The sequence below is a fragment of the Pseudomonas sp. GM102 genome, from assembly GCF_000282555.1.
Classification (GTDB): Bacteria; Pseudomonadota; Gammaproteobacteria; order Pseudomonadales; family Pseudomonadaceae; genus Aquipseudomonas.
This window is the reverse complement of the sequence record NZ_AKJB01000073.1, coordinates 1-54,301: the sequence shown is the minus strand read 5'-3', so window position 1 is coordinate 54,301 and position 54,301 is coordinate 1. Positions and strand designations below refer to the sequence as shown.

At 59.5% G+C, this 54,301-nt stretch carries 39 protein-coding genes and 1 pseudogene; 26 read left to right on the top strand and 14 right to left on the bottom strand.

Annotated elements, in window-relative coordinates; genetic code table 11:
* The 4 genes from aceF to msrA all read left to right on the top strand — a co-directional run.
* Positions 1-1,717, top strand: a 1,717-nt coding sequence (gene aceF / locus PMI18_RS09980) for a dihydrolipoyllysine-residue acetyltransferase (RefSeq protein WP_007903249.1), incomplete at its 5' end; no start/stop codon positions are given.
* Positions 1,718-2,000: 283 nt separating this feature from the next.
* Complete coding sequence (locus PMI18_RS09985; protein WP_007903248.1) at positions 2,001-3,398, top strand: alkaline phosphatase D family protein; 1,398 nt, start codon at positions 2,001-2,003, stop codon at positions 3,396-3,398.
* A 238-nt stretch (positions 3,399-3,636) separates the two neighbouring features.
* Positions 3,637-6,330 (top strand): putative bifunctional diguanylate cyclase/phosphodiesterase, encoded by a 2,694-nt coding sequence (locus PMI18_RS09990; protein ID WP_007903247.1) that lies wholly within the window; start codon positions 3,637-3,639, stop codon positions 6,328-6,330.
* Between the two features lie 118 nt (positions 6,331-6,448).
* Positions 6,449-7,096: a peptide-methionine (S)-S-oxide reductase MsrA gene (gene msrA / locus PMI18_RS09995; protein WP_007903246.1), complete on the top strand. Its 648-nt coding sequence runs from the start codon at positions 6,449-6,451 to the stop codon at positions 7,094-7,096.
* 126 nt (positions 7,097-7,222) lie between these two features.
* On the opposite strand, the gene PMI18_RS10000 is transcribed toward msrA, so the two are convergent.
* The 9 genes from PMI18_RS10000 to putP all read right to left on the bottom strand — a co-directional run bounded on the left by PMI18_RS10000 (position 7,223) and on the right by putP (position 20,277).
* Positions 7,223-8,059, bottom strand: a complete 837-nt coding sequence (locus PMI18_RS10000; RefSeq protein ID WP_007903244.1) for a 23S rRNA (adenine(2030)-N(6))-methyltransferase RlmJ — start codon at positions 8,057-8,059, stop codon at positions 7,223-7,225.
* A 230-nt stretch (positions 8,060-8,289) separates the two neighbouring features.
* Positions 8,290-8,613 (bottom strand): hypothetical protein, encoded by a 324-nt coding sequence (locus PMI18_RS10005; protein ID WP_007903225.1) that lies wholly within the window; start codon positions 8,611-8,613, stop codon positions 8,290-8,292.
* Between the two features lie 363 nt (positions 8,614-8,976).
* Positions 8,977-9,567 (bottom strand): hypothetical protein, encoded by a 591-nt coding sequence (locus PMI18_RS10010; RefSeq protein ID WP_238542617.1) that lies wholly within the window; start codon positions 9,565-9,567, stop codon positions 8,977-8,979.
* 153 nt (positions 9,568-9,720) lie between these two features.
* Positions 9,721-10,095, bottom strand: a complete 375-nt coding sequence (locus PMI18_RS10015) for a hypothetical protein (protein WP_007903223.1) — start codon at positions 10,093-10,095, stop codon at positions 9,721-9,723.
* Between the two features lie 366 nt (positions 10,096-10,461).
* Positions 10,462-10,881 (bottom strand): hypothetical protein, encoded by a 420-nt coding sequence (locus PMI18_RS10020; RefSeq protein WP_007903222.1) that lies wholly within the window; start codon positions 10,879-10,881, stop codon positions 10,462-10,464.
* Entirely contained in the window at positions 10,878-15,683 is a 4,806-nt protein-coding gene (locus PMI18_RS10025; RefSeq protein WP_007903221.1) for an RHS repeat-associated core domain-containing protein, read from the bottom strand. The genes PMI18_RS10020 and PMI18_RS10025 overlap by 4 nt, the downstream gene beginning before the upstream one ends.
* On the bottom strand, positions 15,683-16,420 hold the full coding sequence (locus tag PMI18_RS10030; RefSeq protein WP_007903220.1) for a DUF4123 domain-containing protein: 738 nt from the start codon (positions 16,418-16,420) through the stop codon (positions 15,683-15,685). Before PMI18_RS10030 ends, PMI18_RS10025 begins: the two co-directional genes overlap by 1 nt.
* Positions 16,410-18,428 carry a type VI secretion system Vgr family protein gene (locus PMI18_RS10035; RefSeq protein ID WP_007903219.1) on the bottom strand — a complete coding sequence of 673 codons (2,019 nt, stop codon included), beginning with the start codon at positions 18,426-18,428 and terminating at the stop codon, positions 16,410-16,412. The genes PMI18_RS10030 and PMI18_RS10035 overlap by 11 nt, the downstream gene beginning before the upstream one ends.
* A gap of 364 nt (positions 18,429-18,792) precedes the next feature.
* On the bottom strand, positions 18,793-20,277 hold the full coding sequence (gene putP / locus PMI18_RS10040; protein WP_007903218.1) for a sodium/proline symporter PutP: 1,485 nt from the start codon (positions 20,275-20,277) through the stop codon (positions 18,793-18,795).
* 460 nt (positions 20,278-20,737) lie between these two features.
* On the opposite strand from putP, the gene putA reads away from it, so the two are divergent.
* Together putA and PMI18_RS10050 are read left to right on the top strand one after the other, a co-directional pair.
* Positions 20,738-24,691, top strand: coding sequence for a trifunctional transcriptional regulator/proline dehydrogenase/L-glutamate gamma-semialdehyde dehydrogenase (gene putA, locus PMI18_RS10045; RefSeq protein WP_007903217.1), 3,954 nt, complete (start codon positions 20,738-20,740; stop codon positions 24,689-24,691).
* Between the two features lie 247 nt (positions 24,692-24,938).
* Complete coding sequence (locus PMI18_RS10050) at positions 24,939-26,741, top strand: acyl-CoA dehydrogenase (protein ID WP_007903201.1); 1,803 nt, start codon at positions 24,939-24,941, stop codon at positions 26,739-26,741.
* A gap of 125 nt (positions 26,742-26,866) precedes the next feature.
* On the opposite strand, the gene PMI18_RS31965 is transcribed toward PMI18_RS10050, so the two are convergent.
* From PMI18_RS31965 to PMI18_RS10065, 4 genes and pseudogenes are all read right to left on the bottom strand, one after another.
* Positions 26,867-27,598, bottom strand: a complete 732-nt coding sequence (locus PMI18_RS31965; RefSeq protein WP_401173074.1) for a methyl-accepting chemotaxis protein — start codon at positions 27,596-27,598, stop codon at positions 26,867-26,869.
* A gap of 135 nt (positions 27,599-27,733) precedes the next feature.
* Positions 27,734-28,771 (bottom strand): annotated as a pseudogene (locus PMI18_RS31960) (HAMP domain-containing protein); the annotation flags it as partial.
* Positions 28,772-28,916: 145 nt separating this feature from the next.
* Complete coding sequence (locus tag PMI18_RS10060) at positions 28,917-29,219, bottom strand: cell division protein ZapA (protein WP_007903196.1); 303 nt, start codon at positions 29,217-29,219, stop codon at positions 28,917-28,919.
* Complete coding sequence (locus PMI18_RS10065) at positions 29,216-29,446, bottom strand: hypothetical protein (RefSeq protein ID WP_007903194.1); 231 nt, start codon at positions 29,444-29,446, stop codon at positions 29,216-29,218. The genes PMI18_RS10060 and PMI18_RS10065 overlap by 4 nt, the downstream gene beginning before the upstream one ends.
* A gap of 275 nt (positions 29,447-29,721) precedes the next feature.
* Between PMI18_RS10065 and PMI18_RS10070 the strand changes: the two genes are divergently transcribed.
* The 5 genes from PMI18_RS10070 (at position 29,722) to trxC (ending at position 38,823) form a co-directional block, all read left to right on the top strand.
* Positions 29,722-31,347: a methyl-accepting chemotaxis protein gene (locus PMI18_RS10070; RefSeq protein ID WP_033036663.1), complete on the top strand. Its 1,626-nt coding sequence runs from the start codon at positions 29,722-29,724 to the stop codon at positions 31,345-31,347.
* Between the two features lie 286 nt (positions 31,348-31,633).
* Positions 31,634-33,376, top strand: a complete 1,743-nt coding sequence (locus tag PMI18_RS10075; protein ID WP_007903190.1) for a potassium/proton antiporter — start codon at positions 31,634-31,636, stop codon at positions 33,374-33,376.
* Between the two features lie 34 nt (positions 33,377-33,410).
* Positions 33,411-36,761, top strand: a complete 3,351-nt coding sequence (gene mscK / locus PMI18_RS10080; RefSeq protein WP_007903188.1) for a mechanosensitive channel MscK — start codon at positions 33,411-33,413, stop codon at positions 36,759-36,761.
* A 48-nt stretch (positions 36,762-36,809) separates the two neighbouring features.
* Positions 36,810-38,273 (top strand): protein adenylyltransferase SelO, encoded by a 1,464-nt coding sequence (gene selO, locus PMI18_RS10085; RefSeq protein WP_007903185.1) that lies wholly within the window; start codon positions 36,810-36,812, stop codon positions 38,271-38,273.
* A 115-nt stretch (positions 38,274-38,388) separates the two neighbouring features.
* Complete coding sequence (gene trxC / locus PMI18_RS10090) at positions 38,389-38,823, top strand: thioredoxin TrxC (protein ID WP_007903184.1); 435 nt, start codon at positions 38,389-38,391, stop codon at positions 38,821-38,823.
* A gap of 100 nt (positions 38,824-38,923) precedes the next feature.
* Here the strand turns inward: trxC and PMI18_RS10095 are convergent, their stop codons facing one another.
* Positions 38,924-39,694: a ParA family protein gene (locus PMI18_RS10095; protein ID WP_007903183.1), complete on the bottom strand. Its 771-nt coding sequence runs from the start codon at positions 39,692-39,694 to the stop codon at positions 38,924-38,926.
* Positions 39,695-40,052: 358 nt separating this feature from the next.
* Between PMI18_RS10095 and PMI18_RS10100 the strand changes: the two genes are divergently transcribed.
* The 15 genes from PMI18_RS10100 to PMI18_RS10170 all read left to right on the top strand — a co-directional run bounded on the left by PMI18_RS10100 (position 40,053) and on the right by PMI18_RS10170 (position 54,101).
* Positions 40,053-40,778 carry a beta-ketoacyl synthase chain length factor gene (locus tag PMI18_RS10100; protein ID WP_007903182.1) on the top strand — a complete coding sequence of 242 codons (726 nt, stop codon included), beginning with the start codon at positions 40,053-40,055 and terminating at the stop codon, positions 40,776-40,778.
* Entirely contained in the window at positions 40,754-41,563 is an 810-nt protein-coding gene (locus PMI18_RS10105) for a lysophospholipid acyltransferase family protein (protein ID WP_007903181.1), read from the top strand. Before PMI18_RS10100 ends, PMI18_RS10105 begins: the two co-directional genes overlap by 25 nt.
* The gene (locus PMI18_RS10110) at positions 41,544-41,804 is read left to right on the top strand and encodes a phosphopantetheine-binding protein (RefSeq protein ID WP_007903179.1); all 261 of its coding nucleotides are present in this window, start codon (positions 41,544-41,546) and stop codon (positions 41,802-41,804) included. Before PMI18_RS10105 ends, PMI18_RS10110 begins: the two co-directional genes overlap by 20 nt.
* A gap of 9 nt (positions 41,805-41,813) precedes the next feature.
* The gene (locus PMI18_RS10115) at positions 41,814-42,068 is read left to right on the top strand and encodes an acyl carrier protein (RefSeq protein ID WP_007903178.1); all 255 of its coding nucleotides are present in this window, start codon (positions 41,814-41,816) and stop codon (positions 42,066-42,068) included.
* Entirely contained in the window at positions 42,065-42,610 is a 546-nt protein-coding gene (locus tag PMI18_RS10120) for a hypothetical protein (protein WP_007903177.1), read from the top strand. Before PMI18_RS10115 ends, PMI18_RS10120 begins: the two co-directional genes overlap by 4 nt.
* On the top strand, positions 42,607-44,289 hold the full coding sequence (locus PMI18_RS10125) for an acyl-CoA synthetase family protein (RefSeq protein WP_007903176.1): 1,683 nt from the start codon (positions 42,607-42,609) through the stop codon (positions 44,287-44,289). The genes PMI18_RS10120 and PMI18_RS10125 overlap by 4 nt, the downstream gene beginning before the upstream one ends.
* A gap of 155 nt (positions 44,290-44,444) precedes the next feature.
* Positions 44,445-45,179: a glycosyltransferase family 2 protein gene (locus PMI18_RS10130; RefSeq protein WP_007903174.1), complete on the top strand. Its 735-nt coding sequence runs from the start codon at positions 44,445-44,447 to the stop codon at positions 45,177-45,179.
* A complete protein-coding gene (locus tag PMI18_RS10135) occupies positions 45,176-46,123 on the top strand; it encodes an LpxL/LpxP family acyltransferase (RefSeq protein ID WP_007903173.1) in 948 nt (315 codons plus the stop codon). The genes PMI18_RS10130 and PMI18_RS10135 overlap by 4 nt, the downstream gene beginning before the upstream one ends.
* Positions 46,104-47,648 (top strand): HAL/PAL/TAL family ammonia-lyase, encoded by a 1,545-nt coding sequence (locus tag PMI18_RS10140; RefSeq protein WP_007903172.1) that lies wholly within the window; start codon positions 46,104-46,106, stop codon positions 47,646-47,648. Before PMI18_RS10135 ends, PMI18_RS10140 begins: the two co-directional genes overlap by 20 nt.
* A complete protein-coding gene (locus PMI18_RS10145; protein WP_007903171.1) occupies positions 47,641-48,066 on the top strand; it encodes an acyl-CoA thioesterase in 426 nt (141 codons plus the stop codon). Before PMI18_RS10140 ends, PMI18_RS10145 begins: the two co-directional genes overlap by 8 nt.
* Positions 48,063-48,665 carry an outer membrane lipoprotein carrier protein LolA gene (locus tag PMI18_RS10150; protein WP_007903170.1) on the top strand — a complete coding sequence of 201 codons (603 nt, stop codon included), beginning with the start codon at positions 48,063-48,065 and terminating at the stop codon, positions 48,663-48,665. The genes PMI18_RS10145 and PMI18_RS10150 overlap by 4 nt, the downstream gene beginning before the upstream one ends.
* Positions 48,649-50,988, top strand: coding sequence for an MMPL family transporter (locus tag PMI18_RS10155; RefSeq protein ID WP_007903169.1), 2,340 nt, complete (start codon positions 48,649-48,651; stop codon positions 50,986-50,988). Before PMI18_RS10150 ends, PMI18_RS10155 begins: the two co-directional genes overlap by 17 nt.
* On the top strand, positions 50,985-52,145 hold the full coding sequence (locus PMI18_RS10160) for a hypothetical protein (RefSeq protein ID WP_007903167.1): 1,161 nt from the start codon (positions 50,985-50,987) through the stop codon (positions 52,143-52,145). The genes PMI18_RS10155 and PMI18_RS10160 overlap by 4 nt, the downstream gene beginning before the upstream one ends.
* Complete coding sequence (locus PMI18_RS10165) at positions 52,132-53,379, top strand: NAD(P)/FAD-dependent oxidoreductase (protein WP_007903164.1); 1,248 nt, start codon at positions 52,132-52,134, stop codon at positions 53,377-53,379. Before PMI18_RS10160 ends, PMI18_RS10165 begins: the two co-directional genes overlap by 14 nt.
* Positions 53,376-54,101 carry a class I SAM-dependent methyltransferase gene (locus PMI18_RS10170; RefSeq protein ID WP_007903161.1) on the top strand — a complete coding sequence of 242 codons (726 nt, stop codon included), beginning with the start codon at positions 53,376-53,378 and terminating at the stop codon, positions 54,099-54,101. The genes PMI18_RS10165 and PMI18_RS10170 overlap by 4 nt, the downstream gene beginning before the upstream one ends.
* Positions 54,102-54,301 lie beyond the last annotated feature (200 nt).

Here is a 54,301-nt window from a genome sequence, read left to right as displayed (position 1 = left end):
GGCCCCTGCGGCTGCCGCTGCGCCGGCTGCCAAGGCTGAAGCTGCGCCTGCTGCCGCCAAAGCGCCGACCGCTCCAGCCGCAGCGCCTGCTGCTGCCAGCGTTCAGCAAGTGCACGTGCCGGACATCGGTTCGTCGGGCAAGGCCCAGATCATCGAGATCCAGGTCAAGGTCGGCGACACCGTCGCGGCTGATCAATCGCTGATCACCCTGGAATCCGACAAGGCCAGCATGGAAATTCCATCGCCTGCCGCTGGTGTGGTCAAGGCCATCAGCGTCAAGCTCAACGACGAAGTCGGCACCGGCGACCTGATTCTGGACCTGGAAGTGGCGGGTGCTGCGGCACCGGCTGCGGCCGCTCCAGCCCAGGCTGCTGCGCCTGCTGCCGCTGCTCCAGCGTCAGCCGCTGCCGCTCCGGCTCCGGCGGCTCCGGTTGCCGACACTGTCCAGGACATTCACGTCCCGGACATCGGTTCGGCGGGCAAGGCCAAGATCATCGAAGTGCTGGTCAAGGCTGGCGACACCGTCGTCGCCGACCAGTCGCTGATCACTCTGGAATCCGACAAGGCGAGCATGGAAATTCCATCGCCTGCCGCTGGCGTGGTGGAAAGCGTTTCCATCAAGCTGGATGACGAAGTCGGTACCGGCGACCTGATCCTGAAGCTGAAAGTCAAAGGCGCGGCACCTGCTGCGGCTCCGGCCCCGGCCGCTGCTGCACCGAGCGCTCCTGCTCCAGCCGCTGCTGCGCCTGCTGCTCCGGCTCCGGCCGCACCTGTTGCTGCCCCGGCCAAGCCAGGCGCCAAAGTTCATGCAGGCCCGGCTGTTCGCCAACTCGCCCGTGAATTCGGCGTCGAGCTGAGCGCCGTTGGTGCCAGCGGTCCGCACGGTCGCATCCTGAAAGAAGACGTGCAGGTTTACGTCAAAGCCATGATGCAGAAGGCCAAGGAAGCACCGGCCGCTGCAGCTGGTGCAACCGGCGGTGCGGGCATCCCGCCGATTCCGGTCGTGGACTTCAGCCGCTTCGGTGAAATCGAAGAAGTGCCGATGACTCGTCTGATGCAAATCGGCGCGTCGAGCCTGCATCGCAGCTGGCTGAACATTCCTCACGTGACTCAGTTCGATTCGGCTGATATCACCGAGCTGGAAGCGTTCCGTATTGCTCAGAAAGCCGTTGCAGAGAAGGCTGGCGTCAAGCTGACCATCCTGCCGTTGCTGCTCAAGTCCTGCGCGCACCTGCTCAAGGAACTGCCGGACTTCAACAGTTCGCTGGCGCCAAGCGGCAAGGCGATCATCCGCAAGAAGTACGTGAACATCGGCTTCGCGGTCGACACCCCGGACGGCCTGCTGGTACCGGTCATCAAGAACGTCGACCAGAAGAGCCTGTTGCAATTGGCAGCCGAAGCCGCCGTGCTGGCCGCCAAGGCCCGCGACAAAAAGCTCACCGCTGACGACATGCAAGGCGCCTGCTTCACCATTTCCAGCCTCGGCCACATTGGCGGCACCGGCTTCACGCCGATCGTCAACGCGCCGGAAGTGGCGATCCTCGGTGTTTCCAAGGCAACCATCCAGCCAGTCTGGGACGGCAAAGCCTTCCAGCCGAAACTGATGCTGCCGTTGTCGCTGTCCTACGATCACCGTGTGATCAACGGCGCCGCTGCGGCACGCTTCACCAAGCGTCTGAGCGACCTGCTGGCGGACATCCGCACCATCCTGCTGTAACACCGGCCGGCCCTCCTTCACGGGAGGGCCTGTCGCGTTCCATGTTTTCCGAGCGCCACGCTCGTACCTCAACCCCGCCAATTTGGCGGGGCTTTTTTTGCCCTGAAGAAAGCCCTCCTCTGCACCTTATTCCTACACTCATGGCTTACACCGCCTACAACTCGAGTCCACTTCCGCCCGATATTTTTTGCGTGCCAATAACTAGGCTTAGTTTGGAGAATTTCCAATAGAAACTTCGACAACCTAATCTGCTTAGTTAGCATTACTTCGAATGGATTCGAACATGTTCAAACCGACTGTCGGCCCGATTATTGGCCACACTACAACTAACCATGTCCGCATTTTTTTGCGCGGCGAATTACAGAATGACGCCTTGGTATTTGCAGGCATCCGTTATCGACGCACCGGCGAGGACCACTGGTCCAAAGGCGTTTTTGTAAAACTGACTATCTTGCGCGATATGTCCGATGTGATTGCCCTCAACGACCTTGCCACCGATACCGACTATGAATACCAGGCGGGCTGGTTCAGCCCCATGAGCCCGGTGCATACCGTGGAGACGGCTCAGGAACTGCCGCTGCAATGGCCGCGGGAGATCTATCGCTTTCGCACGCAGTCCAGCAAAACCACCACGCCACGGGCTTATATCGTCGGCTCATGTCGTTACCTGCGAATGACCGCCGGCATTGCGTCGGCCCCGCATGTGGGCGACCGGATCTTTGCCTCGATCACAAACCTGGCGGAACACGCCGAACCGCCCATCAGCGCCATGCTGATGACTGGCGACCAAATCTACGTCGATGATCTGAACCTCGTGGCCCCCGACCGGGAATACAAGGACATCCTCAGCAAATACCGCACGGCTTTTTCTCAGCCTCATATATCGGCGTTAATGTCCGGCGTGCCAACTTACATGATCCTCGACGACCATGAAATTGAAGACAACTGGCCAGCCAATGCAAGTAAGAGTGATATTTACTTATACAAAAATGCCATGGCAGCGTATGAGCTCTATCAGGTCAGCCACAGCCCCGTACATGAACTGCTTGCCAACGGGCAAGTAAACAGAGCACTGCTGCCGCACTATTGGTATCAATTCACCGAGGGCGATATCGAATGGTTTATTACCGACAGCCGAACCCGACGCAATCTGTCGGCCAGCGACCGCCGCATTCTTGATGAAGAACAGGAACAGGCACTGCTCAAATGGCTGATCAACAGCCCGGCCCGGGTCAAATTCGTGGTCACCAGCGTCATGTTCTACCCCGACCGCAAGCTGCACGGTGATGACGCCTGGAAAGCCTTCCCGGAACAACGACTAAGGCTACTGGAGACGATTCGTACGCATCGCATCAAGAACGTCTTCTTCATTTCCGGTGATGTCCACGGCTCGCTGACCAGTCGCCTGACTCACAGTGAGGTACCGGGCTTCGAAGTTCACACCATCGTGTCTTCACCGCTGTGCAACAGCAAGCTGCTGCCGTATGCCAAGGCATCGACCTTCATCTTCGACCAAGCGTTAGCCCGAACGGCCGCGGGAGATTATCAGCATGAGCTGACCAGTGAGGTGATCAGCCAGGATAATTTCGCGCATCTGGTCGTCGATGCTGAACAGGTTCGCGTCAATTATCACGATCGGGATGGCAACCAACTGCAGTCGATAACCATAAAACTGCGTTGATTGCGGAAAAGATCGCAGCCTTGCAGGAGCTGCCGAAGGCTGCGAGCCTTTTTGACTCACAACATTACTTTCAACCCCTCGCTGGAGAATTCTTCACACCTGCCGACATATTCTTATAGCACTTGGCCTTCATGTCTCTTGTCAGTCGGTGTCGCAATGATGCAACCTTGCCGCAGACAACAGTAAAGAGGGCGAGAGCCCGGCGCGATCAGCATATTCGAAGCGAGTTTCCCTCTATATGAAGAGCCAACCCGATGCCGCCAGCCGTATGGTGGCCGAGGTAGTGACGCAGTTGCCTGTGCCCTCGCGGCTCGGCATGCTGCGTTTCGAACGGCTGAATGAACCGAGCTGGGCGCTGCTGTTTCTCGACCCCAATTGCGAACGACAGTTTGGCCTGCCGGCAGTGGAGCTCTGTGCTCTGGTCGGCTCGCCCTATGCCAGCCTGATGGAGCCCGAAGCGCGCTATCAACTGCATGACACGATCCAGCAGCAACTCACCAATAGCCCGCATTACCTGATCCGCTACACCTTGCACACCGCCGCAGGGGTACTGAGCCTGCTGGAACTGGGCGAAGCTTACAAACAACACAATCGACACCTGCTACGCGGCTACCTGATGGTGGTAGACGGCCTGTTCATCGATGAACCGCTGCTGCCGGCGCTGGACCTGGAAACCCAGAACTCACGCCTGCAAATTGCCCTGGAACTCAATCAACGCGCCCAGCAGGAACAACTGCAGCACCTGGATCGGGTGCGCGCCCAGCAAGATCTGATTCTGCTGCTGACCCGCCAGCGCTACAGCACCAACAATTCCTTGCAAGAAGCCGCCGAGCTGATCACCCGCAGTGCCTGCGATATCTATGAAATCGACTGCGCCAGCCTTTGGAACCTCGACGGCTCACTACTGACGCCGATTTCAGCCTATCACCGCGCCACCCGCAATCACCGACTGCCGGAGCCGATCGATGCCAGTGGTTTCCCCGATTACCTCGAAGCCTTGCACACCGGCCGTGCCATCGACGCCCACAACGCCATGCGCGACCCGCGCACCCGGGAAATAGCCGAGAGCCTGCGCCCGCGCGACGTCAACGCCATGCTCGATGCCAGCATCCGCGTCGACGGCCAAGTGGTCGGCGTGCTCTGCCTGGAGCAGATCGGTGCAACCCGTGCCTGGCAGTCGGACGAAATCGCCTTTGCCGGCGAGCTGGCGGATCAGTTCGCCCAGGTCATCAACAACCACAACCGCCGCACCGCCACCAGCGCCCTGCACTTGTTCCAGCGTGCGGTGGAGCAAAGCGCCAACGCCTTCCTGCTGGTCAATTGCGATGGCGTGGTGGAGTACGTCAACCCAAGCTTTACCGCTATCACCCAGTACACCACCGAGGAAGTCCACGGCCAGCGGCTGTCGGAACTGCCGGCACTGGAAAACCTCAGCGAACTGTTGTTCGACGCGCCGTCGGCGCTGGCCAAGAGCAACAGTTGGCAGGGCGAGTTCAAGAGCCGGCGCAAAAACCTCGAACCCTACTGGGGCCAGCTGTCGATTTCCAAGGTCTACGGCGACAACCGTGAGCTGACGCACTACATCGGCATCTACGAAGACATCACCCAGACCAAGCTCGCCCAGCAGCGCATCGAGCGCCTGGCCTATACCGACAACCTGACCAACCTCGGCAACCGCCCGGCGTTCATCCGCAACCTTGATGAACGCTTCGCCCGAGACAGCGACACGCCGATCAGCCTGCTGCTGGTGGACATCGACAACTTCAAGCGGATCAACGACAGCCTCGGCCACCAGACCGGCGACAAACTGCTGATCAGCCTGGCCCGACGCTTACGCAACAGCCTGAGCCCGAGCGGCAGTCTGGCTCGCTTCGCCAGTAACGAGTTCGCGGTGCTGCTGGACGACACTGACCTCTCGACGGGCCAGCAGGTCGCCAACCAATTGCTGGCAACCCTCGACAAGCCGATGTTCGTCGATAACCAATTAATCAGCGTTACCGGCTCCGTGGGCCTGGCCTGCGCGCCGCTGCATGGTCGCGACCCTCAGACGCTGATGCGCAACGCCGGCCTGGCGCTGCACAAGGCCAAGGCCAACGGCAAGCACCAGGTGCAAGTGTTCACCGAAGCACTGAATGCCGAGGCCAGCTACAAGCTCTTCGTCGAGAACAACCTGCGCCGCGCCCTCACCCAGAACGAGCTGGACGTGTTCTACCAGCCAAAGCTGTGCCTGCGCAGCGGTCGCCTGCTGGGGATGGAAGCGCTGCTGCGCTGGAACCATCCGGAAAAAGGCATGATTCGCCCGGACCAGTTCATCAGCGTTGCCGAAGAAACCGGGCTGATCATTCCGATCGGCAAATGGATCGCCCGCCAGGCCTGCCGCATGAGCAAAGACCTGACCGCCGCCGGCCTGGGTAATCTGCAAGTGGCGATCAACCTGTCGCCCAAACAGTTCTCCGACCCGGACCTGGTAGCGTCCATCGCCAACATCCTCAAGGAAGAAGAACTGCCGGCGAACCTGCTGGAACTGGAACTGACCGAAGGCCTGCTGCTGGAGGCCACCGAAGATACCCACCTGCAGCTCGATCAGCTCAAGCGTCTGGGCCTGACCCTGGCCATGGATGACTTCGGCACCGGTTACTCGTCGCTCAGTTACTTGAAAAAATTCCCGATCGACATCATCAAGATCGATCGAAGCTTCATCCACGAAATCCCGGACAACCAGGACGACATGGAAATCACCTCCGCGGTGATCGCCATGGCCCACAACCTGAAACTCAAGGTCGTGGCTGAAGGCATCGAGACGGCCGAGCAGCTTGCGTTCTTGCGACGCCACCGTTGCGACGTCGGTCAGGGTTACCTGTTCGACCGACCAATCCCGGGTTCCGAGCTGATCGAAAAGCTCAAACGCTACCCGCGTGGTCCGATCGCCTGAATAAGGCTGAATGCTCTTTCTGCCTGGCCCGCTCCCACAAGGTAGTGATTAACTTGGCATCATTGGGCACACTGGTGGTCTGTTTATTTACATCTCAACCTGACTGAGAGGACTGATCATGGTTCTGCGCTCGGAAATCCTGGTGAACAAAAACGTGCTCCCGACTAAAGAACAAGCTCTGCCTGGCCGCGAAACCCCAATGACCGTGCCGGAAAAACACTTCGTCCACGACGCCCCGCTGCTGGGCCCGTTCGCGATGGACGTGGATTTCGCAATCTTCGGCCTGGGCTGCTTCTGGGGCGCGGAGCGCAAGTTCTGGCAGCGCGAAGGCGTGGTCAGTACGGCGGTGGGTTACGCCGGCGGCTTTACGCCGAACCCGACGTACGAAGAAGTCTGCTCGGGCCTGACCGGCCACAGCGAAGTGGTACTGGTGGTCTACGAGCCGGCAAAAGTCAGCTATGAAGAACTGCTGAAGATGTTCTGGGAGCTGCACAACCCGACCCAGGGCATGCGCCAGGGCAATGACATCGGCACCCAGTACCGCTCGGTGATCTATGCCACCAACCCGGCTCAACTGGCCGCCGCCAAGCACAGCGAGCAAGTGTTCCAGGCCGAGTTGACCAAGGCTGGCAAAGGCACCATCACCACCGAAATCGAAGAAGCGCCGACGTTCTACTTCGCCGAGGCGTATCACCAGCAGTACCTGGCGAAAAACCCTGAAGGGTATTGCGGGATTGGCGGTACCGGCGTGACCTGCCCGATCTAAATCCCAAAAAGCAAAAGATCGCAGCCTCGTTTCACTCGACAGCTCCTACAGGGAATACGCATTCCGATGTAGGAGCTGTCGAGTGAAACGAGGCTGCGATCTTTTGATCTTGCTTGTCGATTGACCCTATTCGGCAATCAACCAATCCATCTGCCACCCACCCTGGGTCTGCCCAAGCGTCTTGGACAACCACGGCAGCAACTCACGCAATTCCTCTTCCAGCCCCCACGGCGGATTAGCAATCGCCAACCCCGAACCATTCAGGCTATTGGGCGTATCCAGCGGATGCACCAGCAACTCAACCCGCAACAACTTCGGCGCGCCCGTACCCGCCAAATCCTGATAGAACCGACGCAACATGCGCTGATCCTTCACCGGGTACCAGATCGCCGCCACCGTCTGGCGCATCCGGCCAATCGCTTCTTTCAACGACGCCGCACAACGCTGCATCTCATCGAGCTGTTCGAACGGCGGATCAATCAACATCACCGCCCGCTTCTCCTGCACCGGCAACATCGCCCGCGACACATGCCAGCCTTCGCCCAAATGCACCTTCACCCGACGATCACCGGCCATGTTGTCCTTGAGCAGCAAGCCGTCTTCGGGGTGCTTCTCGTTGAGCATCAGCCGATCCTGCGGCCGCGTCAGACGCCGCGCCAACTCCGGCGACCCCGGGTAATAGCGCAACTGGCCATCCGGGTTCATGTCGTGCAACACCTTCATGTAATCGGCAGTCAGCGCCGGCAAATCCGGCTGATCCCACAACCGCGCGATCCCTTCCAGGTACTCACCGGTACGGCTCGCCTGATCGCCCTGCAGGTCATACAGACCAATGCCGGCGTGAGTGTCGAGATAGGCAAACGGCTGCTCCTTGCGCGACATCAAGGCGATGAGGCGGGTCAAAGTCAGGTGTTTGAACACATCGGCGTGATTGCCGGCATGGAAGGCGTGACGATAATTCATGATTGCTCCTGCGAAGGCCGGGAAGTTTACCTTGTACGGGGCTGGACGTCAGGGGTTGGTGGCTGAGCGGCTACTCTGCACGCTGATCGTTCCCACGCTCCCGCGTGGGAATGCCTCAAGGGACGCTCCGCGTTCCAGCCACGCAATCGAATTCGCGCCTGACACCGATGTGACGCAGAGCGTCACGGCTGCATTCCCACGCAGAGCGTGGGAACGATCTTGCAGCAGCCTTACTCCGAAGGCCGAGCCCGCAACCGCCGCCCAATCACATCCAGCACATCACAGCCATCGCGCAATGGAATGGCGCAGAGCAAGGCAAAGTCGCTGAGAATGAAGGATTCGCACTCGACTGAACCGCGCATCGACATGTTCTCAAGCACCTGCGTAACGGCGCGAATTCGATAGTTGGCAGCGTCGTATAAAACATCGAGCGGCGCGTGGGTATCGACGAACAGGGTGGGCATATCGGTGCAGTTGCCGGTCAATGCCATGAAGCGGTTTTCGGGATGAGGGATTATTTTTTCGTAGGGTGGATCGGGGGTTAGCGTCGTCATTTTTTGAACATCCTTAGAGTACGTTTGAAGCTGCCAACGACCTTTCCTACGGGTTTGGGTGGCAGCCGCGCGCGGGAGTAGGAAACTGAGGTACTCCAACTCAGCCACGCCGAAGCGTGTCCCGCACACAGCCGCCGCGAACGATGTTACGGACACTATTAAAGTGCCGCAATCAACCGACAGCGCTGATGCACGTTGGAGTAAGGGTTCCTACACCCTGCCACCGCTTCCGCAGTGACAGTGAAAGACTATCCCTGTAAGCCAGCGCCCACCAGTTCATGGAAACCGCTACATCTTGAAGGAAACTTCCGACGACCTTGCCCAGAAATTTCGCGATCGCTGCAAGATTCCTAAACAGCCAAATCAGTCTGTGGTGCTTGCAATCAACGCGCTAATAGTTCGACGCTTGGGATTCCAAATCGTAAGACACCACACCCCCCACCACTCCAAGCCAGCATCAAAATAGTTGCTCCATGATTCTACGCCTGAAATTTTTTCGTCATAACCATGCAGTCCCGTGTTGAGCCCCTCGACCCAATTCACCACTGAGACATCATCTATTTCGTTTAACCCCAGGAGTTCGCACCATTCCAGAAAAACCGACTGTGCCTCCATCTTCCCCCTTTTAAACTGAGCACGATATGGAGGATTTACAAAGCAGGCGTATAACGCTAAACGTTCAAAAATGTCGGTTTTATCAGTCGATGTCAGATTCCGCACTTCATCCCGACTGAGCGGAGTAGCTATGGCATTGTCTAAATCCCAACTAATCAGCGGTTCGGGATGATCCTTATATTTTGGATCTTTGATGAGATTTTCGTGCCACTCCATCGCCTCTATCATCAGCAACTCATGAAGCGATATCAGCGCCTGTCGATGCATGCTTTCATCCGCTTCAACCTCAGACTCAGGTGAAAAAACCACATATTTGAATACGCATCCGGCACTATCCATTCGCTCACGCAACGAGAAAGGGGACGGATTTATTTGTTACTCCATAACAACACCTTCGAAGCTGGCAGCAAAAATAAATCCGTCCTCTTTATTGGTCTGCCCGCCAATTGAGAATATATTCGTCCCCCGCTGTTCAAAAATCCGGCACCAGAATCAAAAAGCCACATCAATACGAATCGCATTTATTTTAATAAATTTTTTGTTAAAAAACGGGTAGTCATAATGAATATTCTGAGCATCGAAATCAATAAAAGATCTTAATACAGCACCATCTAAATAGCCCGCTAACACACATGAAAAACTATCATCCTCCATTTCAACTCCGACATATTCATCCTGACTTACTTCCATGCCGACGCTATCAGGAAAAACCAATTCAAACTCAACCTCGTAAGTTTTACCGATTTCAATTTTAAATGGGCAGAAGTTAATAAAGCATTGGACCGTTACGCCATTGACAAGCAAAACAACCGCCTCTTCGACGACCTCGTCAACCTCCATGACAAGCGCACTATACTTCTTAGTCATTTACTGACCTCAACTCGTTATCCTTTGCATCACCGTTTAACATTTCCAGAAATCCTTTCCACTTTTGACATGCAGGGTCGTGATATCACCGTTATTATTAGTACCGACAAATGCAAACTTTGTATCACCATTCCTCTGGGAATTGCCCAGCAGTTGCAAATAGGCGACCCTAACTTCTCCTTCATACGGATATTTCACTTTTATGCCTTGATTCACTACATCACGAGAAATTTGTAGGTATTCCTCTTTGCTCTGAGCGCCGAACTCTTTTTTCCCGTGTTATTTATTAGAAAAAGAAAAAAATGGGACAGATCTACTTATTTTCATAAATTCACTATCTACGACTTATCTGAGCATTAGCTTCCTTCACCAAGTCGCTCGATCTTCCTGGCTGGCTTTGAGCAAGTCATCTTTCCAAACCTCCTGCGCCAGCATATAGACATGCTGAAGAAAACCACGAGGATCCTTTAATTCGTACCATTCACCCCGAGCCCAGCTCGCAGCCTCGTTCTCGTCAATATCGAACAAGCCCTGAAAGTCATAGCTTTCGTCGTTCAGCTTATCTGCCAGAGACTCCATCAAAACGAGCTTATGCCGATAGGTCAAATACCCTAAGTTAAGACCGTACTTCCTGATCAGCTCAGCTCTATCGTCCTTATTATTAGGATCATAAACTTCAAGTTCTGCCCCAAGCGTCTCTTCACGATCATAAACACAAAAAACCCCAATAAACCACATTAAGTCGGGCCGAAATTCCTCATCTAAAAAAGGGTCTCGCAACATCATTTCTTCTCCGAAGGAAAACCTGTATAGGGCCGAGTCACATCATCCTTATCAAACTTAACTTCAAACCAATTCAGATCCTCATTTAACTTAGGATTACTTTGATCTATTCTATTTGGCCTATACCCACGACCAGCGCCAGGAAGCTCCATCCTTACAATTGGGTCTCTGTTGTGATCTGTACCCGTATGGGGGCTCAGCCCCAACCTCTCTCTAGTTAATGCCTTATTCAATGCATTGAAATGAACCCTCCAGCTACTGAACTGAGAGCTTAAATTCCCCCTCGCTCCATTCGGGATCCTCCCAGTATTAGGGTCCGCTCCGTTAATGGCTCGCTGTTTTAGTGCGGTATCCGATATTTCTGAACTGTGCTTTTTGACGGTATGCATGTCGTATTTATCCTCCATTGCCATAACCCGTCCCTTGGCGTTCGCCTCAGCCAGCTCATCAATCCGCGCCCGCCGCTGATCACCCGTCAGCTTCGGTAGCGCCGGCTCACCCTCATCCACCTTAACGCCAGTCGTATCATCCGGCGCCCCACACGCAGGCTTATTCGGCGGCGGGCAATTCCCGCTCAACCCCAACGGATCAACCCACCCCGTCGGATTCGGCGTGTACTGGTACTGGTTGAGCCCACCCGCCAACTTGACCGGATCAGGCGTCAGGTACCGGCCAACCTCCGGATCATAGTACCGATGCCGGTTGTAGTGCAGACCACTCTCGGCGTCGAAGTACTGCCCCTGGAACCGCAGCGGCTGTTCGAGCTGCTCGCCCCCGCCGAACGCCAGACCAGTCACTTTGCCGTAGGCGTTGTACTTCGCCGACCAGACAATCTCGCCACCAAAGTCCGTCAGTTCCTGAGGCGTCCCAAGGTGATCGAGTTGGTAGTAGAACGGGCAGGCCTTTTTCGGGCCTTTACCGTCGAGCAGGGCCAACGGCCGGAAACTGCCCGGTTCGTAGACATAGCTGCGGTAATGCTCGCGGCTGCTTTCGGCGACGAGGTTGTCGCCTTGCCAGAAGAACTCGGTGGTTTGGCCATCAACCGTTTTAGCAATGCGACGACCGAAGGCGTCGTAACGGTAACTTGAACAACGACCGTCCGGAGTCGTGATGCCGACCAAGCGATGCTGACAGTCGTAGCGATACTCGGTGACGAGTTTCTGCCCGGTACCGCGACGTTCGCGGATCAGATTGCCGAAGGCGTCGTAGTCGTAATGCCGGTCGCCTTGCATCAGCAGGCGATTGCCCTTAACGGTCGCAACGCCGGAACGGTCCTGCATCAGCAGGTTGCCCGCCGGGTCGTGGGCAAAACTTTCCGGCGGATCGTCGCGGGTGTGGCGGACGCGGGTCAGGCGGTTGAGCGGGTCGTACTGGTAGTTGCGCTGGCCGTGGCGGATGTCGGCGATGTGGTCGAGATTGCCGTTGGCGCTGTAGGCATAGTCGCGGCGGTACAGGTTTTTTTGCTGTTGGCTGACCGCGTGGGCCTTCAGCCGGCCCTGGTCGTCGTAGGCATATTCGCTGAGCAGCAGACCTTGCTGGCGTTGCTGTTCACGGCCGGATTTGTACGTGTGACTTGTAAGACGCGCGCCATTGAGGTCGATGGCCGTCAGCGCGCCGCCCTTGGTGTGGTGGTAGTCGAGTTTGCTGCCGTCCGGCAGGCGCAGGCGATTGAGTTGGCCGCAGGCGTCGTAGCCGTAACGCAGCGTGCCCCAACTCTGGTGTTCGGTGATCAGGCGGTCCTGCTGGTCGTATTCGAACTCCAGCGGATGGTCGTGGCCATCGTCGACGCTGGTCAGTCGGCCCAGCGAGTCGTAGCGATACTCGACCTGGATGCCGTCGGGCAGGGTCTTGACCAACAGGCGCCCGGCCGAGTCCCGCTCATAAGCCGTGATCAGCTGTGAGCCGTCATCGCCGAACTCGGTTTTCTCCAGCAGGTGGCCGTTGAGGTCGTAGGCGTACGCGGTACGGCGGCCGTCGAAGCCGGTTTCCTGTCGGATCAATCCGCCGGGCGTGTAGTCCAGCCGATAGTGTTCGCCGGCTTCGTTTTCGATGTCCGTGAGCAGCAGCTGGGCGTTGTCGTAGCGGTATTGGAGCTGGGTGCCGTCGGGATTGATCCGGCGGCTGACCAGGTGCAGGTCGTCGGCGTATTCGTAGCGGGTGACGCGGCCCAGTTCATCGCGTTCGGCGGTGATCTGGCCGTAGGCGTTGTAGCTGAAGCCGCGCGTGGCGCCGGTCGGCAGGGTTGTCTGAATCAGTCGGCCGACGGCGTCCCATTGGTAACGAGTAACAGCACCGTGTTCGTCCTGACGGGTAATCCTTCGCCCCAGTACGTCGTAGGAAAAGCGCCGCTGGCCGCCATCCGGCAGCGTTTCCTCGACCAGTTGGCCCAAGGCATTCCAGACGAACACATGGCGGCTGGTGTCCGGGTAGCGGATCGACAGCAACCGCCCCTGGGCGTCGTAGTGGTAATGGATGACCTGCCCGTCCGGGTCGACGGCCTCGGTGACATCGCCTTGGGCATTGCGCCGATAGATCCATACCGCCTCGCCGCGATACCGCGCATGCAGGAAACCGTTGCGGTACTCGTAGGCCGTTGGCTCGTCTTCCGGCGGAATCAGCGCGACCAGCCGTCCGACTTCGTCGTACCGGTATTCGGTGATGGCGCCGAGCGGATCCTGCTCGGCAATCAGCCGACCGTTGTCGTCGTAGGCCTTGAGGTGTTCGCCGCCGTCCAGTTCGACCTTGCGCACCAGCCGCGCCCGGTCGTCGTGGACGTAAACCTCTTCGCTGCCGTCGATGTTCTGGACGGTGACGCTACCCTCGTCATCCCAGACATAGCGCGCATCCATCTGCGCAAACGACGCCCAGTGCCGGATGCAGCGTGCCGCCTTGCCAGACCGTTCCCACTCCCAGAAGAAACTCGCCCCACCGGCCAGTTGCCGCTGCAGGATCACGTGTTGATCGTCGTAGTCGTAACGCTCGCTCTCGCCGGCGGCGTTGCTCGCTTCGATCAGCTGATCACATTCGTCGTAGCGGTAACTGACCAGCGTTTGCTCGGTATGCCAGGCCTCATCGAGGGTGTGCGCCGGAACAAACACCTGATAGTCGACAGCGACCAGATGCGCGCGGTCATAACGCAACAGCAAGGCGCGGCCGGCGCCATTGTCGAGGCGCTGGATGCGCTGCTGGCGGTCGCGGGTGATGCGCAGGCGGTTGTCGTACGCGTCGCTGATCGTGGTCAGAAAACCGTTACGGAAGTGGTAGAAACGCGGTTCTTCGCCAGCCTGGGCGAGGATCAGTTCCTCGGGTTCATCGCCGAGAAAAATCGCGGCGCGCGACAAACTGTTGTGGATCGCCGGGCGCTCAATGGATGGCAGCGGGAAGGAGGTGCGGCGGTTTTCGTGGTCGGTCCAGATGACCGTGTCGCCGTCGATTTCCAGGCGATGGGATAACGAATGGCTCCAGCCAAAACCCAGGCCGCCGTCGATCTCGGCGGCGCTGGTGCGGTAGAGGCGGGTGAAGTCGAACGGCAGGATGCCGTCCAGCGAACCGTCGGTGAGGGTTAGCAGTTCCTCGCCGGTGACCATCGACACCGGGCATTTGTTGGTGGCGGTTTTATCGACGGAGTCGGCGCTATCACCGTTGGGGTTTTTGGCTTGTTTTGAGACATCGTCGTGGTGTTCGTTTTGCTTGAGCGTGGTGTTGCGTTTGGCATCCCAGCGCAGTTGCATGCGACCCTTTTTCAGACCCGCTGCAACACCGCGTGCGGCGACTGCTTTGTACTGGTCGATGTACTTCATGAAGGTGGTGAGGATGCTGAATGTCGCATCGACGAAACGCATCGCAAGACCAGCCAGCAACGCCCCGTACTTGAGCCCGCGAGCGGTGAGATAGGCCTTGGCGACGGGTATACCGACCCCCGTCCAGGCCAGCGCCAAAGCAATCAGAATATCGATCAGTACCGAGACAATGACCTGGCTGGCCACCTCTGCCGAGTTACCAGCCATTTCGCTAGGCGGTAACGCCGAAAGCCAAAGACTCGCAGCACGAAACAGCAGACAAAGCGCCGCTTCATCGCTAGCCAGCAACATGGCTTTTTCCATCGTTGCTGGTGATTGCTTCGCCAGATCGATGAGTTGCTGCGCACTACTGCCGAGTTGTTCAAGGTGAGCGCCTGGATTCTTAAGGATGTCAAAGACAAGGCTCAGTCCATCCCAAACGCCCATGACTGCTGCCCAACTTCCCGCCAGCATTCCGTTGCCAGCGGCCACAAAAGTCGACTGCGACCACTGCGGTTTGAACCCCTCCCACTCTTTGCGCAGCCAGCCTTCCAGCTCTGAGGTCAAGCCATCGTATGACGAGAAAAGATCATCGATTTGAGCCGGGGTAACTTCGCTCTGGACATAAACACGGTAGAACTTTCCCGGTAAGCCTTCGAACTGACCTTTACCGCTTTCATCAAGCGAGACCGATGTACTTTCACCGCCATCCTCTGCAATCACATCGACCCGAATATTCCCCAGCGGAATGTCATAAACCGATTCAAACTTGCTCTCTATTTCCAGAATTCCGCTGTCCGGACACTGCGCAACGCTGGAGAAGAAATCGTCATCGCGACTACTGACCGACTTGCTGGTATTTCCCAGCTTGATCTTCCGCTCCATACCCATCAGCGACGGCATATCCGTAACTCGGCTAACCCTGTCCGCATTCCCGCTCAAAAAACTGCCAAGTTGCTGGCGATATAAACTCAAGGTGTCTTTGAAACCGTCGAGCTCCTGCTCAATACGAACGATCTGATCCATCAGTCCAGCTCCGTCATCAGGTAATCCACCAAGGCTGATTTCGGTGCTTGAGGCAGGTCCGGCGTCTCAAGAAGGCTCGCAACTTTGTGCCGCAATACACTTTCGGAAAACGCCTCATAAAGATCTGGACGGTCCTCGCTCAACCACTTCATCAAGTTGTTGATGCGGGTTGTGGCGGACTCGGTGGCGAGGTGTTTGAGCAGCGATTCAGAAACTTCCCACCACGGAAAAACCCTGGCTGTTTTCAATGCACTGCCGCCAATATCGAGCGATTGCCCATTGATCAAACAACGGTCAATGACAGGCATTAACTGCGCGGCGTTAACGTCGGCAGACCGAAGAATCGGCAGCAAATAACGCCCATCCCAGAAGCGAAAAAACACCGCGTCGTTGTTTGGCAAAAGAACTTGAGTGAGGCTGCGCAAATGCTCGACCAGCGCTTCTTGAGAAGCAGAAGAAACCGCTAGCCAACCCCAGTCGCGGGACTCGGTCGTAGCAACCCACTCCAGAAACTCACTGCCAGCAGCGACGATTCCGACATAGGGCATCACCGCTTCCCACTCGGCATACGCGGTTTCAGCCCAGATCGGGCTCGGTGATGGGGCCGTGATTGAGCACTGCCAGGCTTTGAACGGTTCAGCCGCACTGGCACTGCTGAAAATCGCGAACAGCTGCTCCGACGGTTGCAGCGGCTGGCGCTCCAGCCAGGTGTGAGGTGACAAGGCATCAGGCGGCACAGACACCGTCCTTGCAGCGCTCACACTCTTCGCAAAATGGCGCGTCACTTTGCAGGCTAAGGATCTGTGCAGCACTGAGCAGCGCCGCCGGGGCGGCGGCGAGTTTCAACGGAACATCCGGCAAGCTCGGGGCAGCGGCCATGGCTGCCATCGGTCCGCCACCGACCTGGATCGGCACACTGCTGAAAATCCCGCCAGGGCCGATGTTGATCCACTGTCCGCCCGCCTGAATGGTCGCGCTGGCGCCGCCATCGATGACCACTTGCTGGCCGGCGCTGACGTGGAATTGCTGGCTGGCGTTGAGGGCCTGACTGGTCACGCGAATGTGCCGGTCGCCGATCACCACCAAATGATCATCAAGTCGCACTTCGGTCTGGCGCTGACCGTGGGTGATGCGTTTTTCGTCAGCCTTGAGCTCATGGCGGGCGGTGCCGGTGACGACGATGCTGCGCTGGTTGTCGACCTGCACCTGCTGATCATTCAGTACGTGCTGAGTCCAGTTTCGCTGGGCGCGCAGGTAGATTTCCTCGCCGCCCTTGCGATCCTCGATGCGCAACTCGTTGTAACCACCGCCACCGGGACTACTTTGGCTGCGGAAAATGCTGCGGGTCTTGTCCGCCGGCAGATCGAGCGGCACCGGGGTCGCGGCGTTGGGCAGGCACCCCATGACCAGCGGCTTGTCGGCATCGGCGTCGACAAACCCCACCAGCACTTCCATGCCGACGCGCGGAATCATCACGCTGCCGTAGCGGTCGTGCGCCCAGCCAGTCGCGACACGCAGCCAGCAACTGGAATGCTCGTTGAGCTGACCGTCACGGTCCCAGGCCAGTTGAACCTTGACCCGACCGTACTCGTCGCAATGGATTTCGCTGTCAGTCGGGCCGGTGACCACGGCAGGTTGATAGCCGAGCATGCGTGGCTTTTCCGGCCCCAGCGCGGGGCGAAAAGCAACGTCCCACGGCGTCGCCAGAAAGGAATTGCGATAACCCTGGAAATCATCCGGGCTGTCGCTGGTGGCCGACTCTTCAAGGACCTGCGGCTGCCGACCACGGTGTTCAATTTCAGTGATCAACCACAGGTCATTCCACGTCTGACGCGGGTGTTCGGCGAGATGTAGGAAATGCCCGCTGACCAAAGCCGATTCATCGCCGCGACCTTCGGCCTGACGGTAATCCGCGCCGTGGCGTTCCAAGGCCCGTTGCGCCAGATGCTTGCCGTGTTCGCGGTCGGTGAACTGACCAGGGAAGTGATAGTCCTCCAGCACCGGTCGCTGCTCGCTGTCGAGGCGGCTTTCGAGTTGCAAACGCGGTTTGCGGAAGTCGTAGTCCCGGCGAGTGACCGCCGTAGTACGGGTTTCCAGGCGCACGTTGAACCGCTTGATCGCTGGCGCATCCGCTGCCATCCCGCTGCCTGGCAAGTACAGCGTCGGCTCGGGTAGCCGGGGAAAAACCGTCTGGTCATCGCCGAATACCAGCAAGTGCCCGTCGGGGTTGTGCTGGAAATGGTAATGAATGCCGATCTCGGCACACAGACGTTGAATGAATGCCAGGTCGCTTTCGGCGTACTGCACGCAGTACTCGCGCTCGGGGTAGTCGCTACCGAGCCGGAACTCGAAGGCATCGCGCTGGATGCCGTGGTCTTTGAGAATCTGCGTGACGATCGCCGGCACGCTTTTATGCTGGAAAATCCGCTGATTGATACGCTGACCGAGATACGTCAGGCGCGGCACGAGACTGATTTGATAGCCCGTAAGACGTTGGCCGGAATCGCTCTGGCCTACGCGATAAATCTGACCGTGAATACCGGAACCGTGCGCATCGAAACTCAGAAATGCCTGACGGTGCAGCAGACTTTCGAGTTCCAGGTCCGGGCGCTCGCTGACCAGTTCCAGGTCAAAACGGTAGGGTTGGCTGATGGCTTCCTTGCCCGTGAACTCAAGTACCTTGAGCTCATTCTGGACGCCGTCGAGGGTCAACGTGAAACGCGGTTGATTGGCAGGCGCGAACATCCGATGTGTCTCTGCAGAATGAAGGCGGGCGATTCTGCATGAGCGACAAGGGGTGTTGACGGAGGGACAAGGAAATCAGATTTACCCTACTTTTTTAGGGATTTTTCCTTCATAAATCGGGTTGTTTGGCTACAGACATTCCCTGCAGAAGTAGTGTGTTGCAGCGGATGGCCTCTTCGCGGGCAAGCCTCGCTCCTACAGTTTTGCGGCGAATCACAAATCCTGTAGGAGCGAGGCTTGCCCGCGAAGGCGGCATCAAAAACACCAACCCTTTTCCTACAAACCAAAAAAAACGGCCCGCCTCCATCAAGGAAGCGGGCCGTTTTCATGTTCGGCAACAGATCAGAGCATCAGCTCATCCCCATCACTTGTTCAGGCGGAAATCTGCCTCGGCAGCCGCAAAGCGCTGAAGCATACCGTGAGTCGGTGTGCCCAGTTTGCTGACGATGTAGATCGCCAGGCTGGCGAAGATGAAACCAGGGATGATTTCGTACAGGCCCAGCAGTTCGAAGTGTTTCCAGACGATCACGGTGATCGCGCCGACCAGGATACCGGCCAGTGCGCCGTTGCGGGTCATGTCTTTCCAGATCACGGAGATCAGGACGACTGGACCGAAAGCAGCACCGAAACCTGCCCAGGCGTAGCTGACCAGACCCAGTACACGGTTTTCCGGGTTAGCCGCCATCGCAATGGCAATCAGGGCAACCAGCAACACCATGGCACGGCCGACCCAGACCAGTTCAACCTGGGAAGCGCTTTTACGCAGGAAGGTTTTGTAGAAGTCTTCGGTCAGGGCGCTCGAACACACCAGCAGTTGGCAGCTCAGCGTACTCATTACCGCTGCCAGAATGGCCGACAGCAACACACCGGCAACCCATGGGTTGAACAGGATTTTTGCCAGTTCGATGAACACACGCTCGTGGTTTTCGCTCACTGGCATGGCCACGGCAGGGTGCGCCGAGAAGTAAGCGATACCGAAGAAACCTACAGCAACGGTGCCGCCCAGGCACAGGATCATCCAGGTCATGGAGATGCGACGAGCGTTAGCGATCGACTTGACCGAATCCGCCGCCATGAAACGCGCCAGGATGTGCGGTTGGCCGAAGTAGCCCAGACCCCAGCCCATCAGCGAGATAATGCCGATGAAAGTGGTGTTTTTCAGCATGTCGAAGTTGCTTGGATCTTGTGCTTCGATCGCCAGGAACGTGGTGTCGATGCCGCCAGTCGCCAGCAGCACGATGATCGGCGTCAGCAGCAAGGCGAAGATCATCAACGTAGCTTGTACGGTGTCAGTCCAGCTCACTGCCAGGAAACCACCGACGAAGGTGTAGGCAATCGTCGCCGCGGCACCGGCCCACAGCGCTGTCTCGTAGGACATGCCGAAGGTGCTTTCGAACAGACGGGCACCGGCCACAATGCCGGAAGCGCAGTAGATGGTGAAGAACACCAGGATCACGACCGCAGAGATGATCCGCAGCAGGCCGCTTTTATCTTCAAAACGGCTGGAGAAGTAATCCGGCAGGGTCAGCGCATCGCCGTTGTGCTCGGTCTGCACGCGCAGACGGCCGGCAACGAACAGCCAGTTTAGGTAAGCACCGACGATCAGGCCGATGGCGATCCAGCTTTCGGAAAGACCGGACATGTAGATAGCGCCCGGCAGACCCATCAACAACCAGCCGCTCATGTCGGAAGCACCGGCAGAGAGTGCGGTCACGACGCTGCCCAGGCTACGACCGCCCAGAATGTAGTCAGAAAGGTTGTTGGTGGAGCGATAGGCCATGAAGCCGATCAGCACCATTGCTGCGATGTAGATCACGAACGTGATCAGGGTTGGATTGCTTACGCTCATTGAGTTACGCCCTGGCATTGTTTTTATGTAACGGCGGCCGGTGAACCGCTCGCAAACGACGACGTTTGACAGACGATTCCGGATCCCGCGCATTTATGACTGATGTTTCCCCAGGAAAGCCATCAGCCGGCACACCGACTTTTTCGGCCGGTTGCACCTTGGCCGCGAATGCTATTCAACAATGCAAATAAGGTGCAACCAGTTTCGTAGGAATAAGTTGCACCTAGTCGGATTTTTCTTACAAAGGGTCGATTTCGCTCCTTTTTAGGGCGTTTTCCGGTTGCACTAGAATTAAAAGCACCAAGCAGGCGCGGGAGCGAGGCACCAAAATCAGTTTCCTGACGAACTGCTTATTATTCCGACAAAAAAAGGGTTGCACCCGGTTGCACCTCAACCGACGCACAGCTAATCTTGCCGCCAGCTGATGCCACGCGGTCGTGGCAAACATGAGGATAAAAATATGGCTACCACCACTCTTGGGGTCAAACTTGACGACCCGACCCGCGAACGCCTCAAGGCCGCCGCGACCTCGATTGATCGCACGCCGCACTGGCTGATCAAGCAGGCAATTTTCAATTACCTGGAAAAACTCGAGGGTGGTGCAACCCTGTCCGAGCTGAACGGTTTGAACGGCAAGGAAGTTGACGAAGCGGGCGAGATCCACGTCGATCACGCGCATCAGTGCTTCCTGGAGTTCGCTGAAAGCATCCTGCCGCAATCAGTGCTGCGCGCGTCTATCACTGCCGCCTACCGTCGCCCGGAACCTGAAGTGGTGCCGATGCTGATCGAGCAGGCGCGCCTGCCGGCAGCGATGGCGGAAGCCACCAACAAGCTCGCCGCCTCGATTGCCGAAAAACTGCGCAATCAGAAAAGCGCCGGCGGCCGTGCCGGGATTGTTCAGGGCCTGTTGCAGGAATTTTCCTTGTCGTCCCAAGAAGGCGTGGCACTGATGTGCCTGGCCGAAGCGCTGCTGCGCATCCCGGACAAAGGCACTCGCGATGCGCTGATCCGCGACAAGATCAGCACCGGTAACTGGCAGCCGCACCTGGGCAACAGCCCGTCGCTGTTCGTCAACGCCGCAACATGGGGCTTGCTGCTGACCGGCAAACTGGTCGCCACCCACAATGAAGCCGGCCTGACGTCGTCGCTGAGCCGCATCATCGGCAAGAGCGGCGAGCCGATGATCCGCAAGGGCGTCGACATGGCCATGCGCCTGATGGGCGAGCAGTTCGTCACCGGCGAAACCATCGCCGAAGCCCTGGCCAACGCCAGCAAGTTCGAAGCCAAAGGCTTCCGCTATTCCTACGACATGCTGGGTGAAGCCGCACTCACCGAGCACGACGCCCAGAAATACCTGGCCTCGTACGAACAAGCCATTCATTCGATCGGCAAAGCCTCCCACGGTCGTGGGATTTATGAAGGCCCGGGCATTTCGATCAAGCTGTCCGCACTGCACCCGCGTTACAGCCGCGCCCAGTACGAGCGCGTGATGGACGAGCTGTACCCGCGCCTGCTGTCGCTGACCCTGCTGGCCAAGCAATACGACATCGGCCTGAACATCGACGCCGAAGAAGCCGACCGCCTCGAACTGTCGCTGGATCTGCTGGAGCGCCTGTGCTTCGAGCCGCAACTGACCGGCTGGAACGGCATCGGTTTCGTGATCCAGGCTTACCAGAAGCGTTGCCCGTATGTGATCGACTACGTGATCGACCTGGCTCGTCGCAGCCGTCATCGCCTGATGATTCGTCTGGTGAAAGGCGCGTACTGGGACAGCGAAATCAAGCGTGCTCAGGTCGAAGGCCTGGAAGGCTATCCGGTCTACACCCGCAAGGTGTACACCGACGTGTCCTACATCGCTTGTGCACGCAAACTGCTGTCGGTGCCGGAAGTCATTTATCCGCAGTTCGCCACGCACAACGCCCATACCCTGTCGGCCATTTACCACATTGCCGGTCAGAACTATTACCCAGGTCAGTACGAGTTCCAGTGCCTGCACGGCATGGGCGAACCGCTGTACGAACAGGTTGTAGGGAAAGTTTCCGAAGGCAAGCTGAACCGTCCGTGCCGTGTGTACGCTCCGGTTGGCACGCACGAAACACTGCTGGCGTACCTGGTGCGTCGTCTGCTGGAAAACGGTGCGAACACCTCGTTCGTCAACCGCATCGCCGACCAGTCCATTTCGATTCAGGAGCTGGTGGCCGATCCAGTGGCCAGCATCGAGCAGATGGCTACGCTGGAAGGCGGCTTCGGCCTGCCACACCCGCGTATCCCGCTGCCGCGTGATCTTTATGGTGCCGAGCGCGCCAACTCCAGCGGCATCGACATGGCCAACGAACATCGTTTGGCTTCGCTGTCGTGTGCTTTGCTGGCCACCGCTCATAACAACTGGAAAGCGGCGCCGATGCTCGGCTGCGCGTCCAGCAGCGAAACCCCTGCGCCAGTCCTGAACCCGTCCGATCTGCGTGACGTGGTGGGTCACGTGCAAGAAGCCACCGTCGACGACGTCGACAACGCTATCCAGTGCGCCCTGAACGCCGCACCGATCTGGCAGGCCACCCCGCCGGCCGAACGCGCCGCGATTCTGGAGCGCGCCGCCGATTTGATGGAAGGCGAGATCCAGCCGTTGATGGGCCTGTTGGCTCGCGAAGCCGGCAAGACCTTCGCCAACGCCATCGCCGAAGTGCGTGAAGCCGTGGACTTCCTGCGTTATTACGCGGTGCAGGCGCGCAACGATTTCACCAACGACGCCCACCGTCCATTGGGTCCGGTGGTGTGCATCAGTCCGTGGAACTTCCCGCTGGCAATCTTCAGTGGTCAGGTCGCTGCTGCCCTGGCCGCCGGTAACCCGGTACTGGCCAAGCCTGCGGAACAAACCCCGCTGGTGGCCGCTCAAGCCGTGCGTTTGCTGATCGAAGCCGGGATTCCGGAAGGCGTGCTGCAATTGCTGCCGGGCCGTGGCGAAACCGTCGGCGCCCGTCTGGTCGGCGATGATCGGGTCAAAGGCGTGATGTTCACCGGCTCCACCGAAGTCGCGCGTCTGCTGCAACGCAACGTCGCCGGTCGTCTGGATGCTCAGGGCCGTCCGATTCCGCTGATCGCTGAAACCGGTGGCCAGAACGCGATGATCGTCGACTCCTCGGCATTGACTGAACAAGTCGTGATCGACGTCGTATCGTCGGCCTTCGACAGTGCTGGTCAACGTTGCTCGGCTCTACGGGTGCTGTGCCTGCAGGAAGATTCCGCTGACCGTGTCATCGAAATGCTCAAAGGTGCCATGGCGGAATGCCGTCTCGGTAATCCAGAGCGCCTGTCCGTGGACATCGGCCCGGTGATCGACGCCGAAGCCAAGGCGGGCATCGAGAAGCACATCCAGGCCATGCGCGACAAAGGTCGCAACGTGTACCAGGTGGCCATCGCCAACAGCGAAGAAGTCAAACGCGGCACCTTCGTGATGCCGACCCTGATCGAACTGGAAAGCTTCGACGAGCTGCAACGGGAGATCTTCGGCCCAGTGCTGCACGTGGTTCGCTACAAGCGCAAAGAGATCGATCAACTGATCGGCCAGATCAACGCTTCTGGCTACGGCCTGACCCTGGGCGTACACACTCGCATCGACGAGACCATCGCCAAGGTGATCGACAACGTCAACGCCGGTAACGTCTACGTGAACCGCAACATCGTGGGTGCTGTGGTTGGCGTGCAACCGTTCGGCGGTGAAGGTCTGTCGGGTACTGGCCCGAAAGCCGGTGGTCCGTTGTACCTGTACCGTTTGTTGTCGACGCGTCCTACCGATGCAATCGAACAATCCTTCGCTCGCGGCGATGCTGTCGCTGCACCGGACGTCCGTCTGCGTGATGCCATGAGCAAACCGCTGACTGCGCTGAAAGCCTGGGCCGACAGCAACAAGTTCGCTGACTTGAGCACCCTGTGCGTACAGTTCGCGGCGCAATCGCAAAGCGGGATCACCCGTGTTCTGGCGGGCCCGACCGGCGAGCGCAACAGCTACGCCATCCTGCCGCGCGAACACGTGCTGTGCCTGGCCGACGTCGAAGGCGATCTGCTGACTCAATTGGCTGCGGTACTGGCCGTGGGCGGCTCGGCGGTATGGCCGGACGCTGAACCGGGCAAGGCACTGTTCGCACGCCTGCCGAAAGAAATTCAGGCGCGGATCAAGCGGGTTGCCGACTGGACCAAGGACGAAGTGGTGATTGATGCGGTTCTGCATCATGGCCATTCCGACCAGTTGCGTGCGGTGTGCCAGCAAGTGGCCAAGCGTGCCGGTGCGATTGTCGGGGTTCATGGTTTGTCGCAGGGCGAGACCAACATTGCGTTGGAACGTCTGGTGATCGAGCGGGCCTTGAGTGTTAACACCGCTGCGGCGGGTGGTAATGCCAGCCTGATGACGATCGGCTAAACCCTCCTCGTGATCGTTCCCACGCTCTGCGTGGGAATGCATCCTGTGACGTTCTGCGTCACGCCGTTTGGGGACGCGGAGCGTCCCGGGCTGCATTCCCACGCGGAGCGTGGGAACGATCATGACCGTCCTCCCCAGCTTTATCCTTCCCTCTCGTTCTGCCTCTCCATCACGCTCATCAATCATCCTGTTCACCCCGCACTTCCCACGCCTAGACTCGGCCCATTCCCAAAAAAGGTAGGTCGCCATGTCCGAGACGCTGCTCAGTTCCCGTAATCTGGCTTTTGAGCTGTATGAAGTCCTTGATGCCGAGGGCCTGACTCAGCGTGAGCGGTTCGCCGAGCACAACCGCGAGACCTTCGATGCGGCCATCGGCACCGCCCGCAGCATCGCCGAGAAGTTCTTCGCCCCGCACAACCGCAAGGGCGACGAGAACGAACCGCGCTACGAGGACGGTCAGGCCATTCTGATTCCGGAAGTGAAACCGGCGGTGGATGCCTTCCTCGAAGCCGGTTTCCTCAACGCCGCGCGCAGTTTCGACGCCGGCGGCATGCAACTTCCTACACTGTTGTCCCAAGCGTGCTTTGCGCACTTTCAGTCGGCCAACGCGGCGTCGACCTCTTACCCGTTCCTGACCATGGGCGCGGCGAACCTGATTGAAAGCTTCGGCACCGATGAGCAGAAGCAGCGCTTCCTGCAACCGATGATCGACGGCCGCTTCTTTGGCACCATGGCCCTCACCGAGCCACATGCCGGCTCATCGCTGTCGGATATTCGTACCCGCGCCGAGCCTGCGGCCGACGGCACGTATCGACTCAAGGGCAACAAGATCTTCATCTCCGGCGGCGATCACCCGCTTTCGGAAAACATCGTGCACATGGTGCTGGCCAAACTGCCGGACGCGCCGGCCGGGGTGAAGGGCATTTCGCTGTTTATCGTGCCCAAGTTCCTGGTCAACGATGACGGCAGCCTGGGCAAACGCAACGACGTGTTGCTGGCCGGTTTGTTCCACAAGATGGGTTGGCGCGGCACCACGTCCACCGCGCTGAACTTCGGCGATAACGGCGAGTGTGTCGGCTACCTGGTGGGCAAGCCTCATCATGGCTTGAGCTACATGTTCCAGATGATGAATGAGGCGCGGATCGGCGTCGGCATGGGCGCGGTGATGCTGGGTTACGCCGGTTACCTGTATTCCCTGGAATACGCCCGCGAGCGGCCGCAAGGTCGAGTGCCGGATAGCAAGGATCCGACCACCACACCGGTGGCGATCATTCAGCATGCCGACGTCAAACGCATGCTGTTGACCCAGAAGGCTTACGTCGAAGGTTCGTTCGACCTTGGGCTGTACGCGGCGCGACTGTTCGACGACACCACCACGCTTGAGACTGAAGCCGAACGCAAACAAGCCCATGAGCTGCTGGATTTACTGACGCCGATCGTCAAATCCTGGCCGTCGGAGTTCTGCCTGAAGGCCAACGAACTGGCGATCCAAATTCTCGGCGGCCACGGTTACACCCGCGAGTACCCGGTGGAGCAGTATTACCGCGACAACCGTCTGAATCCGATTCATGAAGGCACTCATGGCATTCAGTCGCTGGACTTGCTGGGTCGCAAACTGGCGCAGAACGGTGGTGCGGGGCTCAAGCAATTGATCCGTCTGATTGCCGATACCGCCGAACGCGCTCAAGCGTATGAATCGCTGACCGCGTTGCGTGAACCATTGGAAAAACTGGTAGCGCGCCTGCAAAGCGTGACCATCGGCCTGTTGACTGATCTGGCCCAAGGCAAGGTCAACAGCAGCCTGGCGAACTCGGCGCTGTACTTGAAAGTGTTCGGGCACACGGTGATCGGCTGGCGCTGGCTGGAACAGGCGATTCGCGCCGAGGAAGGGTTGGCCAAGGGTAATGCGGCGGATGTGGGCTTCTATAAAGGCAAGCTGCAAGCGGCGCGGTACTTTTTGACCTGGGAAGTGCCGGGTTGCCACCATGAACTGGCGATTCTAGAGGCACGGGATGATGTGTGCCTGGGCATGCAGGATGAATGGTTCTGACACCCGCTCACTGATCGTTCCCACGCTCTGCGTGGGAACGCCTCTGGGGACGCGGAGCGTTCCAATGGGACGCGGAGCGCCCCGGGCTGCATTCCCACGCAGAGCGTGGGAACGATCGGTCTTGATCAGCTCAACTTGAACCCACCCATCTGCCGCGCCAAATCATCCGCCAACCGCTGCAACATCTGACAATCCTCACGGCAAGCCCTGACTTCCCCCGCCGTAGCCCGGGCCAAATCAGAAATCCCCTGCACGTTGCGGTTGATTTCTTCCGTCACCGCCGACTGCTCTTCCGTCGCCGTGGCTACCTGATGGTTCATGTCGCTGATGCGCTCGACCTGGCCGGTAATCGCCGTCAACGACGCACCGGTGCGCTGGCTCGACTCAACGCCGGTGCCGGTCGCCGCTTGCCCGGCGTGCATGGAAGACACCGCATTCTCCGCGCCCTGCTTGAGGCTGCCGATCATCTGCTGAATCTCGTCGGTGGACGACTGAGTCCGCCGCGCCAATGTCCGTACTTCATCGGCCACCACTGCAAACCCGCGCCCCATGTCCCCGGCCCGCGCCGCTTCGATGGCCGCATTCAAAGCCAAAAGGTTGGTTTGCTCGGAAATCCCGCGAATCACCGCCAACACCTGATCGATGGACGCCACTTGATGGGCCAACTCGCCCACCGCACCGGCAGCAATACCAATCTCATCGGACATGCTTTCGATATGCCGAATCGACCCGCCCACTACTACCCGCGCCTGAAGTGCTTCATCCCGCGCGGTTTGCGAAGCAACGGCCGCGTTGCCAGCGTTCTGCGCGATCTCCTGCACGGTCAGGCCCATTTCGTGGACGGCGGTGGCGACCATGTCAGTCATTTCCTGCTGACGGCCCGAGCGTTCGGCCGTGTTGTCCACCACCCGCGCCACTTGGCCGACCGCCGAGCGCAAGCGCTCACTGGTGGCCAGGACTTCGCCGATCATGTCGCGCTGACTTTCCAGGAACCGATTGAAACCGCGAGCGAGGTCACCCAGTTCATCGGCGCGGCTGGAATCTAACCTGTGGGTCAAATCTCCACCACCGCTACCGATGGCTACCAGCGCCGCTGTTACCTGACGAATCGGTCGTACCAATCCACGGGCCAGCAACACCACCAGCAACAGGCACACCAGCGCCACCGCCAGGCCGATGCCGCTGCTCATCCACATCGCGCGACGGGCTTCAGCGTAGATCTGCGACTGCGGCACTTCGGCCACCAGGGTCCAGCCCAGATCACGCAGCGGCAGGCTCAGCGCCAGAAAATCTTCGCCGTCGCGGACAAAACTGCTGGTGGCGAACGCGGTGGAGGTAGAGAGCTGCCCCATGACCGCTTGCGCCGCCGGGGCGCCAATCTGTTCGACCAGCGTACGCTTGCCGCTGAACTGCGCCTCAGGGTGAACCTGGATCAAACCGTCGGAGCGCACGAGATAGACCTTGCCGCGCTCACCGAAGTTGAAATTGTGGATCAGCTCCGATAGCTCTTTCATGCTCAAACCAAGCCCGGCGACGCCCACGACTTTGCCGGCGTGTTCGACCTTGAGGTCGATGAACAGCGCCAACTCACCGGTGGCGGTGTCATTGTCGATATTGAGGGTGCGCGGCTGGTTGCTGTCGAGGAACGAATAGAACCAGGCGTCGTTGGGATTGGATCGGCTGAGCGTTCGATCCAGGCCTTTTTCAGTGAAGTAATGGTTTGAAGCGGCCCCGATAATCAGCGCGGTAAAGGCTTTGTGCTCGGCGCGGATGCCTTCCAGATACTTCACGAAGGTGTCGGTCTGGGCGCTGTTCTCGCCCCCGGTCAACCAGTCGCGCACCATGCTGTTACTGGCGATGTCTTTGGCGGCGGTGAGGGGTTGGACGAGGATTCGTTCAATGTCGTTGCGCATCGCCTCGATGCTCGACGGCAGCGCTTGTTCGACCAGATAGCGCTGGGCGAGGCGGTCGACCACGAGGGTATAAACGCCAACCACGATCAGAATACTGACCAGCAGGGCGGTGCCCATGCTCAGGATCAACTGCCATTGAATACTGCGTCGCCAGAACTGCATGGAGCACCCCCAAAGAATAAGAGGCTGAAACACTGCAACAGCCGTGCCGATTGTATACAACTAAATCGACAATTTATTCTTTGGTTGTGCGCAAAGCTGATCAGGCCTGATTGATGGTCTTGGCGATCACTTCAACCGTGGCGCTGACTTGCTCTTGGTAACGGTCGAGTTCTTGCTGGTGACGCTTTTGCATTTCGATCTGCTGCGAGCACAGATTCATCGCCGCCAGCACCAGCAAGCGGTCACCGATCAGCGTCGGGTATTTCTTTTTGGTCTCGGCCAGGGCGGCCTTCAACATTAATGCGGCGTCCAGCAGGGTCTGCTCTTCCCCGGCCGGCGCCTTGATCGAATAGTCCTCGCCCAGAATCGAGACGACTTTTACCCCTGCGGCGCCGTAACTCATGCGCTGACAGGGCCGGCGCTGACACGCTCAACCAAGGCCTGAATGCGTGCGGCGGTGGCGCCTTGTTTCTCTTCCTGTTCCATCAGGCTCAGTTGCAGGCTTTCGTTTTCATCCTTGACCTGGGCCAGTTCTGCACTCAGGGATTGATTGGTGCCGAGCAGGGTCTGATTTTGCTGCACCAGGTCGCTGACCAGTTGTTCCAATTGGCTGAGGGATGCTTCCAACATTTTGATTTTCCAGGCATTTTCAAAGGGCGCGTACGATAAAGAAAAGTCACCACTGACGCCAGGGTTATTCGGGCGCAAGGCCTTGATTTTGCTGGCGGGCGACCTTCCTCGCGATCTTTAAAGACTGTGTTTGGCGGCTCTGGTTCCTGCACTTCGTCGCCGCAACCCTTCTGCGACAAAAACGCGCAGCACCTCAAGACTTTAGTCGTATGACCGATAAGTCATGCATACAGCAGTCTCAGCCCCGCACGGATGCGCTTTTTTCGGTGAACACCATGTCTTTACGAAATATGAATATCGCACCGCGGGCGTTCCTCGGTTTTGCCTTGATTGGCGGCCTGATGCTGGTTCTGGGGGTGTTCGCGCTGAACCAGATGAGCAAGATTCGCGGCGCCAGCGAAAACATCATCCAGACCAATGTGCCGAGCATCAAGGCGCTTGATGAGTTCACCCAGCTCACTTTGCGTTTGCGGGTTCTGTCCTATCGGTTGCTGACCAATCGCGAGCCGGATGTGCAGCAGAAAACCATGGCTCTGTTCGAGCAACGCAATGAGCAAATCCGTACCGCCCAGACCGAGTACGAAAAATACATCAGCAGCCCTGAAGAACGCGCCAGCTACGATCAGTACGTTCAGTTGCTGACCCAATACCGTCAGCTCGAAGACCGTATGAAGGGCCTGTCACGCAATAATCAGATCGAAGAGTTGCGCACACTGCTCAACACCGATTTGCTGACCAACTCCGAAGCAGTCAACAACGTGCTCAATCGGCTGATGCAGATCAACAACGAGCAGGCGACGAAGATCAATCAGCAAGCCAGCGATCAGTATTCGTCGGCCTTCAACCTGGTGGTGACTCTGCTGGTCATCGCCACCGGCCTGACCCTGCTGTTCGCCTGGCTGCTGACCAACAGCATCACCAAGCCAATCGCCAATGCCCTGAGCGCCGCCGAAGAAATCGCCGAAGGCAACCTCACGCGCCCGATTACGGTCGACGGTGAAGACGAAGCCGGTCGCCTGCTGGCCGCCATGGCGAAGATGCAGGAAAAACTGCGTGACACCCTGCAACGGATTTCCGGTTCGGCCACGCAACTGGCGTCCGCCGCGGAAGAGCTCAACAGCGTCACCGACGAAAGCGCCCGTGGCCTGACCCAGCAGAACAACGAAATCGAACAGGCCGCCACCGCCGTCAATGAAATGACCAGCGCCGTGGAAGAAGTCGCCCGCAACGCCGTGAGCACCTCCGAAGCCTCGAAAAACGCCACCACTTCGGCTGGCGACGGTCGTGACCTGGTACAGGAAACCGTGAGTGCCATCGAGCGCATGAGCGCCGACGTACAGAGCACCGCCACCCTGATCGGTGATCTGGCCAACGAGTCTCGGGACATCGGCAAGGTGCTGGACGTGATTCGCGGCCTGGCCGACCAGACCAACCTGTTGGCGTTGAACGCCGCCATCGAAGCCGCCCGTGCCGGTGAAGCCGGTCGTGGTTTCGCAGTCGTTGCCGACGAAGTGCGTGCCCTGGCCCATCGCACCCAGCAGTCGACCAGCGAAATCGAACGCATGATCGGCAGCATCCAGAGCGGCACCGAACACGCCGTGGATTCGATGCGCAACAGCACCGAACGCGCCGAGTCGACCTTGAATATCGCACGCGGTGCAGGCATGTCGCTGGACACTATTAATAGCGCCATCGTCGAAATCAACGAACGCAACCTGGTGATCGCCAGCGCGGCCGAAGAGCAGGCACAGGTGGCCCGTGAAGTGGACCGCAATCTGGTGAACATTCGTGACCTGTCGGTGCAATCGGCCACAGGCGCCAACCAGACGAGCGCGGCCAGCAACGAGCTGTCGCGCCTGGCGCTGGACCTGAACAACATGGTTGGGCGGTTTAGCCTGTAACGGCTACACCACCTCTGTGGCGAGGGAGCTTGCTCCCGCTCGGCTGCGAAGCAGTCGCAATGAACCCACGCGCTGAACCTGACGCACCGCAGCGTCGGTTTGGGGTCGCTACGCGACCCAGCGGGAGCAAGCTCCCTCGCTACAGTGATCTCACCCGGCTCAAGCGGGTGTGCATGATCGCTGTCAAAAGCTTTTTGACAGCATCACATTTCAACAGGTTAGAATCGCTGGCACGCAGACTGCATGGTCAGTTTGTGCCCGCCTTTAGCTTTCTGGAGTACTGCCTTTGAATGCGACGACCATCAACAGCCTGTTCTTGATCGGCGCGTTGCTGGTAGGTGCGAGCATTCTGGTGAGCTCACTTTCATCGCGCCTCGGTATCCCGATTCTGGTGATCATCCTCGCGGTGGGCATGTCGGCCGGTGTCGACGGCGCTGGCATTATTTTCGATAACTATCCAACGGCTTATCTGGTCGGCAACCTCGCCCTGGCAGTGATCCTGCTCGACGGTGGCTTGCGCACCCGGGTGGCGAGTTTTCGCGTGGCGTTATGGCCGGCGCTGTCGCTGGCCACGGTCGGGGTGTTGATCACCACCGGACTGACCGGAATGGCGGCGGCGTGGTTGTTCGACCTCAATATGATTCAGGGCCTGCTGATCGGCGCCATCGTCGGCTCCACCGACGCCGCGGCCGTGTTCTCGCTGCTGGGCGGCAAGGGTCTGAACGAACGGGTAAGCGCGAGCCTGGAGATCGAATCCGGCAGCAACGACCCGATGGCGGTGTTCCTCACCGTGACCTTGATCGACATGCTCGCCAGCGGCGAAACCGGCCTGCATTGGAGTCTGCTGGGGCATTTGGTGCGTGAGTTCGGCATCGGCGGTGTGATCGGCCTCGGCGGTGGCTGGCTGATGCTACAACTGGTCAACCGTATCAACCTGGCCACCGGCCTTTATCCGATTCTGGTGATTGCTGGCGGTCTGGTGGTGTTTGCCCTGACCAATGCCCTGCACGGCAGCGGCTTTTTGGCGGTGTACCTGTGTGGCCTGGTGATCGGCAACCGCCCGGTCCGCAGTCGCCACGGCATTTTGCATATGCTCGACGGCATGGCCTGGCTGGCCCAGATCGGCATGTTCCTGGTGCTGGGGCTGTTGGTCACGCCCCATGACCTGCTGCCGATTGCTTTGCCAGCGCTGGGCCTGGCGCTGTGGATGATTCTGTTTGCTCGCCCGCTCTCGGTGCTGGTCGGCCTGTTGCCCTTCAAGGCGTTCCATGGTCGCGAGAAGGCATTCATCTCCTGGGTTGGCCTGCGCGGTGCCGTACCGATCATTCTGGCGGTGTTCCCGCTGATGGCGGGGCTACCCAATGCTCAGCTCTACTTCAATCTGGCGTTCTTTATCGTGCTGGTGTCGCTACTGGTGCAAGGCACAAGCCTGCCTTGGGTTGCCAAGCTTTTGAAAGTGACCGTCCCGCCAGAGCCTTTGCCGATCTCCCGATCGGCGCTGGAAGTGCATGTCACCAGCGAGTGGGAGTTGTTCGTGTATCGCCTCGGTGCCGAGAAATGGTGCATTGGATCCCCTCTTCGCGAGCTGAAAATGCCCGAAGGCACCCGTATCGCGGCCCTGTTTCGCGGCCAACAACTGCTCCATCCGTCGGGTAGTACGGTGCTCGAAGTCGATGATTTGCTCTGTGTCATCGGCCATGAGCACAACCTTCCGGCCCTCGGAAAACTCTTCAGTCAGGCACCTCAACGGGGTCTGGATTTGCGCTTCTTCGGCGACTTCGTACTCGAAGGAGACGCCCAGCTGGGCGCGGTTGCTGCCCTGTACGGGTTGAAAGTCGAAGGCATCGATCCGAACATGTCGTTGGGCCACTTCATTGCCCAGAAAGTAGGCGGTGCGCCGGTAGTCGGTGACCAGGTGGAATGGAACAACACCCTCTGGACCGTCGCTGTCATGGAAGGGAACAAGATTGGTAAAGTGGGCGTCAGATTCCCCGAAGGAAGTCGCCCCGGCCCCGGCCTGTTCCTCTAAACTCCACACTTCGTCTCGTTTTCGATCGGTCTTTATGTCAACTCTGCGCACCTTTTTCATCATGGCCCTGCTGGGCTTGAGTCTTTCCATCAGCACGCTGCAAGCCGCCGAACCGCCCTCCAGCGAAGCCGTGCAGGCGAGCCTGGACAAGATCGCCGAGCGCAAACTGCCGGAAGCCGATCAGAAGGCCCTGCAAAGCATTTTGCAAGGCACGTTGACGCAACTGACCAACAAGCGTGATTACGAGCAGAAGCTGGTTGATCTCAAGCAGCAGCTGGCTGGCGCGCCAAAGCAGAACATCGAGAACCAGCGTGAACTGGCTCGCCTGAAGGTCACCCATGTGGTGCCGGTGGCGCAACGCTACTCCAAAGAAACCATTCAGCAGCTTGAGCAGTTATTGACCGAACGCTCGACGCAGCAAAGCGATCTGCAAAAGGCACTGGCCGAGGCCAACAGTCTGGTGATCACTGCCCAGACCCGTCCCGAGCGTGCCCAGGCCGAAATTTCCGCCAGCCAGACGCGCATTCAGCAAATCAACAACATCCTCAAAATCGGAAAAGACAACGGCAAGACGTTGAGCGCTGAACAGCGTGACCAGCTCAACGCCGAGCTCGCGGCGCTGAATGCACTGATCCCGTTGCGTCGCCAGGAACTGGCCGGTAACAGTCAGCTGCAAGATTTGGGCAACAGCCAGCATGACCTGCTCACGGAAAAATCCAATCGCCTGGATCAAGAGATCCAGGAGCTGCAAACCCTGATCAACCAGAAACGCCTGGCCCAGTCGCAAGAGACGGTGACCCAGCAATCCATCGAAGCGCAGAAGGCCGGTGGCAGCAGCCTGCTGGCCACCGAAAGCGCGGCCAACCTGAAGCTCTCCGACTACCTGCTTAAAAGCACCGACCGTCTCAACGAAGTCACCCAACAGAACCTGCAGACCAAACAGCAACTGGACAGCGTGACCCAGAGCGATTCGGCGCTGGACGAACAGATCAACGTACTCAAGGGCAGCCTGCTGCTCTCCAAGATTCTCTACAAACAGAAACAGGCCCTGCCGCGGCTCAAGCTCGACCGCGATCTGGCGGATCAGATCGCCGACATTCGCCTGTATCAGTTCGAAGTCAGTCAGCAGCGGGAACTGCTCAGCAACCCGACAACCTATGTCGACAACTTGCTGGCGACTCAACAGCCAGAGCAAGTCACCCCGCAACTGCGCAAGAGCCTGCTGGAATTGGCCACGACCCGCGCGGACCTGCTGGAGCGCTTGAATCGCGAGTTGAGCGCGGTGCTCAACGAATCCATCACGTTGCAACTCAATCAGAAACAACTGCTCAGCACCGCGCAAAGTCTAAGGGCGACGCTGGATGAGCAAATGTTCTGGATTCCCAGCAACAAGCCGCTGGATCTTGAGTGGATATACGCCGTGCCGGAACGCCTGGAACGTCAGGTCACCACCCTGCCGTGGGCCTCGAGCGTGAGCGAGCTGACCGATGGCCTGACCCAGCGGCCACTGCTGTTCCTGCCGCTGGCCTTTCTGATCGGGGCGCTGCTGTGGCGCCGCAAAAATCTCTATGCCCGCCTGAATAAAGTTCACCTGGACATCGGCCATTTCAAGCGCGACAGCCAGTGGCACACACCGCAGGCGATTCTGATCAACATCCTGCTGGCGATGCCGGTGTCCCTGGGTTTGGCCTTGTGCGGCCTGGCTTTGCAGATCGACGCCCGCGGGCAAAACGCCAATATGGGCGCGGCGCTGCTGCAGATGGCCCAGGCCTGGCTGGTGTTCTACACCGCCTACCGCATCCTCGCGCCGGGCGGCGTCGCCGAATTGCATTTTCGCTGGGAAAAACCTCAGGTCGAATTCCTTCAAGGCTGGATTCGCCGGCTCGGCCTGGTAGTGATGGCCCTGGTGGCGGTGGTGGCGGTCGCCGAGTTGCAACCGGCGATACTGGCCGATGACGTGCTCGGCATGCCGGTGGTGCTGACTTGCTACGCCTTGATGGCCTGGCTGCTCAGCCGCCTGCTGGTCAGCAGCCCGACTCACCAGAACGCTTCACTGTTCCGCAAGGCCGTGGGGGTTCTGTTCACAGCCCTGCCAATCGCGTTGTTCGTCGCCGTGTGCTTTGGCTACTACTACACCGCGCTGAAACTCAGCGACCGGTTGATCAACACGCTTTACCTGCTGATGTTCTGGCTGGTGATCGAAGCGACCTTCGTGCGCGGTCTCAGCGTTGCGGCACGGCGCCTGGCCTATCAACGCGCACTGGCCAAACGTCAGGCTGCGAAAGAGGCCGGCGACGGCGAAGCGGTGATCGAAGAGCCGACCCTGGACATCGAGAAGGTCAACGAGCAGTCCCTGCGCCTGATTCGCCTGGCCCTGCTCGGCGGGTTCATCGCGGCGCTGTATTGGGTCTGGTCGGACCTGATTTCGGTGTTCTCGTACCTGGATAACATCACTCTTTACGAATACACCAGTGGCACCGGTGCCAACATGAGCATGGTGCCGATCAGCATCGGTGACATGCTCGGCGCGCTGATCATCATCGGCATCACCTTTGCGCTGGCGCGCAACCTGCCGGGCTTGCTGGAAGTGTTTGTGCTGTCGAAGCTGAACCTGGCCCAAGGCAGTTCCTACGCCACGACCACGCTGCTGTCCTATGTGATTGCTGGCGTCGGTTTCGTCTCGACCCTGTCCACGCTCGGCGTGAGTTGGGACAAGTTGCAATGGCTGGTGGCGGCGCTATCGGTCGGTCTCGGTTTCGGGATGCAGGAGATTTTCGCCAACTTCATCTCCGGCATCATGATCCTGTTCGAACGCCCGGTGCGGATCGGCGACACCATCACCATTGGCAACCTGTCGGGCACAGTGAGCAAGATCCGCATCCGCGCCACGACCATCACCGACTTCGACCGCAAGGACATCATCGTTCCGAACAAGACGTTCATCACCGGGCAACTGATCAACTGGTCCCTGACCGACACCATCACCCGGGTAACCCTCAAGCTCGGTGTCGACTATGGCTCGGACCTGGACCTGGTGAAAGAGCTGCTGCTCAAGGCTGCCCGGGATAACCCGCGCGTGCTGAAGGATCCGGAACCCCACGTGTACTTCCTGAACTTCGGCGAAAGCACCCTCGACCACGAGTTGCGTATGCATGTACGTGACCTCGGCGACCGCAACCCGGTGCTCGATGAGGTCAATCGCTTCATCAATCGCGAGTTCAAGAAGCAGCACATCAACATCTCGTTCCGGCAGATGGAGGTCTACCTCAAGAACCTTCACGGCCAGGAATACAAGATGGTGCCGATCGAGCCGGAAGCCAAGACCATCGTGCCGGTGGTCGACAGCAAACCGCGACGCGAACCGCCACCTGTCGAACTCGACTAACCGCGCTATCCCTAGCAGAATGCTCGGACATTCTGCTGGAGATGGCCGTTGAAAGCCCTCGACGAACTGACCTTCGACAATCGCTTCGCCCGCCTGGGCGATGCGTTCTCAACCCATGTGCTGCCCGAGCCCATCGCCGCTCCGCGACTGGTAGTCGCCAGCCCCGCCGCCATGGCGCTGCTGGACCTGGACCCGGCCGAGGCCGAAACGCCGGTGTTCGCCGAGCTGTTCGGCGGCCACAAGCTCTGGGCCGAGGCCGAGCCGCGAGCGATGGTCTATTCCGGGCATCAGTTCGGCTCTTACAACCCACAGTTGGGCGACGGTCGTGGCCTGTTACTGGGCGAGATCTATAACAACGCCGGCGAGCATTGGGACCTGCACCTCAAGGGCGCCGGTCAGACGCCTTACTCGCGCATGGGCGATGGCCGGGCGGTGCTGCGCTCATCGATCCGCGAGTTTCTCGCCTCCGAAGCCCTGCATGCCTTGAACATTCCCACCACACGCGCGCTGTGCGTGATCGGCTCCGACACGCCGGTCTGGCGTGAGAAACAGGAGCGCGCGGCCATGGTCCTGCGTTTGGCCCCCAGCCATGTGCGCTTCGGGCATTTCGAATTCTTCTACTACACCAAGCGCCCCGAGCAACAGAAAGAACTCGGCGAGCACGTGCTGGCCATGCATTTCCCGCATTGCCTGGAACAGCCGGAACCGTACCTGGCGATGTTCCGCGAAATCGTCGAACGCAATGCCGAGCTGATTGCCAAATGGCAGGCCTATGGGTTCTGCCACGGCGTGATGAACACCGACAACATGTCGATCCTGGGCATCACCTTCGACTTCGGCCCGTTCGCCTTCCTCGACGACTTCGACGCCCACTTCATCTGCAACCACTCCGATGACCAAGGCCGCTACTCCTTCAGCAACCAGGTGCCGATCGGCCAGTGGAACCTCAGCGCCCTCGCCCAGGCCCTGACGCCATTCATCAGCGTCGAAGCCCTGCGCGAAACCCTCGGCCTGTACCTGCCGCTGTTCCAGGCCCACTACCTGGACCTGATGCGCCGCCGCCTCGGTCTCACCACTGCCGAAGACGACGACCAGAAATTGCTGGAGCATCTGCTGCAACTGATGCAGAACAGCGGCGTCGATTACAGCCTGTTCTTCCGCCGCCTCGGCAACGAATCACCCGAACTGGCCATCGCCCGCTTGCGCGATGACTTCGTCGACCTCAAGGGTTTCGATGCGTGGGGCGAGCTCTACATTGCCCGGGTTGCCCGTGAAGGCAACGGCGATCAGCAACAGCGCCGTAAACGAATGCATGCGGTCAATCCGCTGTACATCCTGCGCAACTATCTGGCGCAAAAAGCCATCGATGCGGCAGAGAGCGGTGACTACTCGGAGGTTCGCCGCTTGCACGCGGTGCTGAGCAATCCGTTCGAGGAGCAGCCTGGAATGGAGCGCTACGCCGAGCGTCCACCGGAATGGGGCAAGCATCTGGAGATCAGTTGTTCGTCGTGAGTGAAGATAAGCCCTTTCGCAACCGAAGAAGATAATGGTTTAAAACCTATCTCCTTGATAAAGAGCACCTTCAACTCCAGATCAGTTTCATAGACTGCCCAACTGAGAGCCAATCATGACCGATCCACTCCTCATCCCCTGCCCCCAATGCAACGGCCTGAACCGCATCCCCGCCGAGCGTCTCAACGACCATCCAAAATGCGGTCGCTGCAAGGCCGAAGTGCTGCTCAACAAGCCGTTCGAATTGAAGCAAGGCGATTACGCCAGTCAGATCAAGGGCGACCTGCCGTTGCTGGTGGATGTGTGGGCGGATTGGTGCGGGCCGTGCAAGTCGTTCGCGCCGGTGTTCGAACAGGCGGCGGGGCAATTGGTGGGCAAGTGTCGGCTGGCCAAGCTGGACAGCGAGGCGAATCAGCAACTGTCGGCGCAGTTGGGGATTCGCTCGATCCCGAGTCTGATTCTGTTCAAGAACGGCCGGGAAGTGGCTCGCCAGAGCGGGGCCTTCCCGTTGCCGCAGTTGATGAGCTGGTTGCGCAGTCAGGGGATCTGATAGCAGCCTGAAAAAGATCGCAGCCTTCGGCAGCTCCTACATGGAAATCGGCGTTTAACCAATCCTGTAGGAGCTGCCGAAGGCTGCGATCTTTTGCTTTTCAGGTGTTTTCCAGCAGGTTGTGCAGGTCGACGAACTGCTGGGTCAGTTTGTGCCGCGGGTCGAGGTGGATCAATGGCGTGTTGGCCTGGTGGGATTCGCGCATGCGCACCGAACTGGCCAGGTACACCGGCAACACCGGTAGCCCTTCGGCGATCAATTCATCGAGGATCTGCTGGGGCAAACTGGCACGGGCCTGGAACTGGTTGACGACAATGCCTTCAACCTCCAGCCCTTCGTTGTGGTCTTCCTTCAACTCTTCGATTTCCGCCAGCAAGCCATACAGCGCCTGACGCGAGAAACTGTCGCAATCGAAGGGAATCAGCACACGATCAGCGGCGATCAAGGCCGAGACGGCATAAAAATTCAGTGCTGGCGGAGTATCGAGGTAGATTCGGTCGTAATCGCCGTCCAGTTCCTCGAGCAATTTTCGCAGCTTGTTGATCTTGTGCTTGGCCTCAAGCTTGGGCTGCAAGTCAGCCAGCTCGGCGGTCGCGGTAACGACGTGAAGGTTATCGAATGGAGTTTCGTAGATATCGACCTGGTTTTTCTTCGAAAACGGCCCGGAGGACAAAGTCTGCTTGAAGAAGTCAGCGATCCCCATCGGGATATCGTCACCGGTGAGTCCCGTCAGGTATTGAGTGGAGTTGGCCTGGGCATCGAGATCCACCAACAGCGTGCGATAGCCTTCGCTGGCGCTGACCGCCGCCAAATTGCAGGCGATACTTGATTTACCCACGCCACCTTTCTGATTGAACACCACGCGCCGCATGTCAAAACCTCCGTGTATCAAAGAATGACCGAGTGTAGTAGTCCACGGCGCTGCTTAGCTACCTCACTGGCATCGGGACTACGAACTCATTGGTAAATATCCGGCAGAAAAAGCCGCCAACTCGGCCATCGACAACCGATAGAGCCGACAGACATGTCTGCTGCAACGTGGATAATGGCCAAACGACAGCTTTTTTCGCGAACCAGTCGGTACATTTCGTTGCGCAAAATGTAACCAGCATTTGCTACACGCCCGCCGCACCGGGATAATGCGCGCCACTCGGCGTTAAGCGCCACGTAAGGTCGGCCGCACTTTTTTGCGACTCACCGCGTCAAGGAAGCCCGCAGGGGCGGGATGAATGTCTGTGATCAACTTCAACATCGCCCAATGGCGCGCGTGGGCCCCTGGGCTTGAAAGCGTGGATGATTGGCTGGCCTGGAGCCGACAACCGGTCGTGCTCGAGCGTAGCGATGCCGCCCCCGATGTGTCGTTTCTGCCTGCCATGCAGCGTCGGCGACTCAGCCGTCTGGCGCGGATGGCCTTCAGCGTTGGCTGGCCGTTAGCGGATGGTCACCAGGACCTACCGTTGGTCTTTATTTCCCGCCACGGCGAAACCCCGCGCACTTTCGAAATTCTCAGCGATCTGGCGACTGACCAACCGTTGTCGCCCACTCAGTTCAGCCTGTCGGTGCACAACGCGGTCATTGGCCTGTGGTCGATCATGCGCGGCGAAACCAGCGAAATGACTGCCCTCGCCGCGGCTGGCGATGGCCTTGAACACGGCATGCTAGAGGCGGCGGCGTTGCTTGATGAAGGCGCGCCTGCGGTGCTGCTGGTAGTGACGGAAGAGCAACCGCCCGCGGCCTACTCCGCCTGGATCGACGACGTGCCATTCCCTTATGCGGTGGGCCTGCTGATTACGCCCGGCAATCAGTGGCAGCTGTCGCTGAACAGCACCTCGCAAGCGTTGTCCAAACCCCACTGGCCCCATGCCCTGAATCTGTTACGCACCCTGCTCGGCCAGCAGACTACCTGCCAACATGCCTGGAAAAATCGTGTATGGACCTGGCAACGCAACCCGTAACCGATAAAAACCGCGACGCCTATTACTGGCGTCTGCTGGCCACTGCCGCAAGCTTCACCCTGTTCGGGTTGGGCGGGCTTTGCCTGCGACTGGTAGTGTTCCCGCTATTGAGCTGTCTGCCGGGAGACGCCCAGGCCCATCGTCAGCGGGCACGACAGACAGTCAGCCGGTGTTTCTGGTTTTTCATTCGTTTCATGGCTCGCACTGGCGTGCTGACCTATGACATTCAAGGGGCGGAAAAGCTCGGCCGACCAGGCCAGATGATCGTTGCCAATCACCCCTCGCTCATCGATGTGGTGTTTTTGATCGGCCTGGTGGGTCATGCCAACTGCGTGGTCAAGAAAAGCCTCTGGGAAAACCCGTTCACCCGCGGTCCGCTACGCCGCACCGATTACATCAGCAACGACGGCAGCATGGACATGCTCGACGCCGCTGCCGACGCACTGAAAAGCGGTCAGACCCTGATCATCTTTCCTGAGGGAACCCGCACCCACCCCGGTAAACCGCCGGCCTTTCATCGGGGTGGCGCGGCAATCGCCCTGCGCGGTGCGAGAATCCTCACCCCGGTGATCATCAAGGTCAGTCCGACCACATTGACCAAGGCCGAACCCTGGTATCGCATTCCCAAACGCCGCGTGCACTTCAGTTTTCGCGTTGGGGCCGATATAGACCCACAGGCCTTCGCTACGCAAGGGCCTGCGCCTCAGGCTTCGCGCAAGCTCAATGATTATTTGCACCATTACTTTATTAAGGAGCTCGCCGAAGATGAGCGATCTACACCGTGAGATAAAAGAACTGATCATCGAAGCACTGGGCCTCGAAGACATCAGCGTCGACGACATCGGCGACAATCAGACGCTGTTCGGCGAAGGTTTGGGCCTGGACTCGGTAGACGCCCTGGAACTCGGCCTGGCGATCCAGAAAAAGTACGGCATCAAAATCGATGCCGACGCCAAGGACACCCGTAATCACTTCACCAACGTGGCGAGCCTTGCGGCGTTCGTCACTGCAAAACAGGCAGCTTGAGACCGGACCATGCAAACTCGTGACGATATTTTCAATACCCTGCGCGATGCTCTGGTCGAACTCTTCGAGCTGGAGCCCGAGCGCATCAGCCTGGGGTCCAACCTGTATCAGGATCTGGAAATCGACAGCATCGATGCGGTCGACCTGATCGATCACATCAAACGCCAGACCGGCAAGAAAATCGCTGCCGAAGAATTCAAATCGGTGCGTACCGTCAGCGACGTGGTCGAGGCGGTCTACCGCCTGGTTCAACCGGCCGCATGAGCCGATTGATCGGCCTCGGCCTGCTGCTGGCAGGCCTGTTGTACCCCTTTGCGGTGTATTTCGGCATGGAGCATTTTGCCCCGTGGCAGTTCGGTCTGCTGCTGGGTAGCCTGTGGCTGGCGCGGGCGCTGACTGGCGAGCGGCGGCCTGGCAGCCTGTGGATGGCCGTGGTCGCCATCGCGTTCTGCCTGTTGCTGGCGCTGTTCGACAGCCCGGTGCTGCTGCGCTGGTACCCGGTGCTGATCAGCGCGTTCATGCTGGCGCTGTTCGGCCTGAGCCTGAAATATGGCCCGCCGATGATTGAACGCCTGGCCCGTCTGCGAGAACCGGAATTACCGGCCAGGGCCATTCGCTACACCCGCCAGGTGACGATTGCCTGGAGCGTGTTTTTTCTCTGTAACGGCTTGTGCGCCGCCGCCCTGACCCTTTGGGCGCCGCTGAGTTGGTGGATGTTGTACACCGGCCTGATCTCCTATGGATTGATCGGCCTGATGTTTGCCATTGAATGGCTGATACGACAACGGGTAAGAGGCCGCCCATGAATTGGATAACACTTGAGCAACTGTTGCTCAAGGCTCAGCCGGACCGTGCCGTGACGGTGGAACCGGCGTTGAACCACGCGCAATTGTGCGAACAGGCCCTGAGCCTGGCTGCCGGCCTGCAAGCTCAGGGGGTCCAGCGCATCGCCGTGCACCTTGAGGACGCTGCCGACCTGGCCATTGCCCTGCTCGGCGCCTGGCGTGCCGGGGTCAGCGTGCTGCTGCCCGCCGACCTACAAGCGCAGACTCGCCAGCGCTGGTCGACTGAGGTCGATCTGTGGCTGACCGATCACACCGAGGATGCGCACCTGAGCGATTACCAGCATCCACCGCTGCCGGCCAGTCCGCTGGATCTGGATCGCTGTCAGCTAAGCCTGTGCACCTCCGGTTCCAGTGGTGAACCCAAGCGCATCGACAAAACCCTGCGCCAACTGGCCAACGAAGTCCAAGCGCTGGAGCACCTGTGGGGCGCAGATCTGGGCGCGGCCTGCATCATCGGCAGCGTTGCCACGCAGCACATCTACGGGTTGCTGTTTCGGGTGCTGTGGCCGTTGTGCGCCGGACGTTCGTTCGTGCGTAAACAACTGGCCTTCCCGGAAGACCTGCAACGCGCCAGTCGCGAACACCCGGCCTTCGCCTGGGTCGCCAGCCCGGCGCTGCTCAAACGCATGGGCGACAACCTCGACTGGCCCGCGCTGAGCGCAGTGCGCCGAGTGTTTTCCTCCGGTGGCGCGCTGCCCGCCGAAGCGGCGCAAAGCCTGCATGAACGCCTGCAGCAATGGCCGACAGAAATCTTCGGCAGTTCGGAAACCGGCGGCATCGCTTGGCGTCAGGGCCAGAATCTCTGGCAGCCCTTCGCTGATGTTGCGCTGAGCCAGGACAGCGATGGCGCCCTGCTTATCGCTTCACCGTACTTGCCGGCCGGCTATATCGAGCACACCGCCGATGCTGCGCGCATCGCCGCCGACGGCCGTTTCGAGCTGTTGGGACGGCTGGACCGAATCGTCAAACTGGAAGAAAAACGTATCTCGCTACCGATGCTCGAACAAGCGTTGACGGCTCACGACTGGGTCGCCGAAGCGCGCCTCGGTGTGGTTCAGGAAAACCGCGCCTCATTGGGTGCGGTGCTGGTGCTCAGCGAGCAAGGTTTGTATGCCCTGCGCAATCTGGGACGACGCAGCCTCACTCAAGTCTTGCGTCAGCATCTGAGCCAGCATTGTGAAACGCTGGCCCTGCCACGACGCTGGCGCTTGTTGCGGCAACTGCCGCTGAACGCACAGGGAAAACTGCCCCAGGCCGAAGTTGAAGCCCTGCTGCTGGCGCCACGCCCAAAGGCGCCGCAAGTGCTGGAGCAGCTCGAAGCCGATGGCGAGTGGAACCTGCAACTGGCCGTCCCGCCAGACCTGGCGTATTTCAGCGGACACTTCCCCCGAGCGCCAGTATTGCCCGGCGTAGTGCAGGTGGATTGGGCGTTGAACCTGGGCCAGCAATTGATGGACCTGCCGGCAAAATTCGCCGGTATGGAAGTCTTGAAATTTCAGCAACTGGTACGCCCCGGTGATGAAATCCAGTTGCACCTGCGCTTCGACTCGGCGCGCAGTAAATTGTATTTCGCCTATCGCAATGAAACCGCCACCTGCTCCAGTGGGCGGATTTTGCTGGAGGCGTCAAGCGATGCATAACCTGTGGCGAGGGAGCTTGCTCCCGCTGGGCTGCGAAGCGGCCCCCAAATCAACCAACGCAGACTTCATTGCGAGCGCTTCGCACTCGAACGGGAGCAAGCTCCCTCGCCACAGTAAGCGCCTTCAAAACAAGGGTTCTGTGGAGGTTTCTGATCATGCATAACCCCTGCGCAATCATCCCTGTCTACAACCACGAAACCGCAATCACTGCCGTGGTCGATGCGCTGCTTGCCAGTGGCCTGCCATGCATTCTGGTGGACGATGCCAGCAGCCCGGCCTGCGCCAAAGTGCTTGACCGACTGGCCCAGCGTGACCGGGTTTACCTGATCAGGCTCACCATCAATCAAGGCAAGGGCGGCGCGGTGATGACCGGTTTGCGCGAAGCCTCGCGCCTGGGCTTCAGCCACGCCTTGCAGGTGGACGCCGACGGCCAGCACGACCTGCAAGACGTCAAGGTCTTCATCGAGCATTCGCGTGCCCATCCCGAGGCGGTAATCTGCGGTTATCCGCAATACGACACCAGTGTGCCGAAAGGTCGTTTGTACGCCCGCTACCTGACGCACGTCATGGTCTGGATCAACACCCTGTCGTTGCAGATTCGCGACTCCATGTGCGGCTTCCGCGTCTACCCATTGCCACCGACCCTGGCACTGATCGACTCGGCCAGGATTGGCAAGCGCATGGACTTCGACTCCGACATCCTGGTACGCCTAGCCTGGCGTAATCAGCCGATGCAGTGGCTGAAAACCAGGGTTCATTACCCTCTGGATGGTGTCTCGCATTTCCGCCTGTTCCACGACAATGTACTGATTTCGAGCATGCACACCCGGCTGTTCTTCGGCATGTTGCTGCGCGCACCGGTGATCCTCTGGCGACGGTGGCGAGCATGAGCGACAACGCAGACAAACAGCACTGGGCCGACCGCCAGGAGCGCGGCAGCTTCTGGTTGATGAAGTTCACTGCGCTTTGCGCAAAAGTCTTGGGTCGCCGACTGCTGAGCCCGCTGCTGTACGGCATCGTGCTGTACTTTTTCCTGTTCGGGCGCAGCGCCCGCAAAAGCGCCTGGCAATACCAGCAGCGGCTCGCTGACTGGAGCGGTCGTAGCGAATTGCGCCCGAGCCATTGGCAGGTGTTCGGCCAGTTCATGGCCTTCGCCGACTCCATGCTCGACAAACTCGATGTGTGGAATGGCAAGCTGAGCATCGATCAGATCGAAATCATCGACCCGGCGCTGCTGCGCAATAAACTGCGCGGTACACGCGGGCAAATGCTGGTAGGCGCGCACCTGGGCAATCTCGAGGTCTGCCGGGCACTGGCCGAGATCGGTGAGAAAGTCACCATGAACGTGCTGGTGCATACCAAGCACGCCGAACAGTTCAACCGCCTGCTGGGCGAAGCCGGGGCGACCAATCTGCGGCTGATTCAGGTCAGCGAGCTGGACCCGGTGATCATGCTGCAACTGCATGAACGCCTGGAGCGCGGCGAATGGCTGGCGATTGCCGGCGACCGCGTGCCGCTGCATGGCGGACGCAGCGTGAGCGTGGATTTCCTCGGTCATCAAGCCGCGTTCCCTCAGGGCCCATGGTTGCTGGCCGGCCTGCTGAAATGCCCGATCAACCTGATGCTGTGCCTGAAGAAACCCACTGGCGACTATCGGCTGACCCTCGAACCGTTCGCCGACGCCATCGTTTGGAAACGCAGCGACCGCGAACAGGTCATTCATCAGTGGGCCTCCCGCTACGCCGAACGCCTGGGTCACTATTGCCTCGAAGCGCCCCAACAATGGTTCAACTTTTACCCTTTCTGGAAGACCGATGACGACGCCAACGCTTGAGCCGGTAACCTTCGGCGAACTCCCTTTGCGCATCGAAGACGTGCTGGCCCTGGCCAACCGTCAGGTACCGACGCAGTTGCAGGGCGACCCCGATTTTCGCCAGCGCATCGCCAAGGGCCCGCAATTCCTTGATTCCCTGTTGGACAAGGAAGGCGTGATCTATGGCGTGACCACCGGTTATGGCGATTCCTGTGTGGTGGCGGTGCCGCTGCACCATGTCGAAGCCCTGCCCCGTCATCTGTATACCTTCCACGGTTGCGGCCTGGGCAAACTGCTCGACGCCCAAGCCACCCGTGCGGTGCTGGCGGCGCGTTTGCAGTCGCTGTGCCAAGGCGTTTCCGGGGTACGCGTGGAACTGCTGGAGCGCCTGCAAGCCTTTCTCGAATACGACATCCTGCCGCTGATTCCAGAAGAAGGTTCGGTAGGCGCCAGCGGCGATCTGACGCCGCTGTCCTATGTCGCCGCAACCTTGTCCGGCGAACGCGAAGTGATGTTCCGCGGTGAGCGTCGACAAGCCGCCGATGTACACAGCGAACTGGGCTGGGAGCCACTGGTATTACGCCCCAAAGAAGCGCTGGCGCTGATGAACGGCACCGCCGTGATGACCGGCATTGCTTGCCTGGCTTACGCCCGCGCCGATTACCTGTTGCAACTGGCCACGCGCATCACCGCGCTGAACGTGGTCGCGTTGCAGGGCAACCCGGAGCACTTCGACGAGCGTCTGTTCGCCGCCAAACCCCATCCGGGGCAGATGCAAGTCGCTGCATGGTTGCGCAAGGATCTGGCGATCGATGCGCCGACCGCGCCGCTGCATCGCCTGCAAGATCGCTATTCCCTGCGCTGTGCGCCGCACGTGCTCGGGGTGCTGGCCGACAGCTTGAACTGGCTGCGCTCGTTCATCGAGATCGAACTGAACAGCGCCAACGATAACCCGATCATCGACGCCGAAGCCGAACGCGTGCTGCACGGCGGGCACTTCTACGGCGGCCATATCGCGTTCGCCATGGACAGTCTGAAAACCCTGGTGGCGAATGTCGCCGACTTGCTCGACCGCCAGCTCGCGCTGCTGGTGGACGAGCGTTACAACCATGGTTTGCCAAGCAATCTGTCCGGCGCCACCGCCGACCGCGCGATGCTCAATCACGGCTTCAAGGCAGTGCAGATCGGCACCAGCGCCTGGACCGCCGAAGCCCTGAAAAACACCATGCCGGCCAGCGTCTTCTCGCGCTCCACCGAGTGCCACAACCAGGACAAAGTCAGCATGGGCACCATCGCCGCCCGCGACGCCATCCGCGTGCTGGAGCTGACCGAACAGGTCGCCGCCGCCACGCTGCTGGCCGCCAACCAAGGCGTCTGGCTGCGCGGCCAGGCTGAAGACGCGCGGCCATTGCCACCGGCCCTGGCCGCGATGCACGAAGAGTTGACCAAGGACTTCCCACCGGTCATCGAAGACCGTGCCCTGGAAGGCGAATTGCGCCTGTGCCTGCAACGCATCGCCGAACAACACTGGAGGTTGCATGCGTAGCAAGGGAGTGCTGCACACCGACACGGAAATCCTCGTACCGTTCTTTGACGTCGACACCATGAACGTGGTCTGGCACGGCCATTACGTCAAATACCTGGAAGTCGCTCGCTGTGCGCTGCTGGACAGGATCGGCCACAACTACGACGCCATGGTGGCGTCGGGTTACGCGTGGCCGGTGATCGACTTGCAACTGCGCTATGTGCGCGGTGCGGTGTTCGGCCAGAAGCTGAATGTGCGCGCCAGCCTGGTGGAGTGGGAAAACCGCCTGAAGATCAATTACCTGATCAGCGATCTGGCCACCGGCGAACGCCTGACCCGCGCCTGTTCCGTGCAGGTCGCCGTCGACATGAGCAGCCGCGAAATGCAGCTGGCGTCACCGAAGGTGTTCACCGATGCGGTTGAAAGGATGCTGCCATGAATTCGCTGTTCAAATGCCTTGGCGCTTTAGCGTTACTCGGGCTCTCATCATTGGCGCAGGCCTTCGATCTGCAGCAACTCAGTGATCAACTGGCCAAACCCGATGTGATCCATGGCAGCTTCATCCAGGAAAAACACCTGCGCGCCCTGCCGCAGCCGCTGACCAGCAAGGGCACGTTCGTTCTGGCAAAAAACCATGGTTTGCTTTGGCTGCTGAAAACCCCGCTGCAACAGGACTACCGCATCAGCGACAAGGGCATTGCCCGGCGTGATGCCAACGGTTGGCAAATGCTGCCGAACAAGAGTGCCGGCGCCGAACAGAACCGCTTGTTCCTCGCGGTGCTGCAAGGCGACAGCAGCGGCCTGCAACGGGATTTCGAGCTTTCGCTGAGCGGCGATGCACAGCGCTGGAAGCTGACCCTGACCCCGCGCTCGATGCTGCTCAAGCAGGTGTTCAATCAGATCAACATTGACGGCGGCGAACTGGTGCACAGCATCGAGCTGCTCGAAACCCAGGGCGACCGAACCCTGTTGCGCATGCAGGACAGCACCAGCGCACAACCCTTGAGCGATGCGGAGCAACATGACTTTGCCGAGTGAACGGATGCTGCCGCGGCTGTTTCTGATCCTGCTGCTGGCGGTGCTCGCGCTCGCCGGCTGGCAATGGCGTGACGGTGCACCGCTGTCGGCCAATCTGATGGAACTGGTGCCAGGCACGGCACCGGACGCGCTGGAACTGCGCGCCGAACAACGCATGCAAGAACCGCTGAACCGGGAAATGCTGGTGCTGGTCGGCCATAAAGACCGCCAGCAAGCCATCGCCATGGCACAAAAACTCGGCGAGCAGTGGCAGGCCAGCGGCGTCTTCGAAAAGGTCCAGTGGAACCTGCAGGCCGACTTGCCGGCGCTGCGCGCACAATTGCTGCAAGGCCGCCTGGCGATGTTGTCCGTGGCCGACCGGCAGCAACTCATCGAGCACCCCGACGCCTTTATTCAGCAACGGGTACAAGCCCTGTTCGACCCGTTCACCGGCTTCAGCCTGGTACCGAGCCAGGACGACTGGCTCGGCCTGACCGGGCGCATCCAGAACAGCCAGCCACAACACGGCTCGGTGCAACTGGACATCGGCAGCGGTACGCTGGTTGCCGATGCCGATGGCAAGAGTTGGGTGATGCTGCGGGCGCGAACCGCCGGCAACGCGTTCGACATGAACCTGCCGCTGCAAGTGGCTGACCTGCTGCAACACAGTCGCGAAGAAGCCGCCCGGTCGGATGTGCAACTGCTCGCCGCCAGTGGCTTGCTGTATGCCGCCAGCGGTCAACGGCAAGCCGCGCGGGAAATGACCTGGGTCGGCGGCGGCGCCACGGTCGGGATTCTGTTGCTGCTGTTGCTGGCCTTCCGGCGCTGGCGGGTATTGCTGGCGTTCGTCCCGGTGCTGGTGGGCATGCTGTTCGGTGCGGTGGCCTGCGTGGCGCTGTTCGGCCACATGCATGTGATGACGCTGGTGCTGGGCTCAAGCCTGATCGGTGTGGCGGTGGATTACCCGCTGCATTACCTCTCAAAAAGCTGGAGCCTGAAACCCTGGCACAGCTGGCCGGCGTTACGCCTGACCCTGCCGGGGCTGACCCTGAGCCTGATCACCAGTTGCATCGGCTACCTGGCCCTGGCCTGGACACCGTTCCCGGCCCTGACCCAAATTGCCGTGTTCTCCGCCGCCGGCCTGCTTGGCGCCTACCTGTCGGCAGTGTGCCTGCTGCCGGCGCTGCTCAAGGGCGTGGTTCTGCGCCCGGCGCAGTGGCCGATGCGCATCGCCGAGAAGTTGCTGGAGCTGCGTGAAACGTTGCTCAAATACTTGCGCACGCCAGTCCTGCTGGCATTGCTGATCGCCTTCTGTGTCGGCGGTCTGTTGCAGTTGCAGAGCAAAAACGACATTCGCCAATGGGTCGGCACACCGCAGCAACTGACTGACGAAGCCCAGACCATCGCACGCATCACCGGCTATCAACCTACCAGCCAGTTTTTCCTGGTGCGCGCGGCCAATCAGCAGGCGTTGCTCGAACGCCTGACGGCACTGAGCGAGCGCCTGGATCAACTGGTCAATCTGGAAAAACTTCAGGGCTACCTGTCGCTCAATCAACTGGTCAGCCAACCGAGCGAACAGCGCAAAGTGCGTGAAGCACTGAGCAAGCTGCCGCAGTTCTGGCAACCGTTGCTCGCCCTCGGCGTGCCGGCCACCGCGTTGCAAGCCGAGCTGGCAACGTTGCAGGCGCTGCCCATCGAAGACATCGACGCAGCGCTGGCCGGCCCATTGGCAGAACCCTATCGCACGCTGTGGCTGGGACCGACCGATGATGGCGTGGCGGCGATGGTCAGCCTGCAAGGCTTGAACAATCCCACGCTGTTGCGGGTTCAGGCGCTGGACTTGCCGGGTGTGGAACTGGTGGATCGCCTCGGCGAACTGAACCAGGTTTTCGCCGCCACTCAAATCAGCGCCGCTGAATTGAAACTCGCCTCCTGCGTGTTGATCGTGCTGGTGCTGATCCTGCCATTCGGTTTCGGTGGCGCGTTGCGAATCGTCTCCCTGCCGTTGCTGGCGGCCCTGTGCAGTCTGGCAAGCCTCGGTTGGCTCGGTCAGCCGCTGACATTGTTCAGCCTGTTCGGTCTGCTGCTGGTGACGGCCATCAGCGTCGATTACGCGATCCTCATGCGCGAACAGATCGGCGGTGCCGCGGCGAGTCTGCTGGGCACCTTGCTGGCAGCGGTGACCACTTGGCTGTCGTTTGGCCTGTTGGCGGTGTCCAGCACACCGGCGGTGAGCAACTTCGGCCTGTCGGTGAGCCTCGGCCTGGCGTTCAGTTTCATCTTGGCGCCGTGGGCCGGACGCCAAGTCCATGCCGCCCCAGTTACAGAGCCGGCAGCATGATGGTCGCAGTGTTCTGGATGATGGCCCTGGTGTTGTTCGCCATGGCCACTCGTATCGGTCGTCATTTCGGTCTGATTCCGATCGTCAGCCAGTTGCTGCTGGCGACCTTCGGCCTGCCGCTGCTGATGTACTTCTGGATCGAACCGGGCTGGCAACTGAGCGGTGCCGACCTGATCTCGCCGGGCTGGCTGAAGAACCTCTACAGCCTGAGCTTTGCCTTGCTGCTGGGGCACATTCTCAGCGACGTGATCGACCTGCGACTGGAACGCCAGAGCCTGAAAATCGCCCTGCCGAGTTTCTGTATTCCGTTTGCCTGCGGGCTGGCGACGGCGGTCTGGCTGTTGCCGCCGCAGCCGTGGATCAGCTCGCTGGCGGTCGGTCTGCTGTTCGCCATCACCGCGATTCCGGTGTTGTATCTGTACCTGCGACACATCAACTACCCGCCCGCCGCCACCCGGCGTCTGGTGCAAACCGCGATCCTGATCGACCTGACCTGCTGGACCCTGTTCGCGTTCGCCCAGGGCAGCCTGCACCTGAGTAGCCTCTTGCTGCCGCTGGCCGGCGCCTGTCTGCCGTTGTTGCTGCGCCTGCTCGGATTGCGCCAACCGTTGCTGCACAGCGGCTGCTTCTTCGCGCTGCTGGTGGTCGCCGAACACTTCAAACTCAATGCGCTGATTTTCGGTATCGGCTATCTGCTGTGCATGGCCGCACTCAAGGTGCCATTGGTGCTGCCATTGTCGGCGGCGTGGATGAGCCGTTTGCAGACCTGGATCGCCATCCCGCTGATCCTCACGTTCGGTATCGTGCAGATCAACGTGCATAGCGCGATGGCCAGCCTCGGCTGGGTGCAACTGGCCGCGCTCCTGCTGTTGCCGATCGCCAGCAAACTGTTGGGCAACTGGCTGGGCCTCGGCTGGGCTGGCGCCTCGTTTGAAGGTGCCAGCCGCTGGCGGGAAAGCCTTTTACTGAATATTCGCGGCTTGAGCGAGATCGTCTTTCTCAACCTGCTGCTGCAACAACAGCTCATCAGCCCGGCGCTGTACTTCGCGCTGATGTTGATGGGCCTGATCGCAACCCTGCTGCCGGCACTCGCCGGCATGCACCGAATCCCTTTGAACATCGCCGCCCCGGCAAGGAGCACCCGTGCCAACAGTTGAAATGGAACGTCGTCAGGTACTGGTGATCGGCGCTGGCCCCTCGGGCGCCATCGCCGCCGCGCTGCTCAAGCGTCAAGGCCATGATGTGCTGATGATCGAGCGCCAGCATTTCCCACGGTTTTCCATCGGTGAAAGCCTGCTGTCCCACTGCCTGGATTTCGTCGAAGAAGCCGGCATGCTCGAGGCGGTCAATGCGGCCGGTTTCCAGCGCAAAAACGGCGCAGCGTTCGCTTGGGGCGATCAGTACAGCGCCTTCGATTTCGGCGATACGTTCAGCAACGGCAAGCCAACGACGTTCCAGGTCCAGCGCGCCGATTTCGACAAGCTGCTGGCCGATCAGGCTGAGCTGCAAGGCGTCGATGTCCGTTACGGCGAAGCCATCGTCAGCGCCGATTTCAGCCTGCCTAAACCGCAGCTCGACGTACTTCGCGAAGACGGTAGCCAGTACCGCGTCGAAGCCGACTTCGTGCTTGATGCCAGCGGTTACGGTCGCGTGCTGCCGCGCTTGCTGGACCTTGAAGCACCGTCGAACTTCCCGGTGCGCCAGGCCGTGTTCACCCATGTCGAAGATTGCATCGACAGCCCGGCTTTCGACCGGGAGAAAATCCTCATCACCACCCATCCGACCCAGCGCGACATCTGGTTCTGGACCATTCCGTTCAGCAACGGCCGTTGCTCGGTGGGCGTGGTGGCAGCCGCCGAGCACTTCGAAGGCCGCACCGAGAATCTGGACGACTGCTTGCGCGGCTTCATCGCCGAAACCCCAAGCCTGGCCGGTGTACTGAACAACGCCGTGTGGGATACGCCCGCACGGACCATCGGCGGCTATTCGGCCAACGTCAAAACTCTGCATGGCCCAGGTTTCGCCCTGCTGGGCAATGCGGCGGAATTTCTCGACCCGGTGTTCTCTTCCGGCGTGACCATCGCCATGCGTTCGGCGAGCATGGCCGCCGGGGTGCTGCACCGCCAACTGCAAGGTGAAAGCGTCAACTGGCAGACCGAATTCGCCGAACCGCTCAAGCGCGGCGTCGACACCTTCCGTTGCTACGTCGAAGGCTGGTACGCGGGGACCTTTCAGGATGTGATTTTCTATCAGGGCGGCACAGCGGATATCCGCCGCATGATCAGCTCGATCCTCGCGGGTTACGCCTGGGATGAACGCAACCCGTTCGTCAGCGAACCCAAACGTCGACTGCGGATGATCTCGGACCTTTGCGCACAGGATCCGACATGAGTTACTTGAGCGACAACTACGTCGAAGAAACCCGTTTCGGTTTCTGGTTCCTGCGCAGTCACACCTGGCAGCACCATGTATTGCGCGTGGCGATCAATGATTTGCGCGACCTGTTCAGCGCGCCATTGCCCGCCAACCCGGTATTGCTGGATGCCGGTTGCGGCCAGGGCAAGTCGTTCCAGTACCTGCGCCAGACCTTCGCGCCTCAACGCCTGATCGGGCTGGATGCCGATCTTCACAGCCTGAACCTGAGCGGTGAAGAAGCGACTCGTCAGGGCATGGATGTAGAACTGATCGGCAGCGACTGCGCCAGCATCAACGTGCCGGACGCCAGCGTCGATCTGCTGTTCTGTCACCAGACCTTCCATCACCTTGTCGAGCAGGAGCGGGCCCTGGCCGAGTTCTATCGAGTGCTCAAGCCGGGCGGCTATTTGCTGTTCGCCGAGTCCACCGAGGCTTACATTGATACGTGGGTGATTCGCTGGCTGTTCCGCCACCCGATGCATGTGCAAAAGAGCGCTGCCGGCTACCTGGACATGATTCGTCGACAGGGTTTTGAATTCGGCCCGCAGAACGTGTCTTACCCTTACTTGTGGTGGAGTCGCGCCAAGGATTTCGGCCTGCTCGAACGCTTCGGCCTGCGCCAGCCAAAACCCTTTGGCCAACGGGAAGAAACCCTGGTCAATGTGGTTGCGCGCAAGCCTCTTGAAGGTGCTGATTGATGTCTAGCGCAACTCAAACCTGTGGGAGCGAGCCTGTGTGGCGAGGGGGCTTGCCCCCGTTGGGTCGCGAAGCGGCCCCAAAACCTGCAATCGCGGTGTATCAAGTAAGCCGCATGCGATGGTTTTACGACTGCTACGCAGCCGAACGGGGCGATGCGGCGTTCCGACAAACCCCCTCGCCACACAGGCTCCCCCCCCCA

Coding starts and splice junctions, on each gene's coding strand:
- PMI18_RS09990 (WP_007903247.1), top strand. CDS start 3,637: ATGAAGAGCCAACCCGATGCCGCCAGCCGTATGGTGGCCGAGGTAGTG.
- PMI18_RS10145 (WP_007903171.1), top strand. CDS start 47,641: ATGCGTAGCAAGGGAGTGCTGCACACCGACACGGAAATCCTCGTACCG.
- PMI18_RS10015 (WP_007903223.1), bottom strand. CDS start 10,095: ATGACTAAGAAGTATAGTGCGCTTGTCATGGAGGTTGACGAGGTCGTC.
- putA (WP_007903217.1), top strand. CDS start 20,738: ATGGCTACCACCACTCTTGGGGTCAAACTTGACGACCCGACCCGCGAA.
- PMI18_RS10005 (WP_007903225.1), bottom strand. CDS start 8,613: ATGACGACGCTAACCCCCGATCCACCCTACGAAAAAATAATCCCTCAT.
- PMI18_RS10135 (WP_007903173.1), top strand. CDS start 45,176: ATGAGCGACAACGCAGACAAACAGCACTGGGCCGACCGCCAGGAGCGC.
- PMI18_RS10155 (WP_007903169.1), top strand. CDS start 48,649: ATGACTTTGCCGAGTGAACGGATGCTGCCGCGGCTGTTTCTGATCCTG.
- PMI18_RS10130 (WP_007903174.1), top strand. CDS start 44,445: ATGCATAACCCCTGCGCAATCATCCCTGTCTACAACCACGAAACCGCA.
- PMI18_RS10000 (WP_007903244.1), bottom strand. CDS start 8,059: ATGAATTATCGTCACGCCTTCCATGCCGGCAATCACGCCGATGTGTTC.
- PMI18_RS09985 (WP_007903248.1), top strand. CDS start 2,001: ATGTTCAAACCGACTGTCGGCCCGATTATTGGCCACACTACAACTAAC.
- PMI18_RS10060 (WP_007903196.1), bottom strand. CDS start 29,219: ATGAGTTACGGCGCCGCAGGGGTAAAAGTCGTCTCGATTCTGGGCGAG.
- PMI18_RS31965 (WP_401173074.1), bottom strand. CDS start 27,598: ATGGTCGCCACCGCCGTCCACGAAATGGGCCTGACCGTGCAGGAGATC.
- PMI18_RS10020 (WP_007903222.1), bottom strand. CDS start 10,881: ATGATGTTGCGAGACCCTTTTTTAGATGAGGAATTTCGGCCCGACTTA.
- msrA (WP_007903246.1), top strand. CDS start 6,449: ATGGTTCTGCGCTCGGAAATCCTGGTGAACAAAAACGTGCTCCCGACT.
- trxC (WP_007903184.1), top strand. CDS start 38,389: ATGACCGATCCACTCCTCATCCCCTGCCCCCAATGCAACGGCCTGAAC.
- PMI18_RS10025 (WP_007903221.1), bottom strand. CDS start 15,683: ATGGATCAGATCGTTCGTATTGAGCAGGAGCTCGACGGTTTCAAAGAC.
- PMI18_RS10035 (WP_007903219.1), bottom strand. CDS start 18,428: ATGTTCGCGCCTGCCAATCAACCGCGTTTCACGTTGACCCTCGACGGC.
- PMI18_RS10100 (WP_007903182.1), top strand. CDS start 40,053: ATGTCTGTGATCAACTTCAACATCGCCCAATGGCGCGCGTGGGCCCCT.
- mscK (WP_007903188.1), top strand. CDS start 33,411: ATGTCAACTCTGCGCACCTTTTTCATCATGGCCCTGCTGGGCTTGAGT.
- PMI18_RS10070 (WP_033036663.1), top strand. CDS start 29,722: ATGTCTTTACGAAATATGAATATCGCACCGCGGGCGTTCCTCGGTTTT.
- PMI18_RS10065 (WP_007903194.1), bottom strand. CDS start 29,446: ATGTTGGAAGCATCCCTCAGCCAATTGGAACAACTGGTCAGCGACCTG.
- PMI18_RS10160 (WP_007903167.1), top strand. CDS start 50,985: ATGATGGTCGCAGTGTTCTGGATGATGGCCCTGGTGTTGTTCGCCATG.
- PMI18_RS10010 (WP_238542617.1), bottom strand. CDS start 9,567: ATGGATAGTGCCGGATGCGTATTCAAATATGTGGTTTTTTCACCTGAG.
- PMI18_RS10150 (WP_007903170.1), top strand. CDS start 48,063: ATGAATTCGCTGTTCAAATGCCTTGGCGCTTTAGCGTTACTCGGGCTC.
- putP (WP_007903218.1), bottom strand. CDS start 20,277: ATGAGCGTAAGCAATCCAACCCTGATCACGTTCGTGATCTACATCGCA.
- PMI18_RS10110 (WP_007903179.1), top strand. CDS start 41,544: ATGAGCGATCTACACCGTGAGATAAAAGAACTGATCATCGAAGCACTG.
- PMI18_RS10140 (WP_007903172.1), top strand. CDS start 46,104: ATGACGACGCCAACGCTTGAGCCGGTAACCTTCGGCGAACTCCCTTTG.
- PMI18_RS10125 (WP_007903176.1), top strand. CDS start 42,607: ATGAATTGGATAACACTTGAGCAACTGTTGCTCAAGGCTCAGCCGGAC.
- PMI18_RS10170 (WP_007903161.1), top strand. CDS start 53,376: ATGAGTTACTTGAGCGACAACTACGTCGAAGAAACCCGTTTCGGTTTC.
- PMI18_RS10050 (WP_007903201.1), top strand. CDS start 24,939: ATGTCCGAGACGCTGCTCAGTTCCCGTAATCTGGCTTTTGAGCTGTAT.
- PMI18_RS10115 (WP_007903178.1), top strand. CDS start 41,814: ATGCAAACTCGTGACGATATTTTCAATACCCTGCGCGATGCTCTGGTC.
- PMI18_RS10095 (WP_007903183.1), bottom strand. CDS start 39,694: ATGCGGCGCGTGGTGTTCAATCAGAAAGGTGGCGTGGGTAAATCAAGT.
- PMI18_RS10105 (WP_007903181.1), top strand. CDS start 40,754: ATGGACCTGGCAACGCAACCCGTAACCGATAAAAACCGCGACGCCTAT.
- PMI18_RS10120 (WP_007903177.1), top strand. CDS start 42,065: ATGAGCCGATTGATCGGCCTCGGCCTGCTGCTGGCAGGCCTGTTGTAC.